Origin of the sequence: Brachybacterium epidermidis, from assembly GCF_015209585.1 — a bacterium.
In the GTDB taxonomy this organism is placed as follows: Bacteria; Actinomycetota; Actinomycetes; order Actinomycetales; family Dermabacteraceae; genus Brachybacterium; species Brachybacterium epidermidis.
On record NZ_JADEYR010000009.1, the window covers coordinates 1 to 57,671 of the forward strand.

Genomic DNA, 57,671 nt, shown 5'->3' on the forward strand with positions numbered 1-57,671 from the left:
GTCGCGGAGCGTGGCTCCACCCCGACGCGTCGTGCCTCGACCTCGCCCTGCGGCGAGGCGGCCTGCCCCGGTCCTTCCGGGGTGCGGTCGACACCGGGCTGCTGGCCCGGGACCTCGAGGATCCCGATCCCACCCTTCAGTGGAAAAGGTAGAAGAACCCATGGACATCCGATGAGTACTCGATCATGAGCACCCTCAGGAGTTAATGGTCCGCGCCCTCTTGTCGGCCGGACCGAGACAGGAGAAATGTGGCTAAGGTCCGCGTCCACGAGCTCGCCAAGGAGCTCGGACAGCCGAGCAAGGTCGTTCTGCAGAAGCTGCAGGACATGGGCGAGTTCGTCCGTTCCGCCTCGTCGACCATCGAGGCCCCCGTCGCCCGCCGACTGCGCAGTGAGTTCCCTGCCGCCTCCGGTGACGACGCCCCCGCCAAGAGCGCCGGCGCCCCGCCGGGCGGCGCCCCCAAGCCGGGAGCCAAGGCGCCCGCCAAGCCCGGGCAGAAGCCCGGTCCGGCCGCGGGCAAGCCCGCTGCGTCGGAGCCGACCGAGAAGAAGCCGGTCCCCGCGCCCGGCGACTCGGCCCCCGCGTCCGAGGCACCGGCCAAGCCGGGTCCCGCCGCTCCCGCGAAGAAGCCCTCGGCCCCCGCGCCCGGGGCCGATGCCGATCAGCAGCGCCCGGCGGACTCCGACTCCACCTCCGCCGCGCCGAAGCCCGGTGGCCAGCGCCCTGCGGCTCCCAAGCCAGGCGGTGAGCGCCCCGCTCCGCGCCCCGGCGGCGCCCGCCCCGGCAACAACCCCTTCGCGTCCTCGCAGGGCATGCCCCGTCCCGGTGGCCGCGGCCAGCAGGGCGGGCGTCCGGCGCGCGACGCCGCACCCGCCCCGGCGGACCGCGCCCCGGTGGCCCCGCCCGGGCAACAACCCCTTCGCGTCCTCGCAGGGCATGCCGCGTCCCGGCGGCCCGCGCCCGCAGCAGCGCGGCGAGCTGGGCGGCCGTCCTCAGCGTGAGGGAGCTCCCGTCCGGGCGGCCCCCGTCCCGCCGGCCGCCCCGGCATGCCCACCCCCGGCATCATGCGCCAGCACTCCCACGGCGGTCTGGCCGATGCACGTCCCTCCGACGGCGGCGGTCGCGGTGGCCGCGGCGGCCGCCCCGGCGGCGGTCCCGGCGCACGTCCGGGAGGCGGCCCCGGTGGCGGTCCCCGCGGTGGCCGCGGTGGTCGCGGTGCCACGCAGGGCGCCTTCGGACGCGGCGGCAAGCCGGCTCGCTCCCGCAAGTCCAAGCGCGCCAAGCGCCAGGAGTTCGAGCAGATGCAGGCGCCCGCACCGGGCGGCGTGCAGATCCCGCGCGGTGACGGCTCCACCCCGATCCGCCTGCGTCGCGGCGCGTCCCTGACGGACTTCGCCGATCGCATCGACGTCAACCCCGCCTCGCTCATCACCGTGCTGTTCGCGATGGGAGAGATGGCCACGGCCACCCAGTCCCTGGACGAGGACACCTTCCACCTGCTGGGGGAGGAGCTCGGCTACAAGATCGAGATCGTCTCCCCGGAGGACGAGGAGCGCGAGCTGCTCGAGCAGTTCGACATCGACCTCGATGCCGAGCTGGAGGACGAGGACGACGAGGATCGTCTGCCCCGCCCGCCGGTGGTGACCGTGATGGGTCACGTCGACCACGGCAAGACCCGCCTGCTGGACACCATTCGCTCCTCCAAGGTGCACATGGGCGAGGCCGGTGGCATCACCCAGCACATCGGCGCCTACCAGGTGCAGGTGGAGCACGAGGACCAGGACCGGGCGATCACCTTCATCGACACCCCGGGCCACGAGGCGTTCACCGCCATGCGTGCCCGCGGTGCCGAGGTCACCGACATCGCGATCCTGGTGGTCGCGGCGGATGACGGCGTGATGCCGCAGACCATCGAGGCGCTCAACCACGCCCAGGCAGCGGACGTCCCGATCGTGGTGGCGGTCAACAAGATCGACAAGCCCGAGGCGAACCCGCAGAAGATCCGCCAGCAGCTGACCGAGTACAACCTGATCGCCGAGGAATACGGCGGCGACACGATGTTCGTGGACGTCTCGGCCCGCGAGAACCAGAACATCGACGCGCTGCTGGAGGCCGTGCTGCTGACCGCGGACGCCGCCCTGGACCTTCGCGCCAACCCCGACAAGGATGCGCGTGGCGTGTCCATCGAGGCGAACCTGGACCGCGGTCGGGGCCCCGTGGCCACCGTGCTGGTGCAGCAGGGCACCCTGCGCGTGGGCGATGCGATCGTCTGCGGCACCGGCCACGGCCGCGTCCGTGCCATGCTCGACGAGAACGGCGCCAACATCGAGGAGGCCGGGCCCTCACGGCCCGTGCAGGTGCTGGGCCTGACCTCGGTGCCCGGCGCCGGTGACTCCTTCCTGGTCGCCCAGGACGAGCGCACCGCCCGCCAGATCGCCGAGAAGCGCGAGGCGGCCAAGCGCGCCGCGGCCCTGTCCAAGGCCCGCAAGCGCATCAGCCTCGAGGACATCACCAAGTCGATGGCCGAGGGCAAGGTGGAGACCCTCAACCTCATCCTCAAGGGCGACGCCGCCGGCTCCGTCGAGGCGCTGGAGGAGTCCCTGCTGGGCATCGACGTGGGCGATGAGGTGCAGCTGCGCATCATCGACCGCGGCGTCGGCGCCATCACGATGAACAACATCAACCTGGCCGTCGCCTCGGACGCCGTGATCATCGGCTTCAACGTGCGCGCCGAGGGCCAGAACGCCGAGTACGCCGACCGCGAGGGCGTGGAGATCAAGTACTACTCGGTCATCTACCGCGCCATCGAGGAGGTCGAGCAGGCCCTCACCGGCATGCTCAAGCCGGAGTACGAGGAGGTCGAGCTGGGCTCGGCGGAGATCCGCGAGATCTTCCGCTCCTCCAAGTTCGGCAACATCGCCGGCTCCATCGTGCGTGGCGGCCTCATCAAGCGCGGCGGCAAGGCCCGCATCACGCGCGACGGGGTGGTCATCACCGAGAACCTCGAGATCGCGGGACTGCGTCGCTTCAAGGACGACGTCACCGAGGTGCGCGAGGGCTACGAGTGCGGCATCAACCTGGGCTCGTTCAACGACCTCCAGGTCGGTGACGTGATCACCACCTACGAGATGCAGGAGAAGCCCCGCAGCTGATCCGAGGACGGCCGGGCACCCGCGCGGTGCCCGGCCGCTCCCCGTCGGGAGGTGAGTCGCGATGACCAGCACGGTGACGGTGCTGCGCGCCCCGTCGGCCAATCGCGTCTACGCGTCCCGCTCCGGCGACCTGGCCGTCGCGGAGGCCCGCTGGGTGCTCGGTGCCCACCTGGGCCGGTCCATCGACGTGTACGAGCACACGGTGGGCGGCATGGACGCCCTGCGGATCGAGGGCGCGGACCTGGGTGAGGGTCCCGCCCTGCAGCTGCTTGGATCGCTGTCCTCCACCCTGGGGGTTCTCGAGTCCGTCCCGGAGGCCCCCGGACAGGCGGGGCCCCTGCTGCGTCCTGTGGAGCTGCCGGTGCCGCTGCGCCACCCCGACGATCTCGAGACCGTCCTGAAGTACCCGGGCAAGACGAACGAGCAGTTCACCGCGCTGCTGGTGAACCTGGCGTGCGCGCTGTCCACCCGCCGCAGCAGCCTGGCGGACGGCAGCCTCACCCTCCTGGACCCCCTGTGCGGCCGCGGCACCACCGTGAACCGCGCCCTGCGCCTGGGGCTCAGCCCCCTCGGCGCCGAGATCGACCGCAAGGACGTCGAGGCCTACCGCGCGTTCCTGAGCACGTGGCTGCGCACCCACCGCTACAAGCACACCGTCACCGAGGGTCGCCTCACCCTGCGCGGCAGGCAGTTGGGCACTCGCATCGACGCGGAGCTGGCCCCCGACAAGCAGACGCAGCGGGAGGGGCGCGGCCAGCGCCTGACCGTGTACGGCTGCGACACCCGCGAGCTGCCCTACCTGCTGCCCGCCCGCAGCGTCGACGCCATCGTCGGGGACCTGCCCTACGGCATCCAGCACGGAGGGCGCTCCTCCGCCGGCTGGCAGCGCTCCCCGCTCGACTTCCTCACCGAGGCCGCCCCTGGCTGGCGGTCCCTGCTGCGCGACGGCGGCGGGATGGCCCTGGCCATCAACCGCCGCACCCTGTCCCACGCGGAGGCGCGCGCGGCCCTCGCCGGGGCGGGGCTGCGCGTCATCAGCGCGGACGGCGCCTTCCGGCACCGCGTGGACCAGTCCATCGACCGCGACGTGCTGCTCGCGGTCCCCCACGACCACCCCCAGTCCGATCAGCTCGCCGCTGTCGGCACCGATGAGAGGACCTCCTGACATGAGCGACAACCCCCGCGCCCTGCGCCTGGCCGACCGCATCAAGGAGATCGTGGCCACCACGATCGACAAGCGGATCAAGGACCCCCGCCTGGGCTTCGTGACCATCACCGACGTGCGCGTGAGCGGAGACCTCCAGCACGCCACCGTGTTCTACACCGTCTTCGGTGACGACGAGGACCGTGCCGGCACGGCAGCGGGCCTCGCCAGCGCCACCGGCATCCTGCGCCGCGAGGTGGGCAAGCAGACCGGCGTGCGCCTGACCCCGACCCTCGAGTTCGTCCCCGACGCGATCCCCGACAGCGCCCGCGCCATCGAGGAGCTGCTGGCCGAGGCCCGCACCCGCGACGCCGCGCTGCTGAAGGCCAAGGAGGGCGCCACCTACGCCGGGGAGGCGGATCCGTACCGCACGCCCCGCGACCTCGAGGCGGAGGAGGATTCCGAGGTCGAGGAGCACGACGAGGACCGTGAGGACGGCGCGGACTTTTCGCGTCCGTGACCGCCCGCACGCCGATGAGCCCCATCCGTGGGGGCGATCCCGCACCCACGGGCGCACCCCCCGGCGTCCTGCTGGTCGACAAGGCCCCCGACCGCACCAGCCATGACGTCGTCGCACGCGTGCGCTGGCTGCTGGGCACGAAGAAGGTGGGACACGCCGGCACGCTCGACCCCATGGCCACCGGCCTGCTGGTGCTCGGCGTGGGCCAGGGCACCCGGCTGCTCACCCACCTGGTGGGCCTGGACAAGACCTACCTGGCCACCATCCGGCTGGGACGCGCCACCACCACCGATGATCGCGAGGGCGAACCGCTCGGGGAGCAGCACGACGCCTCCGGCATCGACCCCGACGCCCTGGAGCGGACGCTGCTGGCGCTGCGCGGGAACATCCAGCAGGTGCCCTCCACCGTCAGCGCGATCAAGGTGGACGGCAAGCGCGCCTATGCCCGTGCCCGCGCCGGGGAGGACGTCGAACTGGCTGCCCGGCCCGTGCGGATCGACCGCTTCGAGATCACCGGCCGCCGCGCCGACGGCCCCCACCTGGACCTCGATGCCGTGGTCACGTGCTCCTCGGGCACCTACGTGCGCGCACTGGCCCGCGACCTCGGTGCCGCCCTCGGCACCGGTGGCCACCTCACCGCGCTGCGGCGCATCGCGGTGGGACCCTTCGACGTGGACCATGCGGTCCATGTCCCGGGCCGCGGAGAAGGGGACGATGTCGAGCTGCCGCTGCGCGGGCTGGGGGAGACGGCCTCCCAGGTGCTGCCCACCGTGACGGTGGACGAGTCGAAGGCGCGGCTGCTCGCCGACGGCCGCCGGATCGATCGGGAGACCGACCGCGGAGGGGAGCAGATGCGCACGGCGGCCCTGGACGGGGACGGGCGTCTGTGCGCCATCATCCGCGCCGACGGGAACGGTTGGAAGCCCGAGCTGGTCATCCCGCTCGAGGCGCGCACCTGAGCGAGCCGGCTGCCGTCCCACCGACGAGAAGAACGGGCCCGTACCGCAGGATCCTGCGGTACGGGCCCGTCCCTCTGCTGGACTCGCCGGGCTGTGCCGGCGGCCGGCCCAGCCTCAGCTCCGGATCAGTAGTGGACCTCCACGCGGGTGCCGATCGAGGCCCAGTCGTACAGCCACTTCGCCTCGGACACCGGCATGTTGATGCAGCCGTGGGACCCGGAGTACCCGAAAGAGGAGCGCCACGGGGCACCGTGGAAGCCGTACCCGTTGTGGAAGTACTGCACCCACGGGACGTCCGGGGTGTAGTAGTACTTCGGGTGGCCCTCGGGGTAGTAGTTCGCGTTGGTCATGTCCTGGCGGTCGTAGCGCAGGTAGATCTCGAAGGAACCGGTGACGGTCTCGTAGCCCTCCTTGCCGTCCACCATCGAGCGGGGGCCCCACACCGGGGTCTCACCCACGTAGGCGGTGACCGTCTTGGCGCTGAGGTCGACGTCGATCCACTTCTCACCGGTGGGAGCGGGTGCCTTCTCCTCCTGCGCCTTCCCGTCGTCCTCGGACTTCTCTTCCTCGGACTTCTCCTCCTCGGACTCCTCCTCGGGGGCCTTGACCTGCTCGACCTCGGCCTCGACCGTCTTGGTCTCGAAGGCGATCTCGAGGGGGCTGGAGCCCTTCAGGGAGGCGATCAGCTCATCGGCCACGGCGTCCACGTTGGTGAACTCCAGTCCGTCGCGCTTCTCGGCGACCACCTTGACGACCTTGCCGTCGGAGTCGACCTGCTCGATGCCGTCCTTGGGCTTGACGGAGTCCTTGTCGGCGCGGGCCGCGACCCACTCGCGCACGCCCTCCTCGTCCACGGAGAGCACCAGCTGCTCGCCGGTCTCGTCCGGGGCGACGGACAACCAGGAGTTGCGGCGCTCGGCGGAGACCTCGTAGGTCTTGCCCTCGGGACCGGAGATCGACATCGGCTGCTCGAGAACGGCGGCGATGGTGCCGACCACGCCCTCGGCCTCCTCGGTGGTGATCGCCGGAGCGATCTCCTCGATGGGCTGATCCACGGAGAAGGACTCCAGCTCCGGGGCCTTCTGGGTGACGGTCTTCACCATCACCTGCGGGTCCACGCCCTGACCACTCTGGCCGGGGACAGCGTTCCAGGTCTGGGCGTCCTCGTCGAAGACCACCTGGGCGTCCACCGGCTCGGTGCGGTCCGCGGGCACCAGGCCCTTGGCGTAGGAGGCCACCGCGGCCTCGTCCACCGAGACGACGGGTTCGACGACGTGCTCGCCGCTCCAGGTGGCGCGCAGGATGTCCATGAAGGAGTCCTCGCGGGCCACGGCGGCCTGGCCGGTGGCCTGGGCGTCCACGGTGACGCCGAGATCGGCGAGGGACGCCTCGTGCTCGGTGCCGTCCGCGGTGATGGTGACGGTGACGTCCTCACCGCGCTCGGCGATCAGCTGGGAGATCTCCTCCGGGCTCTTGCCCGAGACGTCCTGCCCGAGCACAGTGGTGCCGGGCAGGGCCTTGCCGTCGAACTGCTTGGCATAGGCCATGGCCCCGCCGGTCAGCAGCACGGCGATGACGCCGATGATGGCCAGCACGACCAGGGCGAGGCGCTTCCGGCCGCGGTCGGCCGGCACGGGACCGCCGGTCGCGGCGGTGTCGGTCACGTTCGTCATGGTTGTCGTTCCGTTCTCGGCGGCCGTCTGGCTGCCCCCGCTGTCGAACGCGGGAGGGCACAGGGGTCCCTCCCCGGCACCGCCTTCCGGACCACGATACTGGAGCGCGTCGCTGTGCCACAGGGTGCGGCGCGTCGAGCTTCGTCACAGACCGCCGGGAGCGCACGGCCTGCGCGTGTGCCGGAGCGACGACGGCCGGCTCGGGGTGGCACCGGACGGGCCGCTACAGTGTTCCCGTCGCGATAGGGCCCCGGCCCGGTCCCGGCCCCCGTCGTCCCGTCCGCGGTGCCCCGCGCCCGAGCAGAAGAAGGACCCAGCCGCCTGTGACCCGCAGCCCCATCTGGCATTCCCTGAGCGAGGTGCCCGCCGAGCTCGGCGCCACGGCGGTGTCGATCGGCAACTACGACGGTGTGCATCGCGGTCACCGACACGTGCTGTCCCAGCTGATCCACCATGCCCGTTCACGCGCCCTGACCCCGGTCGCGCTCACGTTCTGGCCCCATCCGCGCCATGTCATGCGAGGGGTGGCCGAGCCCCCGCTGATCACGGGGCACGAGGACCGGGACCGCCTGCTGCTGCTGGCTGGAGTGGGTGGAGTGCTGGACCTCGAGTTCACCCGGGAGTTCGCCCAGCACGAGGCCGAGGAGTTCGTGCGCATCTTCCTGGTGGAGGGCCTGGGCGCACGCTGCGTGGTCCTCGGCGAGGATGCGCTGTTCGGCCGGGCCAACGCCGGCACCATCGAGACCATGAGGGAGCTGGGGGAGCAGTACGGCTTCGAGGTGGTGACCGTCTCCGACCTCGGCCCGGAGGGACAGGGCAGCGGGCGCATCTCCTCCTCCGCCATCCGCGAGGCACTGCTGGGCGGCGACGTCGAGGAGGCCGCCGTGATGCTGGGCCGCCGGCACACCGTGGCCGACGTGGTCCACCACGGGCACCGCCGCGGCCGCGAGATGGGCTTCCCCACCGCCAACCTGGGACCGGCCCCGCAGGGCCTCGTCCCCGCGGACGGCGTGTACGCCGGGTTCCTCACCGTCATCGAGCAGCACCCGGGCCACCTCGGCACCCCTGCACTGGCGGGAGCCCCGGCGACGATCTCCATCGGCACCAACCCCACCTTCACCGCCCAGGGCGTCCCGCAGCGCACCGTCGAGGCGTACGTCCACGACGACCACACGCTGGACCTGTACGGCGACACGGTGCGGCTGGAGTTCGTGGACTATCAGCGTCCCACCCTGAAGTTCGACGGGATCGACGACCTGGTGGAGCAGATGCACCGGGACGTCGAGGTGACGCGTCGCACTCTGGACACCTCTTCCGTGTCCGAGCCGCCGGCCGACTGATAACCTGTCCGGGCCGTCCATTCGGCCGCGGAGAGCGCACCCGCCCCCACCCCGGCACCCCTCAGTGCCACCGGGACGGGGATCACGCTCGCAGAGAGAGCCCGGGAGAACATGCCCCGGTGCGCCGCGCACTCGACCCCCGGAGAACCATGGCCTTCGACACCGCCACCAAGCAGGAGATCATCAAGGAGTACGGCACCAGCGAGGGCGACACCGGTTCGCCCGAGGTCCAGATCGCTCTGCTGTCCCACCGCATCACGTACCTGACCGAGCACCTCAAGACCCACAAGCACGATCATCACTCGCGCCGCGGCCTGATGCTGCTGGTCGGCCAGCGCAAGCGCCTCCTGCAGTACCTGCAGGACGTCGACATCGAGCGGTACCGTGCGCTGATCCAGCGCCTCGGCCTGCGCCGGTGACCCTCTCCGCCGCTCGTCCCTCCGGGGCGGGCGGCGGCTGTCTGTGTTCACCCCGGTGAACCACCCGCCGTCCGGGAGGGCGGCACCTGAACCCCGCCCCGCCCAGGTTCGGTCCTCGGCAGTGGCGTTCGGTCCCCACCAGGGAACCGCGCGTGATTGACGAAGGCCGCACCGGCAGGGGCACCCCTATCCAAGGAGATACCCCATGGCCATGGAAGGCCCTGACATCACCGCGACCACCGCGGTCATCGACAATGGCTCGTTCGGCCGCCGCGAGGTGCGCTTCGAGACCGGCCGTCTCGCCCAGCAGGCCGCCGGCGCGGTCAGCGTGTACCTCGACGACCACACGATGGTCTTCTCGGCCACCGCCGTCTCGAACCGACCCAAGGACCAGTTCGACTTCTTCCCGCTCACGGTGGACGTCGAGGAGCGGATGTACGCCGCCGGTCGCATCCCCGGCTCGTTCTTCCGCCGCGAGGGCCGTCCCAGCACGGACGCCATCCTCGCCGCCCGCCTCACCGACCGTCCGCTGCGCCCCGCCTTCGTCAAGGGCCTGCGCAACGAGGTCCAGGTCGTCCTGACCGTGATGGCCGCCAACCCCGATGATGCCTACGACGTCATCGGCATCAATGGCGCCTCCGCCTCCACCCAGATCTCCGGCCTGCCGTTCTCCGGCCCGATCGGCGGCGTGCGCATCGCCCTGATGCCCACCGCCGAGGGCGGCCAGTGGGTCGCGTTCCCCACCTACTCCCAGCTCGAGGAGGCCGTGTTCTCCATGGTCGTCGCCGGGCGCATGGTCGGCGAGGGCGAGAGCTCCGACGTCGCCGTGATGATGGTCGAGGCCGAGGCCACCGACAACTCCTGGGACCTGATCAAGAACCAGGGCGCCATCGCCCCCACCGAGGAGGTCGTGGCCGAGGGCCTCGAGGCTGCCAAGGTGTTCATCCGCACCCTGTGCCAGGCCCAGTCCGAGATGGCCGCCAAGGCCGCCAAGCCGGTGCGCGAGTTCCCGCTGTTCCTGGACCACCAGGAGGACGCCTACGGGATCGTGGAGCAGGCCGCTGCCGATCGCCTGCGCGAGGTCATGTCCATCGCAGGCAAGCAGGAGCGCGAGGAGCGCACCGAGGAGCTGCTGGCCCAGATCACCGAGGAGCTCGGCGGCGAGGGCAACCAGCTCGAGGGCCGCGAGAAGGAGATCACCGGGGCCTACCGTGCGCTGACCAAGAAGGTCGTGCGCCAGAAGGTCCTCACCGACGGCGTGCGCATCGACGGCCGTGGCCTGCGGGACATCCGCGCCCTCTCGGCCGAGGTCGAGGTGCTGCCCCGCGTCCACGGCTCGGCCCTGTTCCAGCGCGGCGAGACCCAGATCCTGGGTGTCACCACGCTGAACATGCTCAAGATGGAGCAGCAGATCGACTCGCTGTCGCCGAACGACCGCAAGCGCTACCTGCACCACTACAACTTCCCGCCCTACTCCACCGGTGAGACCGGTCGCGTGGGCTCCCCGAAGCGCCGCGAGATCGGCCACGGCATGCTCGCCGAGCGCGCCCTGGTGCCCGTGCTGCCGGGCCGCGAGGAGTTCCCCTACGCGATCCGTCAGGTCTCCGAGGCGCTGGGCTCCAACGGCTCCACCTCGATGGGATCCGTGTGCGCCTCCACCCTGTCCCTGCTGAACGCCGGAGTGCCGCTGCGCGCCCCGGTGGCCGGCATCGCCATGGGCCTCATCTCCGACACCGTCGAGGGCGAGACCCGCTACGCGGCCCTCACCGACATCCTCGGTGCCGAGGACGCCTTCGGCGACATGGACTTCAAGGTGGCCGGCACCCCCGAGTTCATCACCGCGATCCAGCTGGACACCAAGCTCGACGGCATTCCCGCCTCGGTGCTGGCCTCCGCACTGGCCCAGGCTCGCGAGGCGCGCCTGGCGATCCTGTCGGTGATGAACGAGGCCATCGACACCCCCGACGAGATGAGCCCGCACGCCCCGCGCGTGCTCGCGGTGACCATCCCCGTCGACAAGATCGGCGCGGTCATCGGCCCCAAGGGCCAGATGATCAACCAGATCCAGGACGACACCGGGGCCGACATCACCATCGAGGACGACGGCACCGTGTACATCGGCGCCACCGACGGCCCCTCCGCGGAGGCCGCCCGCAGCGCGATCAACGCGATCGCCAACCCGATGGTGCCCGAGGTCGGCGAGCGCTACCTCGGCACCGTGGTGCGCGTGGTCGACTTCGGTGCCTTCGTGTCGCTGACCCCCGGCAAGGACGGCCTGCTGCACGTCACCCAGCTGCGCAAGCTGAACGGCGGCAAGCGCGTGGAGAGCGTCGAGGACGTCGTCAAGGTGGGCCAGAAGGTCGAGGTGGAGATCCGCGAGGTCGACGCCCGCGGCAAGATCTCCCTGGCCGTCCCGGAGGACGACAAGGCCGAGGAGAAGAGCACCGACACGTCCGGTGCCCCCGTCGAGTCCGCCGAGAACCTCGAGCGCGAGGCGACCACCGCCGAGTGAGCTGAGCGTGATGCTCTGAGATGAGCACCCGAGTCGGGTCGCGAGCTCAGGCCACCGGATGCCCTGGTTCCGATTCCACTGCGAATCGGAACCAGGGCATCCGTGCATGGTGGCCCGGCACTTCGCCCACCGCGCAGGGGAGAACTGCCCATCGCGGGGATCCGTCGTCCGCAGTGGCCTGTGTTCCCACGGTCGCCACGGGCCTGCGGGGAACGAAGGGGATGTCGAGATGAGTGGCATGGGAGAATCGACGGATGCCCCTGGACCTGATCTACGACGACCCTGCCTCTGACGTGGTGCTCGATGCCGCTTCCGGCGTGCGACGCACCATCCTGCCCGGCGGGGTGCGCCTGCTCACCGAGACCGACCGCAGCGTGCGCAGCGCCACCCTGGGTCTGTGGCTGCCCGTCGGCTCCCGCGACGAGAAGCCCGAGCACGCCGGCTCCACGCACGTGCTGGAGCACCTGCTGTTCAAGGGCACCCGTCGCCGCACCGCGATGCAGATCGCCTCGGCCTTCGACGAGGTGGGCGGCGACTCCAACGCCGTCACCGCGAAGGAGCACACCCTGTACTACGGCCGGGTGCGCTCGGCCGACGTCCCCATGGCCGTGGACGTGCTCACCGACATGGTCACCTCCAGCCTGCTCGAGGAGCAGGCGCTGCGCACCGAGCGGGAGGTGATCCTCGAGGAACTGGCCATGGCCGAGGACGATCCTCAGGACGTCGGCTACGAGACCTTCCTGGCCCACGTGCTGGGCCCTGAGACCGCCATCGGCCGCCCCGTGGGCGGCACCGCGCAGACCGTCACGGACCTGGACATCGAGGACGTGCGCGCCCACTACGGCGAGCACTACCGCCCCGACAACCTGGTGGTCACCGCGGTGGGCGACGTGGACCACGACCAGCTGGCCGACCTTCTGCTGGAGGGCCTGCGCCGCGGCGGCTGGGGGCTCGAGCCCGGGGCCCTCCCGCACCGCCGCTCCCGCGAGACCCACGAGACCCCCAGCGCTGCCGGCGCTGCCGGTGCCGGTGCCACCGAGGGCGCGGTCAGCGGTGAGGCCGTGGCCCGGATCGTGCCGAGGCGCCTGGCCCGCCCCACCGAGCAGAACCACATCTACCTGGGCGGCACCGGCATCACCGCGGTCGACGAGAAGCGCCATACCCTCTCGGTGCTGATGTCCATCCTGGGCGGCGGCATGTCCTCCCGGCTCTTCCAGCACGTGCGCGAGCAGCGGGGACTGGCCTACTCCGTGTACTCCTTCAGCGCCGGCTACCACGACGCCGGACTGTTCGGGCTGTACGCGGCCTGCCGTCCCTCCCGCACCGCCGAAGTGGTCGAACTGCTCGCACAGGAGCTCACCGACATGGGGGAGCGGGGCGTGGACGACGCGGAGATGCGCCGCGCCCTCGGGCAGATCACCGGCTCCTTCGCCCTGGGCCTGGAGGACACCAGCAGCCGTATGGGTCGCCTGGGCACCATCGAGCTGATGCACGGCCGCTACACGGGGATCGACGAGATCCTCGAGAAGATCTCCCGGGTGAGCGCCGCGGACGTCCAGGCCCTGGCCGCACAGCTCGCCTCCTCCTTCACCACTCGTATCGACGTGGGCCCCGAGGCCTGAGGGGCCAGGGCCCCACCAGCACAGCGCCCTTTGCGGGCAGGAAGGCACCATAGTGAACGACACCACCGCCCCCACCGACCGCCCCGCGACCGGCAGCGACGCCGGCCCCTCGATCCGAGTGGCCGTGATCGGTGCCCGCGGGCGCATGGGCTCCGAGGCCTGCCGCGCCGTCGAGCAGGCCCCCGACCTTGAGCTGGTCGCTCGTGTGGATCGCGAGGACGACCTCGCAGCGATCACCAGGACCGGCGCTCAGGTGATGGTGGACTTCTCCATCCCCGGTGCCACCAAGGACAACGTGCTGTGGGCGATCGAGAACGGTGTGCACGCCGTGGTGGGCGCCACCGGTTGGGACGAGACCTCACTGGAGGAGGTGCGCACCGCCCTGGCCCGTGCGGGCCGCGAGCAGCTCGGCGTGCTGATCGCCCCCAACTTCGCCATCGGCGCCGTGCTCGCCATGCGCTTCGCGGAGATCGCCGCGCGCTACTACGAGAGCGCCGAGGTGATCGAGATGCACCACCCCGACAAGCTCGACGCCCCCTCCGGCACCGCGAACCACACTGCCGCCGCCGTCGCCCGTGGACGCGCCGCCGGTGGCCTGGGCCCGGTGCCGGACGCCACCGAGAAGGATCCCCTGGGCGCTCGCGGGGCGGTGGTCGACGGGATCCACGTGCACGCCGTGCGCCAGCGCGGGCTGGTGGCCCACGAGGTGGTGCAGTTCGGCGGCGCCGGTGAGCAGTTCCAGCTGCGCCACGACTCCTTCGACCGGGTCAGCTTCATGCCGGGGGTGCTGGTGGGCGTGCGCGAGGTGGCCTCCCACCCGGGTCTGACCGTCGGCCTCGACGGCTACCTCGAGCTGGGCTGATGCGCCAGAAGCTGTTCGTCGCGGCGCTGCTGCTGATCACCGCGCTGTATGCCTGGGGTCTGGGATGGATCGCCGTGGGCTTCTCGCGGGCCGGGGGAGTGATCGGCTGGGGCCTGGCACTGGGTGTGGGCATCCTGCTGGTGCTCACCGTGTGGGTGACCTGGCGGGAGGTGCTGTTCGGCATGCGCGCCGGCCGCCTGAGCCGCCAGTACGCTCCCGCGGCTGTCGCCGGCGGCTCCGATGCCCGCGCCGAGTTCGAGGCCGCCAGGTCCGCGATCGAGGACCAGCCGGAGCAGGAGCGCGACTGGCGATCCTGGTTCCGCCTGGCACTGGCCTACGACGCCCTGCGCGACCGTCGCAACGCCCGCTTGTGCGTGCGCCGGGCGATCGACCTGCACCGGAGGTCCTGACCCGCACCGGTGGTCCGCGCCCGCGGCATGGTCCGGATGGGTGCTCAGCCCCAGCCCAGTGCACGCAGCGCAGCGGCAGCGGCCGCTGCGCTGATCACCACCACCAGGAACGGGGCGCGCAGAACCAGCAGCACGGCGGCCACACCCACCGCCGCGAGGCGGGCGTCGGCCACGATCGCGGCCCCGTCCGTCGCCGTCTGCACCGCGACCAGGGCCCCCAGCAGGGCGATCGGCAGCAGCCGCGTCACCCGGGCCACGCGGGGACGCTCGAGCACCTCGGAGGGCACCTGGTAGCCCAACCACTTCTGCACGAAGCTCGCCAGGGACGCCGCGATCGCCGCGATCCACAGCATGCTCATCGCTGCTCGCCCTCCGTACGCCCCCGCGAGGGCCATAGACCGGCCACCACCGCGACCATCGCCGCCGCCAGCACCGGAAGTCCCGAGGGCAGCACCGGCGTGGTCAGCAGCGCGACGAAGGCGGCAGCGACGGCGATCGCGATGGTCTCCCCGCTGCGCAGCCTCGGCCACAGCAGCGCCAGGAAGGCCGCCGCCGCAGCCGCATCCAGCCCCCATGCCCCCGGATCGCTCACGAACTGGCCCACCAGTGCGCCGGCCAGGGAGAACAGGTTCCAGAACACGTAGACCCACACCCCGGCGGCCCAGAAGCCGGCCCTGGCGGCCTCGGGGGTGGTGCCCGAGGCGGAGGTCGCCGCGGATTCGTCGATCGTCAGCTGCGCACGGGCCGCCCCGCGCCACCCGCCCCGCGGCAGCACCCGGGACAGCGCGAGGCCGTACAGGGAGTTGCGCACCCCCAGCAGGATCGAGGCCAGTGCCGCCCCGATGGCGAGCCCCGCCCCGATCACCCCCACGAAGGCGAACTGGCTGCCGCCGCTGATCAGCACCGCGGAGAGCACCATCGCCTGCCACAGGTCCAGGCCCGTAGCGGTGGCGAGGGCCCCGTAGGAGATGCCGTACAGCCCCGTCGCCAGGCCCACCGAGAAACCGGTGCGGCGGATCTGCCGGACTTCGTCGGGGACCGCAGTGCGGGAGGAGGGAAGCGCAGCACTCATGATGCCGGTCACCATAGATCCGTTCCGTGTCCGGTGGCGGCGCTGTCCGCGTCCGGGCCCGCCACCTCCCCGACGTCGCACCGATCCGTGTGAGAGCGTGGCCCCATGACCCACACCCCCACGGACGGCCTCCCGCTGCGCACCGGCGCCCTGCTGCTGGACATGGACGGCACCCTGATCGACTCCGGCTCCTCGGTGGAGCGGGCGTGGAACGGGCTGCTGGCCGAGCTGGGCTCCACCGAGACCTTCGGCCATGCCATGCACGGCCGCCCGGCCCGGCAGGTGCTGAGGGAGTTCTTCCCGGACATGACCGAGGCCGAGATCGCCGCGGCCCACTCCCGCATCGAACAGCTGGAGATCGCCGACGTCGACTCGATCCTCACCCTGCCCGGCACCCGCCGCATCCTCGAGCAGCTCGATGCGGCGTCCCAGCAGCTCGGTCGGCCCACCTGGACGATCGTCACCTCGTGCACCATGCCCCTGTTCGAGGCGCGCTGGGCCACCACGTCCCTGCCGGTGCCGGCGACACTGGTCACGGCCGACCAGGTGGAGCGCGGCAAGCCCGACCCGCAGCCGTACCTGCTGGGGGCCGAGCGCCTCGGGGTCGCCCCCTCGGATGCGGTCGTGGTGGAGGACTCGGTGGGCGGGCTGCGCTCCGGGCTGGATGCGGGGTGTCGCACCATGGCGATCACCTCCACCACCCCGGCGGCCGATCTCGAACCCCTTGCCCCGGTGCTGCTCACCTCCCTGGACGACCTCGAGGTCGCCGTGCAGGAGGGTGCGCTGCTGCTCTCGCGTCGCGGCGCGCAGTGACGGGGCCCACCTGACCGGGCGGTGTGCGGACGGTCGCGCCTGAGCGGCGTGGGCGCCCCCCGCTGATACGCTCGGACGGCTGATCCCGGTGCGCTCCGGGACCCCTGTCGACGCCCCGCAGCGGGCGCCGGGGAGCCCTGTCCCACCGGCGGATCGTCGCCGTCCCTCTCGAAAGGACTCGCCCCATGTGCGGAATCTCCGGCAGCTACGGATTCGGAGCGGACACCGAGGACATCGCGCGGCGGATGAACGCCTGCCTCGCCCACCGGGGGCCCGACGGTGAGGGCCTGTTCCTCTCCGGGAGCGCGGGACTGGCCCACCGCCGCCTGGCCATCATCGACCGCGAGAGCGGCGACCAGCCGATGACCACGGCGGACGGCCGCCACACGATCGTCTACAACGGCGAGGTCTACAACTACCTGGAGCTGCGCGCCGAGCTCGAGGCCACCGGCCGGACCTTCGCCACCGACTCCGACACCGAGGTGCTGCTGCAGGCCCACGCCGCGTGGGGCAGCGACTCCTACGACCGGTTCAACGGCATGTTCGCCTTCGCGATCCACGACGCCGAGACCGACACCCTCACGATCGCCCGCGACCACTTCGGCATCAAGCCGCTGTACTACTGGCACGACGAGACCACCGGGCGGGTGCTGTTCTCCTCGGAGATCCGGGCCCTGCTCGCCGCCGGCGTGTTCGAGGCCGCGCCGGATGACCGCGCCGTGTACCGGTACCTGAAGTTCCGCGCCCACGACGACGACGAGCAGACCTTCTTCGCCGGCGTCAAGCGCCTGATGGCCGGGCAGATGCTGGTGATCGACGCCGATGGCGTGCGCACCGAGTCCTTCACGCGCCTGCAGGACGAGCTGCGCGAGATCGCCTCCCGCCCCGGCCGCCCCTACAGCGAGCAGGTGGTGGACGAGTACCGCGAGCGGTTCATGGAGTCCGTGCGGCTGCGCCTGCAGTCCGAGGTGCCCGTGGGGACCTCCCTCTCCGGCGGGCTGGACTCCTCCGCGGTGGCCGCAGTGATCGCCAAGCACCTGCGCGAGCAGCCTGAGGACGGCGACTTCGCCGCGGTGGGCTCGCGCCAGAACACGTTCTCCGCCGTGTTCCCCAACTCCAGCAACGACGAGGAGCGGTACGTCGACGCGCTGCTGGCGGACTACCAGGGGCAGATCACCGCCCACAAGATCCACCCGGACTCCCGTGAGTTCCTCGAGGACCTGCAGGACTTCGTGCGCACCCAGGAGGAGCCGATCATCTCCTCCGGCCCCTACGCCCAGTACGCGGTGATGCGGGAGGCCAGCAAGCACGTGACGGTGCTGCTGGACGGCCAGGGCGCCGACGAGATGATGGCCGGGTACAACCCGTACTTCTACGTGTACCTGCGCCAGCTGCGCCGCCAGAAGCGGTTCAAGGAGCTGGCCTCCGAGGTGGTGGGCTCGCGGGACATCCTGCGCAAGCTCGCCCGCACCAAGTACTCCGGCCGCACCTCCGTTCCCATCGAGGCCCTGCTAAACTCCGGGTTCGTCGCAGCGCACGCGGGGGAGAAGGTCACCTCGGTGCAGGACGACCTCAAGGAGCGCCTGCTGCAGGACACCTTCCGCAGCTCCCTGCCCTCGCTGCTGCGCTACGAGGACAGGAACACCATGCGCTTCAGCATCGAGGGACGCGTCCCGTTCGTGGACAAGGAGCTGCTGAAGTTCCTGTTCTCCCTGGACGAGTCCGCGATCATCCACGACGGCTGGAACAAGCGGATCCTGCGCGAGTCGATGTTCGGGATCCTGCCGGACATGATCTCCAAGCGCCGCAACAAGATCGGCTTCACCACGCCCGAGAGCGAGTGGTTCCGCAAGAACGCTGCCGCCCTGCGGGAGATCTTCGCCTCCGCCACCTTCGCCTCCCGCCCCTACTTCGAGTCCCGCAGCGTGCTGGCCCTGTTCGACGACTACATGGCCCACCCCGACAAGCACGGCACCCTGATGTTCTGGCGCCTGCTGAACGTCGAGCTGTGGATGCGGGCCTTCTTCGACCAGCACCCCGCATCACGGGCCGGCGACGAGGACGAGGCCCCGGGGGTCGGCGCGGGGGACATCGCCGCAGCGGCCGGCGCCGCGTCGCAGGAGGACCCGGCCGGGACGCCCAAGAGCGATTACGACCCGAACCCGGACAAGCAGCTTGACCTGGTCTCGGAGGTCGACGGCCACACCTGGCGCCGCTTCCCCCTGCAGACCGGTCTGATCGCGCGCGGTGACGACCTGGAGGATCTGGTCCGCGGGCACGTGGAGCGCTTCGCCGCGGGCCTGCCCGAGGACGCACTGCCCGCCGGACGCCCCTGGTACTTCGTCATCAGCGAGAAGATCGTGGCGATCAGCCAGGGTCGCTCCTGGTTCACCTGGGAGATCGCCCCCCGCCGCTCCGCCACGGTGCTCAGCCGCTTCGTCTCCCGCACCCCTGCCGGCATCGGCCTGGGGGACCCCACCACCATGGAGCTGGCCATCCGCGAGGTGGGGCTGCCACGCGTGGTCGCGGCCTCCGCCGTGGGCGCGGCCGGCAAGGTGATCGGCAAGCGCGGCCTGTTCTACCGGGTCGTCGGCAGCAACGTGCGCGCGATCGACGGCCCGACCGTCTACTCCGCCTTCCCCTCGAACGTCTCCGCGAAGCTTCCGCCGAAGGACCCCGACGGCGTCTCGGCCCGCCTGTCCGCGGCCATCCGTGCCGCCGACATCCCCGCCGCGCTGCGCGACAGCTTCGCCGGCACCGTGGTGATGGACGCCAACGACATCGGTCGCAACGTGCTGGGCTCGGACGCCTCGGTTCCGGCCGAGCGCCTGGAGGCCACCTTCGCGGACAACCCGCTGGGCCAGGGCCGCCAGCGCACGCCGCTGGCGATCCTGGTGGATCTGGGCGACCCCGGTACCGTAGCGGCCCGGTGACCGGGACCGCTGCTGGACTAGGCTCTGAGGACATGAACGAGAACGTGAGCACGGGCACCGGCGCCGCCGATGGTGACATCGCCTTCCGGTCCGACATGACCGTCCAGCTGGTGAAGTCCGCGGCGCAGGACGGTGACGTCGTCTTCGCCGCCCGGGTCTCCACCCAGGGGGAGCAGACCGTCGCCATCGCCGGGGAGGAGGCCTCCACCCGGGACCGCGGCCTGATCCGCTACCTGATGCGGGACCGTCACGGCAGCCCCTTCGAGCACAACAGCTTCACGTTCTACGTCGAGGCGCCGATCTTCGTGTTCCGGGAGTTCATGCGGCACCGCATCGCCTCCTACAACGAGGAGTCCGGCCGCTACCGCGAGATGCGGCCCGTGTTCTACGTGCCCTCGCGCGAGCGCAACCTGATCCAGGTGGGCAAGCCCGGCGCCTACGTGTTCGAGCCCGGCACCGCCGAGCAGCACGAGCTGGTCGAGGAGTCCGTGCGCAACGAGTCCACCTCCGCCTACCGCTCCTACCAGCGGATGCTGCAGGCCGGCGTGGCCCGCGAGGTGGCCCGCACGGTGCTGCCGCTGAACCTGTACTCCTCGATGTACACCACCATGAACGCCCGCGCGCTGATGAACTTCCTCAGCCTGCGCACGAAGAAGGACAACGCCGCCTTCCCCTCGTTCCCGCAGCGCGAGATCGAGATGGTCGCCGAGCTGATGGAGGAGCACTTCCGCCAGGCGATGCCGCTCACCCACGCCGCTTTCGAGGACGGCGGGCGCATCGCCCCGTGAACCGCACACACTCCGGGAGGAGACCATGACCCAGCACACCCGCCGCGCGCGACCCTTCGGGGCGGTGGGGACCGCGATGGTCACCCCGCTCACCGAGGACGCCTCCGGCGTCGACCTGGACGCCGCCCAGCGCCTCGCCGCCCACGTCGTGGAGCACGGCAACGACATGATCGTCGTCTCCGGCACCACCGGTGAGGCGCCCACCCTCAGCGACGGCGAGAAGATCGACCTGGCCCGCGCCGTCCGCGAGGCCGTGGGCCCCGAGGTGACGATCCTGGCCGGGGTGGGCACGTACGACACCGCCCACTCGGTCCACCTGGCCCGTGCCCACGCCGAGCTCGAGATCGACGGCCTGCTGGTGGTCACCCCCTACTACTCCAAGCCCAGCCAGGCCGGCATCATCCAGCACACCCGTGCCATCGCCGATGCCACCGATCTGCCGGTGATGCTGTACGACATCCCCGGCCGCGCCGGGGTGCCGCTCACCCTCGAGACGCTGCTGCGCCTGGGTGAGCACGAGCGGATCCTCGCGGTCAAGGACGCCAAGGCGGATCTGCAGCAGGCCACCGTGGTGATGGAGCGCTCGGGCCTGGCCTACTACTCCGGCGAGGACGCACTGAACCTGCCCTGGCTGGCCATCGGCGCCTCCGGCATGGTCTCGGTGGTCTCCCAGGTGGCCGGCGACCTCGAGAAGCGCCTGGTGGACGCTGTGGACCGCTCCGACCTGGCCGCCGCCCGCGAGGCCCACCAGCTGCTCGCCCCCCTGGTGGAGGCGATCATGACCCACATGCCCGGCGCGGTCGCCGCGAAGACCGCCCTCGCCCTGCAGGGCGTGCTTCCCCACGCCACCATGCGCGGCCCCCTGCTGGCGGCCGATGACGACCAGACCCGTGCCCTGGCCGCCGCCCTCGAGGCCGCCACCGGCATCCCGCCGCTCGACCCCTCCCGGAGGCCCTCCGCATGACCACCGCATTCACCGACCGTCTGAACCAGCCTCCGAAGCTGCGCAGGGACACCTTGCGCATCATCCCGCTGGGCGGGCTGGGGGACGTGGGCCGCAACATGGCGGTGCTCGAGTTCGAGGGACGCCTGCTGATCATCGACTGCGGCGTGCTCTTCCCCGAGGACGCCCAGCCCGGTGTGGACCTGATCCTGCCGGACTTCGACCAGATCCGCGACCGGCTCGACGACGTCGCCGCGATCGTGCTCACCCACGGCCACGAGGACCACATCGGCGCCGTCCCCTACCTGCTGCGCCTCAAGCCCGACATCCCCCTGGTGGGCAGCCAGCTCACCCTGGCCTTCGTCGAGGCCAAGCTGCGGGAGCACCGCATCACTCCCTACACCCTCGCCGTGAAGGAGGGGCAGAAGGAGTCCTTCGGCCCCTTCGACTGCGAGTTCGTGGCGGTGAACCACTCCATCCCCGACGCCCTCGCGGTGCACGTGAGCACCCCGGCCGGCACCGTGCTGCACACCGGTGACTTCAAGATGGACCAGCTGCCGCTGGACGGCCGCATCACTGACCTGCGGGCCTTCGCGCGCCTGGGCGAGCAGGGCGTGGACCTGTTCATGGTGGACTCCACCAACGCCGAGGTGCCCGGCTTCACGGTGGGCGAGCAGGAGATCGGCCCCACGCTGAACTCGATCTTCGCCCGCGCGCGGCAGAAGATCGTGGTGGCCTCCTTCTCCAGTCACGTGCACCGCGTCCAGCAGGTGCTGGACGCCGCCGCGACGCACGGCCGCAAGGTGGCCTTCGTGGGCCGGTCCATGGTGCGCAACATGGGCATCGCCGCCGAGATGGGCTACCTGCACGTGCCCGACGAGATCCTGGTGGACGTCAAGCGGATCGACGACCTGCCCGATGAGCAGGTGGTGCTGATGTGCACCGGCAGCCAGGGCGAGCCGATGGCCGCGCTGGGACGCATCGCCAACCGGGACCATCGCGTCAGCGTGGGCCCCGGTGACGTGGTCATCCTGGCCTCCTCCCTGATCCCCGGCAACGAGCACGCCGTGTTCCGCGTGGTCAACGGTCTGATGGCGCTGGGAGCCGAGGTGGTCCACAAGGGCAACGCGAAGGTGCACACCTCCGGCCACGCCAGCGCCGGCGAGCTGCTGTACTGCTACAACATCGTGCGGCCCAAGAACGTGATGCCCATCCACGGCGAGGTGCGCCACCTGATCGCCAACGGCCGCGTCGCCGAGGCCACCGGCATCCCTGAGAAGAACGTGGTGCTCGCCAAGGACGGCCACGTCGTAGACCTCAAGGACGGCGTGGCGAAGGTCGTGGGGGAGGTCCCCAACGGCTACGTGTACGTCGACGGTTCCAGCGTGGGCGCGATCTCCGAGGCGGATCTGAAGGACCGCCGGATCCTGGGCGACGAGGGCTTCATCTCCCTGTTCGCCGTGGTCAACTCCGAGACCGGCGCCCTCATTGCGGGACCCGAGATCCACGCCCGGGGCGTGGCCGAGGACGACGAGGTGTTCGAGAGGATCCGGCCCGAGATCATCAAGGCGCTCGAGCAGGCCGTGGCCGATCAGTCCAACCGCCGCGACACCCACCAGCTGCAGCAGGTGATGCGCCGCGTGATCGGCCGCTACGTGTCCCAGCGCCTGCGTCGCCGCCCCATGATCATCCCCATCGTGATCGAGGCCTGAGACCCGCTCCTGCCTGCGCCGGGAGCTCGCCCCACCCGTGTCGCACCGTGCCCCGGGACCCGGGCCGTGACACGCCCGCGGGCGTGATCCTCGCCCCGCTGCCGCGAAAGTCCCCGGCCCGCTTCCCGGGCCGGGGAGGGCCCACGCGGTAGATTGACATCCATGGCGACACGTACGTCTTCCCCCGCACGTGCGTCGAAAGGCTCCTCCCGGACCTCCGCGTCCGGGACCTCGCGCACCAAGGGTGCCGCGAGCAGTGACCCGTCGGCGCTTCCGCTGCCGGTGCGCGCAGCCCGCTCCGGCTACCTCTCCCTGTCCCGTATGGTGGGCGGCTTCGTCCGCTCCATCGGGGTGCAGCGGTGGGAGGTGGTCCCGGAGCAGCGCCGCGACGGCTACGCCCTGTTCCTGATGCTGCTGGCCGTGCTGGTGGCCGTGGTGGAGTGGTGGCAGGCATCCGGCCCGGTGCTGGGCGCCGTCCACACCGTGGTGGCCGGGACCTTCGGGATCTCCTCCGTGGTGATCCCGCTGCTGCTGGCCGGCTGGTCGCTGCGCATGTTCCGTCGACCGGACCAGGTGCGCGCCAACTCCCGCATCGCGATCGGGATCGCGATCCTGCTCACCGCGATCTCCGCGATCGCGTCGGTCTCCGCCCGCCTGCCCGCCCCGGCCGATGGCATCGCCGCCCTGGCCCGCGGAGGCGGCGTGCTGGGCTACCTCGCCGCCGCACCGCTGGAGGCCCTGCTGCCCTCGGTCGCGGTGATCGTGATCCACTCCCTGCTGATCGCCTTCGGCGTGCTGGTGCTCACCGCCACGCCCGTGGAGTCGATCCCCTCGCGGGTGCGCCACGTGTACGACGCGATGGTGGGCCGCAGCGAGGAGGAGGACGCCGAGCGCCTGGCCTTCGGCCTGCGCCCCCGCCGCCCGGACCCGGCCCTGCACGAGCAGGAGACCGAAGCCCAGCCTGCCGGTCGCCCGCGCCGCCGCAGCCGCCGCGAGAAGGAGCAGGCCCAGCAGGCGGAGGCCGCCGGTCGCGACCACGACGACTTCGGCTACGCCGGCGACGAGGCCTTCGACACGCCCGTCGGCGACGGGCAGGCAGCGCCCCGTCGCCGTGGCTCCGCGCGCGCACCGAAGGGGGAGCGCCGCGACGCCACCGAGGTGTTCGACGTCGTCGAGGACGAGAACCAGCGCGCCAAGACCTTCCCCGCCGGTCCCGCTGCCACCAGGGCCGAGCGCACCGGCGCGGCCGCTGCCGCGAACGGGGCGGGCGAGAAGCCAGCAGGCGCCACGCGACCGGAGAAGACGGCCAAGAAGAGCGGTGCCGACGGCGAGGCCGCAGGCCCCAGCACCAAGGCCGAGCTGGCGCCCCCGCCCATGGGGGACCTGCCGCGCGCCGGGGAGCAGCTGGAGCTGGCCGGGGACGTGGTCTACACCCTGCCGGACTCCTCCTTCCTGCTGGAGGGCCCGCCCCACAAGACCCGCTCCGAGGCCAACGACCGCGTGGTCGAGGCCCTGGGCGAGGTGTTCGAGCAGTTCAACGTCAACGCCGAGGTGGTGGGCTTCTCCCGCGGCCCCACGGTGACCCGCTACGAGGTGGAGCTGGCCCCCGGCACCAAGGTCGAGAAGGTCACGGCCCTGGACAAGAACATCTCCTACGCCGTCGCCAGCGCCGACGTCCGCATCCTCTCGCCGATCCCCGGCAAGAAGGCCATCGGCATCGAGATCCCCAACACCGACCGCGAGACGGTCGCCCTGGGCGACGTGCTGCGCTCCGCCGTGGCCCGCCGCAACGAGCACCCCATGGTGATGGGCGTGGGCAAGGACGTCGAGGGCGGCTACGTGGTCGCCAATCTCGCCAAGATGCCCCACATGCTGGTCGCAGGCGCCACCGGCGCCGGCAAGTCCAGCTTCGTCAACTCCATGATCACCTCGATCCTGATGCGCGCCACCCCCGAGGAGGTGCGCATGGTGCTGGTCGATCCCAAGCGCGTCGAGCTCACCATCTACGAGGGCATCCCGCACCTGATCACCCCGATCATCACCAACCCGAAGAAGGCCGCCGAGGCCCTCGAATGGGTCGTCAAGGAGATGGACGCCCGCTACGACGACCTCGCAGCGTTCGGCTTCAAGCACATCGACGACTTCAACAAGGCCGTGCGCGCCGGCGAGGTGACCGCGCCCCCGGGCAGCGAGCGCAGGATCGCCCCCTACCCGTACCTGCTGGTCGTGGTCGACGAGCTGGCGGACCTGATGATGGTCGCCCCCCGTGACGTGGAGGCCTCCATCCAGCGCATCACCCAGCTGGCCCGCGCGGCCGGCATCCACCTGGTGCTGGCCACCCAGCGTCCCAGCGTCGACGTGGTCACCGGCATCATCAAGGCCAACGTCCCCAGCCGCCTCGCCTTCGCCACCTCCTCGCTTCAGGACTCCCGGGTGATCCTGGACGCCGTCGGCGCGGAGAAGCTGATCGGTCAGGGCGACGCCCTGTTCCACCCGATGGGCAAGGCCAAGCCGATGCGCGTGCAGGGCGCCTGGGTCAACGAGTCGGAGATCCACAAGGTCGTCGACCACGTGAAGACCCAGATGAAGCCCTCCTACCGCGAGGACGTCACCGTCGCCGCCGCCAAGAAGCAGATCGACGACGACATCGGGGACGATCTCGACGTCCTGCTGCAGGCGGCCGAGCTGGTGGTCACCACCCAGTTCGGCTCCACCTCCATGCTGCAGCGCAAGCTGCGGGTGGGCTTCGCCAAGGCCGGCCGTCTGATGGACCTGCTGGAGTCGCGGGAGATCGTGGGCCCCTCCGAGGGCTCCAAGGCCCGCGACGTGCTGGTGCACCCCGACGACCTGGCCGGTGCCATCGCCCGCATCCGCGGGGAGGACGAGCCCGCCGGCGCTGGCCCCAGCGATGCGGCCGCCGAGGCCTACGACGAGGGCGCGGTGGACGTCGAGGGGGAGGCCGCCGGCGAGCGCGGGACCGGCAGCTCGCACGGTGGCCCGGACGGCAGCGGGGACGACGACGCGGGCGATGACCGCTACGGCAGTGATCCGCTGGCCGACGACGGCACCGAACCCGCCACCGACTACTACGACCGGGACGACACGGAGGACGGGAGGACGCATGGAGCCTCACCGGCCGCTGACCCCGCCCGCCCCGCCGGCCCCGCCCCGGTCGTTCTCTCCGCCGCGCCCGCACCGATCACAGGAGCCCCGATGACCGCGCCCTCCGCACCCCCTGCACGGCCCGTCCCGCTGTGGAACATCGCCAACATCCTCACCATGGTGCGCATGGTGATGGTGCCGGTGCTCGTGGTGCTGGCCGTGATCCACCCCGACTCCGTGGGCGGTCGGATCCTGGTCACCGTTGTGTTCCTGCTCGCGATGCTGACCGACCTGGCCGACGGCCACCTGGCTCGCTCCCGGGGCCTGATCACCGACTTCGGCAAGATCATGGACCCCATCGCCGACAAGGCCATGACCGGTGCCGCCCTGATCATGCTCTCGGTGTGGGAGTACGTGCCGTGGTGGATGACCGTGCTGATCCTGGTGCGGGAGTTCGGCATCACGATCATGCGGTTCACGATCCTGAAGTACGGGGCGCTGCCGGCCAACTGGGCCGGGAAGGCCAAGACCGTGGTGCAGACCATCGCGATCACCTTCTGCCTGATGCCCTTCGAGCTGTGGTGGGGGCCCGCTCGCTGGATCGGCCTGGCTCTGGTGCTGCTGGCCGTGGTGCTCACCGTGTGGTCGGGTCTGGTGAACCTCAAGGACGGCCTGCGGCTGCGCCGTGAGGCCCTGGCCGCCCCCGATGCCCGCCCCTGAGCGGACTTCCGCCATGGATCGCATCGCCCCGCGGACGGACCCGGCTCGGGTGATCGCCGCGGCCGTCGAGCGCGGGCTGTCGATCGCGACGGCCGAGTCGCTCACCGCCGGCGCACTGGTCGCACGGCTGGTGGACGTCCCCGGCTCCAGCGCCGCGATCGCCGGGGGAGCGGCCTGCTACTCCTACCAGGCCAAGACCCGGGTGCTCGGCGTGGACGCCGGCCTGCTGGAGCGCGAGGGCGCGGTCAGTTCCGAGGTGGCACGTCGGATGGCCGCCGGGGCCCGTGCCCTGTACGCGGCCGACGTCGCCATCGCCACCACCGGCGTGGCCGGACCTGGACCGGACGAGCGGGCAGTGCCCGCAGGGACCGTGTTCCTGGCGGTCGACCGTGATGACGCTGATCCCGTGGTGGAGGAGCTCCATCTGCCCGGCGACCGGGCCGCTGTGCGCACCGCCACGGTGGACGCCGCGCTGACGCTGCTGCTGCACTGCCTGACCAGGCGGTGACCAGCTCGCTCACACGTGCCGCAGGGACGCGTCGGGAGGCGAACGCTGCGAGCACGTCCACAATTCCCAGTCGCCCCGAGACCACGCCCACTACAATCGGGGAACACTTGCGCGGGTGGGGACGTTGTACCCGGCACGATGAACCCCACGTTCCGCGCCCATGCAGCGCACCACGCACAGCACCACCAGAGGAAGGGAGGCAGCGCCATGGCACTGTTCCGCCACGAGCTCGGTGACGTCCTGCGGGATGCACGCCGCTCCCAGGGCCGCACCCTGCGCCAGGTGTCCTCCGATGCCCGCGTCTCCCTCGGCTACCTCAGCGAGATCGAGCGGGGCCAGAAGGAGGCCTCCAGTGAGCTGCTGGTCTCCGTCACCGACGCTCTCGGGCTCCCGCTGTCCTTCGTCCTGCGGGAGGTCTCCGACCGCATCGCGGTCGCCGAGGGCGTCTGCGTCCCGGACACCGTCCCCGATGAGCTCACCGATGCCGCCGGCCCCTTGGTCGGCGCCCGCTGACGTGCGGCGCAGCGAGTTCGGCGAACTGGCCGACCACGTCTTCGGGCCTGCCCTGGCCCGCACCTACACCCGCGATCTGGTCCTCGAACCGATGGGCGGGCGCACCGCCGAACAGGCCCTCGATGAGGGCCTGCCGGTGCGTGCCGTCTGGACGGCCCTGTGCGATGCGATGGACGTGCCGGAATCGGACCGCTGGGAGATCCCCCCGCATCTGCGGCGCTGACCGCGCCCTCGGGCACGGTGCCGGATGTCGGCGCGACACGCCGAGGATCCTCAGTGCGACACGGCGGGGAACCGACCACGCGACACGCTGATTTCGAACGCGTGTTCGGGTACAGTGATCCGCGACGGACACCCCGATCACGATGTTCCTCCCCAACGCTCGTCCTTCCACAGCTCGGGCGGGGCCGCATCGTTCGTCGGAGCCCCCGCCTAGTGTGGCCGCACGGTCAGCACGCCGGCACCCCGGCCCTCTGGAAGGAAATCCTCATATGCCCGCAGCGAAGAACGCCCCGAAGGACCGCTCGTCCTCCCTCGACGCCGCGCTCGCGCAGATCGACCGCCAGTTCGGCAAGGGCTCGATCATGCGCCTCGGTGACGACACCCGCCCCCCGGTCGAGGTGATCCCCACCGGCTCGGTCGCCCTCGATGCCGCGCTCGGCATCGGCGGTCTGCCCCGCGGGCGCATCGTGGAGATCTACGGCCCGGAGTCCTCCGGCAAGACCACCGTCGCTCTCCACGCCGTGGCCAACGCCCAGCGCAACGGCGGCATCGCCGCCTTCATCGACGCTGAGCACGCGATGGATCCCGAGTACGCCAAGAAGCTCGGGGTGGACACCGACGCACTGCTGGTCTCCCAGCCGGACACCGGTGAGCAGGCCCTGGAGATCACCGACATGCTGGTGCGCTCCGGCGCGCTGGACGTCATCGTCATCGACTCGGTGGCCGCCCTGGTCCCCAAGGCGGAGATCGAGGGTGAGATGGGTGACTCCCACGTAGGTCTCCAGGCCCGCCTGATGTCCCAGGCGCTGCGCAAGCTGGCAGGTGCGCTGTCCTCCACCAACACCACCGCCATCTTCATCAACCAGCTGCGCGAGAAGATCGGCGTGTTCTTCGGCAGCCCGGAGACCACCACCGGCGGCAAGGCCCTCAAGTTCTACGCCTCGGTGCGGATGGACATCCGCCGCATCGAGACCCTCAAGGCCGGGACGGACTCCGTGGGCAACCGCACCCGCGTCAAGGTCGTGAAGAACAAGATGGCCCCGCCGTTCAAGCAGGCCGAGTTCGACATCCTCTACGGGCAGGGCATCTCCCGCGAGGGCAGCCTGATCGATCTCGGCGTGGAGCACGGCATCGTGCGCAAGTCCGGTGCCTGGTTCACCTACGAGGGCGACCAGCTGGGCCAGGGCAAGGAGAACTCCCGGCAGTTCCTCAAGGACAACCCCGATCTGGCCGCCGAGATCGAGGACAAGATCCTGCGCGCCCTCGGCGTGGGCCCCTACGCCGAGAAGTCCGGTGATGCCGGTGCCGAGCCGGATGACGCCCTCGCGCAGGACGAGTTCCTCGACGAGGACGTCCCGGCCACCATCTGATCCGTGCCCACCGCACACAGCACCGAGGTCCGGGAGCGGCTGCAGGAGCGCACCAGGGAGATCCTGGAGCGCCCCCACGCTGCCCCGGATCCCCAGGCCGCCGAGCATGAGAAGGCTGTGGTCCACGAGTGCCGCTACCTGATGCGTCTGCTGGCCACCCGGCGCCGCTCGGCGGGGGAGATGCACGCACGGCTGGAGCAGCGTGAGGTCCCGGCGGCCGTCGCCCACGAGGCGATGGCCCGCATCGATCGTGCAGGTCTGATCGACGATGCCGCCTTCGCCTGTGAATGGGTGAGCCAGCGGCGCGAGCTGAGATCCCTGTCTGACGAAGCCCTGCGACGCGAGCTGCGGGATCGACGCGTGAGCGAGGACCATATCGAGCACGCCCTGGCCGCTGGGGAGACCGAGGGTGAGGAGCAGCGCTGCCGTGAACTGGTCCGCTCCCGCCTGCGCCCCGAGCTCGTGCGCCTGCGCGAGGATACGGATGGATCCCACCATCGCCGCCTGGCGCGCCGGCTCGATGCCCTGCTCACCCGCAAGGGCTACCCCGGGGACCTCGCGGTCCAGGTGATCGCCGCCGAGCTGCGCGCCGCCGCCCAGGACTGACCAACCTCACGCCGCCCGGGCGGGAAGTGCGCCCGCCCGCGCCGTACCCTGGAGTCACCATGAGCACCACCACCGCCCCCGCGCCGCGCGGCACCTACCAGGTGCGCACCTTCGGCTGCCAGATGAACGTGCACGACTCCGAGCGCCTCACCGGCCTGCTCGAGGACTCCGGCTACGTCGCCGCACCGCAGACAGCCGACGCCAAGAAGGGCGAGGTGGACGTGGTGGTGTTCAACACCTGCGCGGTGCGGGAGAACGCCAGCAACAAGCTCTACGGCAACCTCGGGGCCCTGCGCGCCGCCAAGGACGCCAACCCCGGGATGCAGATCGCCATCGGCGGCTGCCTCGCGCAGAAGGACCGCTCCACTATCGTCGAGCGCGCCCCGTGGGTGGACGTCGTCTTCGGCACCCACAACATCGGCTCCCTGCCGGTGCTGCTGGACCGCGCCCGCCACAACGCAGAGGCCCAGGTGGAGATCCTGGAGTCCCTGGAGGTCTTCCCCTCCACCCTGCCCACGCGCCGGGAGTCCGCCTACGCGGCCTGGGTGTCCATCAGCGTGGGCTGCAACAACACCTGCACCTTCTGCATCGTCCCCTCCCTGCGCGGCAAGGAGAAGGATCGCCGCCCCGGCGACGTACTCGCCGAGGTGCGGGAGGTGGTGGACGCCGGCGCCATCGAGGTGACTCTGCTGGGGCAGAACGTCAACTCCTACGGTGTCGAGTTCGGGGACCGCGGCGCCTTCGCCAAGCTGCTGCGGGCCTGCGGGGAGATCGAGGGACTGGAGCGGGTGCGCTTCACCAGCCCACACCCGGCCATGTTCACCGATGACGTGATCGAGGCGATGGCCGAGACCCCCACCGTGATGCCGCAGCTGCACATGCCGCTGCAGTCCGGCTCCGACGACGTGCTGCGCCGCATGCGCCGCTCCTACCGCTCCAGCAGGTTCCTGGGCATCCTGGACCGCGTGCGCGAACGGATCCCCGAGGCGGCCATCACCACCGACATCATCGTCGGCTTCCCCGGCGAGACCGAGCAGGACTTCCAGGCCACCCTCGACGTGGTCGAGCAGTCCCGCTTCTCCAGCGCATTCACCTTCCAGTACTCGATCCGCCCCGGCACACCGGCCGCCACCATGGAGGGCCAGATCCCCAAGGCCGTGGTGCAGGAGCGCTACGAGCGCCTGACCGCTCTGCAGGACCGCATCACCCTGGAGGAGAACCAGCGCCTGGAGCAACAGGTGGTGGAGGTGCTGGTGGCCGAGGGCGAGGGCAACCGGGACCGCCAGACGCACCGCATCTCCGGGAGGGCGCGGGACCATCGCCTGGTTCACCTGGCCCTGCCCGAGGACCTCCCCGCCGCCGAACGCCCACGACCGGGCGACCTGGTCACCGTGACGGTCACGCGTGCTGCCCCGCACTACCTGATCGCCGACAGCGCAGAGGTTCCCGGACGCACCTGGGACCAGCTCGACCCCGCGCAGTTCTCGGTGCGGCGCACCCGTTCCGGCGATGCCTGGGAGGCAGGCGTGCAGGGCATCGAGCCTGGCGGCTCCTGCGGGAGCGGCCAGGTGGCCTCCAGTCCGCCCGGGCCCGTGGGGCTGGGGATGCCGAGCCTGCGCCCTCGCTGAGGCGAGCCCGCAGGCGTAGGCAGGACCCGGCCTCCGGCCGGGCCGGTCCGCAGCGCTGGCCGGATGAGTCCGCGCGGGGACTCAGTGCGGCCGGCAGCCGCCCCGAGCGGCGTCGGTCACCGAGCGGCGTCAGTCATCGAGCTCGTCGAGCTCCGCGCCCAGGCGCTCCTCCAGGCTGTGGAAGAACGCGATCACTGTGCTGAGCCCGCAGTTGATCGACCTGTCGATCTGGTCGTCCAGCGCCCCGGAACGGAAGTCGGAGGCCAGTTCGCCGTACACGCCCAGCAGGCCCTCGGATTCGCGCCGCACATAGACCTTCGGCCAGATGCGGTTCATGTTCCACTCGTTGCACAGCTTGACCATCTCCACCTTGCGGGAGACGTCCACGGTGTGGTTCCAGCGGCCGCGGGTCTGCATCACGCTGTGCTCGTCGCCAGTCAGCATGAACTGGAAGCGGTAGTCGTCGAAGCGGGCGCGCAGCACGTCGGGGTGCTCCTCGTCCTCGACGAAGGCGTATCCGAGCCGGCCCAGGCTCTCCTCGACGCGCTCCAGGGACATCGGCGTCAGAGCCGTGCGGGAGTCCGTCGTGGCGGGGGACTCGTTCGATGCAGTCACATCAACCTCGGTCAGTGCGATCGTGTAGGAAGGCCCAGAGCGACCAGGCCGCCGCCCACCATACTCCTTCGCCCCGGTCGAACCGAGGGAAAGGTCAGTGATCCCGCTGACCCCGCCGGCCGCACGCCCCGATAGGGTGCAGCCCATGGACCCCGCCCCGCTCGTCGCCGTCGTCGGCGCGACCGCCACCGGGAAGTCCGATCTCGCGATCGCCCTGGCCCAGCACCTGGGCGGCGAGATCGTCAACGCCGACGCCCTCCAGCTGTACCGGGGCATGGACATCGGCACCGCGAAGGTCCCGCCCCGTGAGCGACTGGGGATCCCGCACCACCAGCTGGACGTGCTGGCCGTCACCGAGGAGGCCAGCGTGGCCGCCTATCAGCGGGAGGCGCGGGCGGCGATCGCGGGCATCCGTGAGCGTGGCCGGGTCCCGATCCTCGTGGGCGGTTCCGGCCTGTACGTGCGCGCCGCGCTGGACGACATCGAGTTCCCGCCCACCGATCCGGCCGTGCGCGGGCGCATCGAGCAGCGCGGCCACCGCATCGGCACACGAGCGCTCCACGCCGAGCTGGCCCGCATCGACCCTGACTCGGCCGGGATCATCGGTGAGGGGGATCTGCGGCGCATCGTGCGCGCACTCGAGGTGGGGGAGCTCACGGGCCGCCCCTACACGGCGTTCCTGCCGCGCCCCGTGCACCATGACCCCTCCACCGTGCAGATCGGGCTGCGCCTGGAGCGCGCCGGGCTGCACGAGCGGATCAGCCTGCGGGTGCACCGCATGGTCGAGCAGGGGCTGCTGGCCGAGGTGCGCGGACTGCGCGAACAGGGTCTGGACCAGGGCCGCACCGCCCGCCGAGCCATCGGCTACGAGCAGGCCCTCGCCGTGCTCGACGGCACCATGGACTGCGGCGCTGCGATCGAGTCGACCGTCGTGGGCACCCGCCGTCTGGTGCGGAAGCAGGACACCTGGTTCCGACGCGACCCCAGGGTGCGCTGGATCGACGCCTCGCAGCCCGCCTCGCAGCTGCGGGAGGCCGCGCTCGATCAGATCGCACTGGCCCGGGCGAACTAGGCTCGCACCATGGACACCGGCCTCGCCTTCACCAAGGGTCACGGAACCCGCAACGACTTCGTGCTGCTGGACGACCCCGACGGCATCCTCGATCTCGATGCCGCGACGGTGGTGGCACTGGCCGACCGGCGCGGCGGCATCGGCGGTGACGGCGTGATCCGCGTGGTGCGCACCCGCGCTGCGGGGATCGAAGCACCGGCCGATGCCCCCGAGTGGTTCATGGACTATCGCAACGCGGACGGCTCCCTCGCCGAGATGTGCGGCAACGGCGTGCGCGTGTTCGCCGCCCACCTGCGCGCCGCCGGCCACGTGGACACGGACGCCTTCCAGATCTGGACCCGGGCCGGTCTGCGCACCGTCGAGATCCTGTCACGCCCCCGGCACGACGGCGCCGACTGGACCGTGCGGGTGGGCATGGGAGCACCCGCGCTGGAGGAGAACGACCGCCGGCTCAGCATCGACGGGCACGAGCTGATCGCCTACGACGTGGACATGGGCAACCCCCACGCGGTCGCGTTCCTGCCCGAGGGCGTGCACCTGGACCAGCTGGACCTCACCCGCCGCCCCGGCATCGCGCCCGACCCCGAGGGCGGGACCAACATGGAGTTCGTGCAGCAGCGCGGGGACCACCACGTGGCGATGCGGGTGTTCGAGCGCGGGGTGGGGGAGACCGACTCCTGCGGCACTCTCCAGGTGGCCCGCCGCGGCGAGGAGGTCACCCTCACCGGGCCTGCCCGACTGGTGGCCGACGGCGTGTTCCGCGGCTGAGCCCAGGCGGCCCGGGCCGGCGGGGAACTCTCCTCGCTCAGCCTTCCTCCGGCCCCACCTCGAGGATGCGGAAGCCCTTCGCGCTGGCTGCCTTGCGCACCTCGCGTGCGGGCAGCTGCTCGCCCAGCCAGCGGGCCAGGGGGTCCGCCCCCAGGTTCTTCCCCACCACCAGAGCAGCGGTCCCCGTCGGGGCCAGGCGCGCCGTCCAGTGCAGCAGCAGCGCATGCAGCTCCTGCTTGCCGATCCTGATCGGCGGGTTGGACCAGATCGCGTCGAACCGCACATCGTCCGGCACCTCCTCCGGAGCGGCCACCCGCACTCGGTCCAGGCCCAGCCGCTCCGCATTGGCGCGGGTGAGAGCACGCGCACGCGCGGTGACGTCCACCGCCCACACCTCCGCGTCGGGATGCAGAAGCGCGGCGCTGAGCGCGATCGGTCCCCACCCGCATCCCAGGTCCAGGATCCTCGCGCCGGGAGGCACGGGGGCCAGCACGTCCAGCCGATCCAGCAGCACGGCGGTGGCCTTGTCCAGGCCTCGGGCGGAGAAGACCGCACTGCTGGAGACCAGGTCCCGCTCCGCGCCCGCCAGGTGCACCCGCAGCGGGAAGGGTGCCTGATCTGCCTCGCTGGCGGGGGAGAAGTAGTGCTCGCTCACCCCGCCAGGATACGGAGCCTCCCGGCCGTGACCGCGCCGCAGGGCCGGGGATGCCCGTGATCCCTCTCGGCCCTGCGCTTAATCCCTCGACCTCCGCAACCTGTCGTGGGATTCTGGATGTCCGCGTCGCACGATCCTCCCGGACGTGCCGGCGTCGGCCACTCCAGTCGCCCCCCTCGAGGAGAACCCAGATCGTGCCCATCGCCTTCCATCCAGACCCCGTGCCGGACGACGACGTCACCGGGAGCTCGACCGAGGAAGCCGATGCCGCGCAGAGCCCCGGCGCCCGCCGCCGTGACCCCCTGACCGAGCGGATCCTCGCGCGCGGCGACGCCTCCGTCTCGGCCGTCACCTACGACTCCACCACCGACGGCGACCAGTTCGACCTCGCCGACCGCCAGGCCCTGCGCCGCGTCGGCGGTCTGTCCACCGAGCTCGAGGACGTCACCGAGGTCGAGTACCGCCAGCTGCGCCTGGAGCGTGTGGTCCTGGCCGGGCTCTACACCTCCGGCAACCTCGAGGACGCCGAGAACAGCCTGCGCGAGCTCGCCGCGCTCGCCGAGACCGCGGGCTCCGAGGTGCTCGACGGCGTGCTGCAGCGCCGCGCCCACCCCGATCCCGCCACCTTCCTGGGCAAGGGCAAGGCCGCCGAGCTGGCCGAGGTGGTCGCCGAGGTGGGGGCGGACACCGTGATCGCCGACGGAGAGCTGGGCCCCGGTCAGCGTCGAGCCCTCGAGGACATCGTCAAGGTGAAGGTCATCGACCGCACCGCTCTGATCCTCGACATCTTCGCCCAGCACGCCAAGTCCCGCGAGGGCAAGGCCCAGGTGGAGCTGGCCCAGCTCGAGTACCTGCTTCCCCGCCTGCGCGGCTGGGGCGAGTCGATGTCCCGACAGGCCGGTGGCCGGGTGGCCGCCGGCGGTGCCGGCATGGGCTCGCGCGGCCCCGGTGAGACCAAGATCGAGCTGGACCGTCGGCGCATACGCGACCGCATGGCCAAGCTGCGCCGGGAGATCAAGGCGATGACCCCCGGTCGTCAGGCGCAGCGTGCCGACCGGCACCGCAACCAGGTGCCCTCCGTCGCGATCGCCGGCTACACCAACGCCGGCAAGTCCTCCCTGCTGAACCGGCTCACCGGGGCCGGGGTGCTGGTGGAGAACGCCCTGTTCGCCACCCTGGACCCGACGGTGCGCCGCTCCCAGACCCCGGACGGCCGCGAGTTCACCTACGCGGACACCGTGGGCTTCGTGCGCCACCTTCCCACCCAGCTGGTCGAGGCCTTCCGCTCCACCCTCGAGGAGGTGGGCGACGCGGACCTGCTGCTGCACGTGGTGGACGCCTCCCACCCCGATCCCGAGGGCCAGATCCGGGCCGTGCGCACGGTGCTGGGGGAGCTCGAGGGCTTCGACGTCCCGGAGATCGTGGTGCTGAACAAGGCCGACATCGCCGAGCCGGAGACCATCGCCCGGATCCGCAGCCTGGTCGACGACTCCGCGGTGGTCTCCGCCCGCACCGGTGAGGGCATCGAGGAGCTGCGCGAGCTGATCGCGCAGCGACTGCCCCGCCCGGCGGTCGAGGTCGACGTGGTGGTGCCGTACTCGCGCGGGGATCTCATCTCCCGGGTACACAGCACCGGTGAGGTGATCTCCGAGGAGCACCTGATGGAGGGCACCCACCTCAAGGCACGGGTCGACGAGGCCCTCGCCGCGGAGCTGCACGCCACCGCCTGAGGGGTGTCCCGCCGCCGGTGAGCCATCTGACCGCCCGTGGGACGCAGGGCCCCGCAGACCGGCCGAGCGGCCCGGGGCGCGCCTGGGCCGCCCCCGACGCACAGGCCGCTACCGTGGTCCGGTGCCCGCCGTCCACAGCTCCACCCCTTCGCCTCCCCGCGACTCGACCGGGGATGACCCGGCGCGCCTGGGAACACTGCTGGACGCGGCGATCACCGCGATCGGCGGCACCGCCCGCGAGGGGCAGCGGGCCATGGCCGAGGCCGTCGGCACCGCGATGGAGGGCGGCCGCCACCTGCTGGTCCAGGCCGGCACCGGCACCGGCAAGTCCCTGGCGTACCTGGTGCCCGCCCTGCTGCACGCCGTGACCTCGGGCCGACCGGTGGTGGTCTCCACCGCCACCATCGCCCTCCAGAACCAGATCGTGGCCAAGGACCTCCCGCGCCTGGTGGAGGCGCTGGCCCCGCACCTGCCGCGCACCCCCACCTACGCCCTGCTCAAGGGCCGTTCCAACTATGTGTGCCGCCACAAGCTGGACGGCGGCTACCCCGTGGACATCGACCCCGGTGCGCTGTTCGCCGAGGCCTCCGCGGATCCCGCCCGTGACGGCGGGGAGCGACTGGGGGAGCAGGTGCGCAGGCTGCGCGCCTGGGCGGAGGAGACCGACACCGGGGACCGCGACTCGCTGGAGACCCCGGTGTCGGACCGCGCCTGGCGCCAGGTCTCGGTGAGCGGGTCGCACTGCCTGGGCAGCAGCTGCCCCATGGCGAGCTCGTGCTTCGCCGAGCACAGCCGGGAGCTGGCACGGGAGGTGGACCTGGTGGTCACCAACCATGCCCTGCTGGCCATCGACGCCTTCGACGGCCACGGCATCATCCCCGACCACGACGTGGTGGTCTTCGACGAGGCCCACAGCCTCACCGGGAGCGTCACCACCGCCGTCACCGACGTGCTGACCCCGTCCCTGGTGCGGGGCACCGTGCGCGACCTGCGCGGCCTGGGCGTGGCCGCCACCGCTCTGGACGATGCGGGGGAGGAGCTGCGCGAGGCCCTCAGCCTGGTCAGTGACGGCCGCGTGATCGGGGACCTGCCCGAGCAGCTGGCCGACGCCGTCGAGCACCTGCGCACCGAGTCCCGGCAGGCCCACTCCGACGCCAAGGACGCCGGCGACGCGGACGTGGCCGGGACCGCCGGCTCCCGCAAGGCGGTGCGATCCAACCTCCAGCAGATCATCGACGTGTGCACGCGGCTGCTGGCACCGGAGGAGGACGACGTGGTCTCGGTCTCCCATTCCGGGGCCACCGGCCGGTCCAGCATCCAGGTGGCCCCGCTGAGCGTGGCCGGGGCGATGCGCGGTGCCGTCCTGGAGCACCGCACCGCGATCCTCACCTCCGCCACCCTCGCCCTGGGCGGGAGATTCGAACCTCCCGCGGGCGAGGTAGGGCTGGCACGCGCCGCCCGCACGGCGCCCGAGGAGATCCCGGCCCTGGAGGACCGCGGGGCGTGGGCCGGGCTGGACGTCGGCAGTCCCTTCGACTACCGCCGGCAGGGGATCCTGTACATCGCCCGGCACCTTCCGCCTCCCGGCAGGGAGGGCCCCTCGCTCGACATGCTGGACCACCTGACCGAACTGGTGGAGGCCTCCGCCGGCGGGGCGCTGTGCCTGTTCTCCTCCCGGCGCGGGGCGGAGCTCGCCGCAGAGCACGTACGGGCCCGGCTGGACCTCACCATCGGCGTGCAGGGGGAGGACTCCATCTCGAACCTGGTGCGGATCTTCCGCGAGGAGCAGGACTCCTGCCTGTTCGGGACGATCACCCTGTGGCAGGGGGTGGACGTGGTGGGGGACGCCTGCCGGCTGGTGACCATCGACCGGATCCCCTTCCCCCGCCCCGATGAGCCCCTCACCTCCGCTCGGCAGGAGCGGATCGCCTCACGCGGGGGCAACGGATTCATGTCGGTCTCGGCGCAGCATGCCGCGCTGCTGCTGGCACAGGGCTCCGGCCGCCTGATCCGCACCAAGGACGACCGGGGCATGGTCGCGGTGCTGGACCCCCGCCTGGCCACTGCCCGTTACGGGGGATTCCTGCGCGAGGCCATGCCACCGCTGTGGCCCACGAGCGACCCGCAGGTGGCGCTGGGCGCCCTGCGCCGCCTCGCCCAGACGGTCTGACCCGGCAGCAGCGCGCTCAGGCCGGCGCCTCCCGGTTCAGACGGCGCGCAGCACCGCCACCACCTTGCCGAGGATCTCGGCGTGATCGCCGAGGATCGGGGTGAAGGCAGGATTGTGCGGCATCAGCCACACGTGACCGTCGTGCTGGGCGAAGGTCTTCACAGTGGCCTCGCCGTCGAGCATCGCAGCCACGATCTCGCCCTTGTTCGCGACCGGCTGCTGGCGCACCACCACCCAGTCGCCGTCGCAGATCGCGGCGTCGATCATCGAATCGCCCACCACCTGCAGCAGGAACAGATCACCGTCGCCCACCAAGCGCGCCGGCAGGGGGAAGACGTCCTCCACCTGCTCCTCCGCCGTGATCGGCACGCCCGCCGCGATCCGGCCGACCAGTGGCACGGAGACGGCCTCGACCGATCGCGCGCTCTCCTCCTGGGCCGGGGCAGGGGCATCGTCCTCGCCGGGCATCACCACTTCCATCGCACGGGGACGCTTGGGGTCCCTGCGCAGGTAGCCCTTGCGCTCGAGCGCCTGCAGCTGATGGGACACGGAGGAGGAGGAGGTCAGCCCCACCGCATCGCCGATCTCCCGCATCGTGGGCGGGTAGCCGTGGGCCGAGATCGCGGCGGTGATGGTCTCCAGGATCCGGCGCTGGCGGCGGGTGAGGCTCGCGTGATCGCCCACAGGGGCGCTCTCGGGGCGGCGACTGGTGCTGGGCGACATCGGGCGGGCCTCCTGGCTTCGTTTGTCAGACCCTCACGGTTCCGTGGTCCTTGTCAGCCACAGTAGGCGGCGCGGAAGCGGATTCCAAACACATGTTCGATGTTTCCTCTTGCGTGTCGCGCCGATACCGGTCTACAGTCGCACACAGATTCGATCGAACAGGAGTTCGGAGATGCCCACCGATACCACCACGGTCCTGCCCTTCCCCCGCCGTGACAGCCGTGCGCAGCGCCCCGCTGATCGCTCGGGTGTTCGACTCGAGCTCACTTCGCGCGGCCGCGCACTGGTCACCGCCATCGCCTTCGTGCTCGGCCTTGTCGTCGCGGCCCTCGCGCTGCTGGTCTTCGACGTTCCCGCAGCGCTGGCGGGCGCGGGTCAGGAGCAGCACATCACAGTCACCGTCGAGGCCGGTGACACCCTGTGGGACCTCGCCGAGCAGCATGCTCCCGAAGGCGTGGGCCAGCAGGAGTACATCGCGCAGGTGCGCGCCATGAACCATCTGCCCACCGGTCGGGTCACTGCCGGTCAGCAGCTGGATCTGCCCGTCGGGGAGGGCGTGGAGCGCTGATCCGGGCCCGGCGGCGGGCTGCTCCCGGTAGTCTTGACGGGTGCACTGCCCGTTCTGCCGCCACCCCGACTCCCGGGTCGTGGACTCCCGCACGTCCGATGACGGGGCCACCATCCGCCGCCGCCGGCAGTGCCCCGAGTGCGGTCGGCGCTTCTCCACCGCCGAGACGGCGTCCCTGTCGGTCCTCAAGCGCTCCGGTGTGAGCGAGCCGTTCAGCCGCGCGAAGGTGATCTCGGGGGTGCGCAAGGCGTGCCAGGGCCGGCCCGTCAGCGATGATCAGCTGGCCATGCTCGCGCAGCGCGTCGAGGAGGACATCCGCTCCAGCGGCCAGGCCGAGATCGATGCGCATGACGTGGGCCTGGCGATCCTCCAGCCCCTGCAGGAGCTGGATCTGGTGGCCTACATGCGCTTCGCGAGCGTCTACCAGTCCTTCGACTCGCTGTCCGATTTCGAGGCTGCGATCACCCGTCTGCGCGAGGAGTCCGGCGGGCCCCACGAGGCCGCTCAGGACGGCTCCCACGGCCCGGTTCGCACCGAGTTGTGAATTGGTGCGAAGCACCCCTCATGTGTGCGTAAGATACTGCTCGTGCGCTCGCGCAGCGCACCCAGATCAGCGGTCGTGGAGGGGAAGCCACGGCCGCTGATCGCTTGTCCGCGCCCCTGCCTCCGCCGAGGCCTGTCCTGCCTCCGCCGGGGCTCGTTCCGTTGAGCTCCGGGGCTGACCCCGGCGCACACCGGTGCTCAGTCCCCGGACATCCCGTCGGGCAGAGGTCGGGCGTGCACCACACCCAGATGCTGGGTGGGGCGGGTCATCGCGACGTACAGGTCCCCGGCACCATGCCCCTCCACCAGTTCGGCAGGTTCGACCACCACCACGGCGTCGAACTCCAGGCCCTTGGCGTCCTGTGCCGTCATCACCGCGATCTCGTCGTCCACGCCCGAGGAGCCGGATCCCACCGGGGGCAGGCCCCCGATGCTGCGCAGCTGCTCGAGCACCGCGGTGAGCCGGTGCTCTGAGGAGATCACCGCGATCCGGCCGATGCTCGAGGCGTGCAGCTCGCGCACCTCGTGCGCGGCGGCCTCCGCCAGGTGGGCGTCGTCGGTGTGCTCGATCCGGGGATCGCGGTCCCCCTCCCGTACGGAGCTGACCTCCGTGATCGGAAGGTCGTATGACTGGGCCACTTCTGCGGCCCTGTCCATGATCCGCCGGGGAGTGCGGTAGTTGACGGTGAGGTGCTCCACCTGCAGTCGGTCCTGCACGTACGGCGCCAGGGCGGCCTCCCAGGAGCCGGGGCCAGCGGCCGAGGAGGTCTGGGCGACGTCGCCCACCACGGTGAACGACTTGGTGGGGCAGCGCCGCATCAGGGCGCGCCAGCTCATGGCCGAATGCTCCTGCGCCTCGTCCACCACGACATGGCCGTACGTCCACGCACGCTCGCCGGCAGCCCGTTCGGCGAGGGTGCGGCCGTCGCGGATCCGACCGACGTGCTCGGCGAGGTCCTCGGCCCGGATGATCCCGGAGGTGTCGATGTTCTCCAGCACGGCGCGCGCATAGGAGACGTCGGCCTCCTTCTTCTGTGCCTGCTCCTTGGCGCGCGCCTCCTCCGGCGCGGAGTCGTCGCCCAGGATCTCCGCCACCTCGTCCAGCAGAGGGATGTCCTCCACTGTCCAGGGGGAGTCCTTGGGCCGCACCAGGACGTCGACGTGAGGAGCGAGGGAACGGGGAGCCGCTGCCCGCAGGCGCTCCGGCCGTGACAGCAGGATGCGCAGGAAGCCCTGGGGGGTGTACGGGAGCCAGGCCAGATTGAGCTCGCGGCGCACATCGGGGTGGTGCAGCAGGTCCGAGAGCAGCTCCGGGCGGTCCTCCGGGACCACGGTGCGCCCGGCGGCCCGCAGGGCGTTCTCGTACCGGTCGGCCAGGCGGCTTGCGGCGGCTCGGACGAACACGGCGCGGGCGGCGTTGTGCGGCTTGTGGGAGGCTCGCGCCTCACGCCGGGCGGAGCGCACGTCCTCGCGCGTGAGCGTGATGCCGGTGCCGTCGATGCGCAGGGGGACGTCGCGCTCCGGCACCAGCTGGCGCTGCTTGACGGCGCGCGAGAGCAGCTCCGCCATCGCGGCGTCGCCCTTGATGCGCGCCACTTCGTCGCTGTCGTGCAGTGCGGTCTGCACACCGGGGAAGAGCTCGCCGGGAGTCAGCATCACCACGCCGGACTCGCCGAGGCTGGGCAGGACCCGTTCGATGTACCGCAGGAAGCCCTGGGTGGGGGCCATGATCAGCACGCCCGTGTGCTCCAGCCGCCGGCGGTGCGTGTAGAGCAGGTAGGCGGCCCGGTGGAGCGCGACGGCGGTCTTGCCCGTGCCTGGACCGCCCTGGACCACCAGCACGCCCCGGTTCCCGGAGCGGATGATGCGGTCCTGCTCGCCCTGGATGGTCGCGACGATGTCGCCCATGCGGCCGGTGCGCTGGCCGGACACGGCCGCCAGCAGGGCCCCCTCGCCCTGCAGCACGATGTCGTCGCTCTCCTCCAGCACGGACGGATCGAGCACGTCGTCCTCGAGGCCGATCACGCTGCGGCCTCGGCTGATCAGGTGGCGCCGCAACCGCACCCCGAGTCGTTCGTTGCTGGTGGCCTGGTAGAAGGCGGCGGCAGCGGGGGCGCGCCAGTCCACCAGCAGCTGTTCGCGCTCGGGGGTGAACAGGCCGATGCGACCGATGTAGCGCCGGGCGGCCTCGTCGGTGTCCAGCCGCCCGAACACGACGTTCTGGCTGACGGAGCGCAGCAGGGCCAGACGGTCCTCGTACAGGGCAGCGAACGCGTCCCGCTCCGAGCGGTTCTGGTGGGTGGAGGCGTGCTGCGAGGCCTGCACCTTCTCGAGGTTGTCCTGCACCTGGCCGATCTGCTCGTCCAGCCTGTCGTAGAGCTGGTCCGCGTAGTCCTGCTCGCGTGCGATCTCCCGGGCGATCTGCCCCTCAGCGTCGTCCACGTACCCGGTCCCCCTGGGGTTGCCTCGTCTTGCGTGCCCGTACCGCTCGGACACCCGGTCGGAGGAGCACGGTGATCCATTATGGTGGACGGGCCCGGCTGTGTGTGGCACCCGGGGCGTTCACGGGCTGAGGAGGTGCCGATGCGAGACCCGCGCGACCTGTACAGCTTCGAGTCCATGGATGTGCTGGCGGCCGTTCCACGTGAGGGCCTGATGCTGGTGCACGCCCTGCCCGGACTGGTCGATGCCGGCAACTCCTGCCGCATCGCTGCCACGTACCTCCGCGATCAGCTGCGGCACATGAAGCTGGTCTCCTTCGACATCGACGAGCTGCTCGACTACCGCGGCTCTCGCCCCCAGGCGGTGTTCGACGGGCTCTCCTACACCTCGGTGGACATCCCCTCCCTCTCGCTGACGCTGATGTACGACGAGGCGGACCGTCCCTTCCTGTTCCTGGACGGCCCGGAGCCGGATCTGCAGTGGAAGCGCTTCGGCCAAGCCGTGATCGACCTGGTGGAGTACTTCGAGGTGGAACGGGTGGTGGGGATGCAGGCCGTGCCGATGGCGGTGCCGCACACCCGCCCCATCGGGCTGTTCGCCCACGCCAACGATCCATCGCTGCTCGCGGGCGAGGGCAGGGAGGACGGGGTGGGAGCCCCGGACCGGTCGGTCGGGCAGGGGGAGGCCCCGGCCGGGTCCAGCTCCCCCCCTGCCGGAGGCGGGCCCGACCAGCCGTCCGAGGGCGCGGAGATCGTGGTCCCCGCCTCCTTCGGTGCCCTGCTGGAGTTCGAGCTCGGACGCAGCGGTCACCCCGCGATGGGGTACGCGGCGCAGATCCCTCACTACCTGACCCGCACGGACTTCCCCGCCGGCGCGCTCGCGCTGCTGCGCAGGATCAGCGACGCCACCGGCCTGGAGCTGCCCCTGGTGGACCTGGGTGATCTGACCGATGCCGCCACCGGCGCTCTGCAGGCCACGCTGGCTCAGAACGCCGAGGTGAGGCAGATCGTCACCGCCCTCGAGGAGCAGTACGACACCATGCGGGAGGACCAGGACGGCTCGCCGATGGCCACCACCATGGACCTGCCCACGGCCGACGAGATCGGCGATCACTTCGAGCGCTTCCTGGCGGACCAGGACGTCGAAGGGCCGGACGACCCGCGTCGGCTCTGAGTCCCGCCCCGCCCCCGGGCCCATGGTCCTTAGGGAGCTCGTGACTGCCTCGGGCAGCACTGTTCGTTACCCCTTCGTGATCCGCGGTTCGATCCCCCTCTGTGAACCGGGCCACGGCCGTGACACAATGGCGGTGTTGCGGGGATGCAGTTCCAGCAGGACAGTCCGTCATGGGGCCTCGGCCCCGAACGGCGCACCTGATGCCACCCGCCATCCGGCGGCGAACGGCTTCTCGCGGCACCACGGTCGCATCGGCGACCGATGATGGACGACACAGGAAGTAGACAGGTATGGCACAGGGCTCGGTCAAGTGGTTCAACTCCGAGAAGGGCTACGGCTTCATCGAGATCGACGGAGGCGGCGCTGACGTCTTCGTCCACCACAGCAAGATCGACATGGACGGCTACCGCTCCCTCGATGAGGGGCAGCGCGTCGAGTTCGAGGTCTCCCAGGGCGACAAGGGCCCGCAGGCAGAGCAGGTCCGTCCTCTCTGACCGGACCTGGAACCGGATCTTCAAGCGGACCGGGCAGAAGCGATCGCTCCTGCCCGGTCCGCCGTCATGTAGGACTGTGCCGCACTCGCCCGGCCCGGCGCAGCGCCTCGACCTGCTGCGGTCGGGCCAGGCGCACGGAGACGGGGTCGGAGCGCAGCGCCCGATCGATGCCCTCGGGCAGGGGGCGCGAGGAGGCCACCAGCACGCAGTTGCCCCTGCGCTTGCCGGACAGGTGTGCGGGCTCGGCGATCGCTGATACGTGCTCGAACACGGTGGACAGCGTCGCCACCTCGTCGGCCATCAGCCCGGAACCCGGGGGAGCGGCACAGTTGGCGAGGTAGATGCCGCCGTCCTTCAGCACCCGCGCCGCGTGCGTGCAGGCGTCGGCGGTGAGCAGTGAGTCGGGGGTGGTGCTGCCGGCGAACACGTCACGCACCAGGACGTCGAACCGGTCCTCCCGCCACGCCGTGAGCGCGCTGAGCGCGTCGTCGATGCGGATCCTCAGCTGGGGTGAGCGGGGGAGGTCGAACCATTCCCGCGCCCGCTCGGCCAGCTGACCGTCGATCTCCACCACGATGTGCCGGCTGCCGGGATGCGCGGCTGCGACAGCGCGGGGGAGCGCGCAGCCGGCCCCGCCCAGGTGCGCGAGCTGCGGTGCCGTCCCGGAGATCTGCTGCAGGTGCAGGTCGATCACCAGCTGCATCCAGCGCATGTACTCGAAGACCAGGTGCCTGGGATCGGGATGCAGGTGTGAGGAGGGGACCCCGTTGACCTCGAGGAGCAGGGATCCGTCCTGCTCCTGGGTGAGTCGCGCGGCCCCGGTGGAGATGGGCAGGGCCACGCCCAGCTGCGGCAGGTGCCCGAAGACGGAGCTGGAGCTGCTGTGGGTGCGTTCACGGCGGGCCATCGCTCCACTCTAGGTCCCTCCCCACTGCAGGTCCCTCCCCACTGCAGGTCCCTCCCCACTGCAGGTCCCTCCCCACTGCAGGTCCCTCCCACTGCAGGTTCCTCCCCACTGCAGGTTCCTCCCCACTGCAGGTTCCTCCCCACTGCAGGTCCATCCACTCCCGATCAGGTGGGGCTTCGTTCGTCGGTGCCCGTTCCTACGGTGGGTTCACCCGGTGAGGAGAAGCACGGAGAGCAACGAACAGGAAGGAGCCGCCATGACCGCCCCCACGATCACCCCCGCCCGCATCCGTCTGGCCCGTCTCGATGAGGACCTCGCGGGGCTGGGTCGTGCCCGCTGGCTGCTCGCCGAGGGGGAGCGGCTCGCTGCTGAGCACCCGCGGGAGGCATTCGAGCTCGTGCACCGGGCAGCGCTGCGAGGCGCCGGGGTGCTGGTGCAGCGGGCCAACCGCGATCGCCGCCGGCGGCTCCCGCTGAACGTCTGGACGGCACTGGAGCGGCTGGGAGGGGACGCCGCGTCGCGCTCCGAGCAGATGGCCCCGATGGTGGCCGAGCGCGCGCGTCTGGAGCGCAGCCTCGACGCGCTCCCGGATCCGGTGCTGCTGCGTCGCCACATCGAGCTCACCGCCCTGCACCTGTCCGCGGTATCGGAGGCCCTGCTGGAGGGCATGCCGCAGCAGGTGGTGGCCCTGGCCGGATAGTGCGGCCGGTACAGTCGAGCTCATCTGCCCCCTGATCCCCACCTGCTCTGCCGAGGAGGTCTCGATGACCATGCAGGTCCCGGGTGCCGCGCCGGATCCGGAGATCCCCGGCATCCTGCACCTGGACATGGACGCCTTCTTCGCCTCGGTGGAGATCCGGGACGATCCTTCCCTGCGGGGACTCCCGGTGGTGGTGGGCGGGGCCGGAGCTCGCGGTGTGGTGGCCGCTGCCAGCTACCCGGCGCGGGCACGGGGGATCCGTTCGGCCATGCCCATGGCCACCGCCCGTCGCCTCGCCCCGGATCTGGTGATCGTCCCCGGGCGCATCCATCGCTACCGCGAGGTCTCCCGCCAGGTGATGGACCTGCTGCGGGACGTGGTGGCCGATGTCGAGCAGATCAGCGTGGACGAGGCGTTCCTGGACGCCCGCCCGGCCAGGCGGCTGTTCGGGCCTCCCGAGGAGATCGCAGGCCTGCTGCGCAGGCGGATCCGAGAGGAGCTGGGGCTGCCCAGCTCGGTGGGCGGCTCCGTGTCCCGGGCAGTGGCGAAGATCGCCTCCGCCCGCGCCAAGCCCGACGGCATGCTCATCGTCCCCGCGGAGAGCACCGCGGCATTCCTGGCGCCGCTGCCGGTATCGGTGATCTCGGGCATCGGGCCCACGGCCGTGAAGGCGCTGGAGCGCATCGGCGTGCACACCGTCGGCGACGTGCGCGACGTCCCTGTCTCGACCCTCGCCCGCGCCATCGGCCCCCAGGCGCTCCAGGTGATGCGGGTGGCCGATGGCAGTGACCGCACCGGCCTGGGACATCGGGTGCGCGACAAGTCCCTGGGCACCGAGCGCACCTGGGACGAGGACCTCACCGATCCGCACGAGGTGCGCCGCCGCATCACGGTGATGGCCGACGACGTGGCCCGGCAACTGCGCCGCTCCGGGTTCGTGGCCCGCACCGTGGTCCTCAAGCTGCGCTCGCCCGACGGCGCCACCATCACCCGCTCGGCCACGATGGACCAGCCCACCTCCAGCGGCGAGCGCCTGCGCGAGCACGTGGTGGCACTGTGGGAACGGGAGAGCACGCGCATGCCGCGGGTGCGACTGGCCGGGGTGCGGGCCACGCAGCTGGCATCAGCCGGGCCGGGCGGGGAGCCCCGGGAGCTGACCGGGCGTTCGGCCGGCTGGCAGGACCTCGAGGCCGCCATGGATCGCGCCCGTGACCGGTTCGGCGCCTCCAGCCTGGCTCGCGGCTCCACGTTGCGCCCGGAGGGGGCGGGTCCGGCGGTGCGGTCCGGCCCCGGGGATCGTGAGGTTCCCATTCCCAGGGGCGACGCCTAAACTAGGGGGACCGCCGATGACGGCCGCCGTCCGGGATCGAGCGGGGAGGCGCCCAGGAGCGCGGAGCACGGGGACAAGGAGCGGGATCATGCCGCTGTCGGAGCACGAGCAGAAAATGCTCGATGAGATGGAACGTCAGCTCTTCGCCGACGATCCTCGCCTTGCGCGCGCCTTCTCGCCGTCGCGAAGCCCCCGCCGCAACGGCCGCCGCATCGCGATCGGCCTGGGCGGGGTGGTGCTGGGCCTGCTGGTGCTGGTCCTCGCGGTGGCCCTGCCGGCCGTGTGGCTCGGCGTGATCGCCTTCATCGGCATGCTGGCCGGGGCGGTGTATGCGGTGACCTCCCCGACGAACTCCAACGATGGGGACGGCCCCGGGGACTCCGGCGGCACCCGCCCCACCACCCAGGGCCCCTGGACAACGGCGGCACCTTCATGAAGAAGATGGAGGACCGCTGGGAGAAGCGCTCGGGGACGACTCCCGGTTCTGACCACGGCCGTCGGACCCGTGCCCCGGCGGATGCCCGCCCTGCTGACGCCCGGCTCCTAGGAGCCGGGGCTTCTTCGTGTCCAGCCGCCTCCCTCCGCCGGTTCCCCACCCTTCTCCGCCCGGTTCTCCACCTCCCTCCACCGGGCCCCTCCCTTTCCCTCCACCACCTCCTCCCCGGTGCACCCCCGCGCAGCACGACGCGGCAGGGCCTTCGAACCGAAAGCTCCTGACCTGCACTGATGATGCCGCCCGGCGGTTGCGGTGCGGGGCTCGTCTGTGATGTCCGAGGCGATGGAACCACCTCGGGTGCTGCGGGAGCGCTCCACGTCGCCGATTTTCCCCCCACCTCACACCACTGCTATGACCAGCAGTGATGTGCGCCATGGGGGGCGAATCGGCGCCAGGGGTAGCGCGATGTGGGGCGGAGTGGGGTAAAGTGGAGCGCGTTGGGAGGAGATGGTTCCGCACTTCCCGTCCATGCAGGTGAGAGGGGGTCGAGATGTTCCTCGGCACCTTCACGCCCAAGCTGGACGAGAAGGGGCGCCTGATCTTCCCGGCGAAGTTCCGTGACGAGCTCGCCACGGGACTGGTGATGACTCGAGGCCAGGAGCACTGCATTGCGGTGTACCCGATCGCCGAGTTCCGCCAGAAGCTCGATGAGGCCCGTCGGGCGCCCACCACCGATCAGCGCACGCGTGACTACCTGCGCGTGCTGCTCTCCGGCGCGGAGGACGTCATCCCCGACAAGCAGGGCCGCATCACCATCCCGAGCCACCTGCGCTCCTACGCGGGCCTGGACCGGGAATGCGCCGTCATCGGCGCGCTGGACCGGCTCGAGATCTGGTCCCTCCCGGCCTGGGAGACCTACCTCGAGCAGAAGGAGGAGGGCTTCGCCCAGACCGCCGAGGAGGTGGTCCCGGGCCTGTTCTGACGGACATCCGTCCTGTGAGACCTCTCGTCGTTCCCGCCCCGACGCTACTTCCCCGGTGGCGGGTCGGGAACGACGGGGAATCTGGCTGGACGGCCCCGACGACATCACCCATCGACACACAGCACAGGACCGACACCGCAGCACCGGGGAGGGGGCACGATGGACCGCACACCGCAGCGGGGCGACACCGGCAGCGCCGCGCCCGCCGAGGAGCGACACGTCCCCGTCCTCCTCGACACCACCGTGGACCTGCTCACCCCCGCCCTGCAGAGCCCCGGCTCGGTGTACGTCGATGCGACGCTGGGGATGGGCGGGCACGCCGGCGCCGTCCTCGCCGCCGCCCCCGCCGCGCGCCTGGTGGGAATCGACCGCGATCCCCTGGCCCTGGACCTGGCCCGGGAACGGCTCACCCGCGCCGGGTTCGCGGACCGCCTCACCCTGGTGCACGCCACCTATGACGAGATCCCCGAGGTCCTCGCCGACCTCGGTCTCGACAGTGCCGACGCGGTGATGATGGACCTGGGCGTCTCCAGCTTCCAGATCGACACCGCCGATCGCGGGTTCTCCTACGTCGCCGATGCCCCGCTGGACATGCGCATGGACCCCTCCTCCGGGGGGCCCACCGCGGCCGATCTGCTGCGCGACCTGCCCGAGGCGGAGATCTCCCGCATCCTCCACCAGTACGGCGACGAGCGCTTCGCCCGTCGGATCGCACGGCGCATCGTCGAGCAGCGCGAGCACGCCCCGCTCACCCGCAGCGGCGAACTGGTCACCCTGCTGGACCGTGCCGTCCCTGCCGCCTCGAAGGCCAGCGGTGGCCACCCCGCCAAGCGCTCCTTCCAGGCGCTGCGGATCGCGGTCAACGACGAGCTGCGGATCCTCGCGAGCGCTCTCGAGGGTGCGCTGGACAGCGTGCGCCTGGGCGGCCGGATCGTCGTGGAGTCCTACCACTCAGGTGAGGACCGCCTGGTCAAGAGTGCTTTCGCGCGTCGTACCCGCTCCTCGGCCCCACCCGGCCTGCCGGTCGAGCTGGAGGAGCACCGCCCCACCTTCACCTCTCTCGTGCGCGGCGCGGTCCAGGCCGGGCCCGCCGAGCGCGAGACCAATCCCCGCGCGGGCTCCGTCCGCCTGCGCGCACTGACCCGCACCCGCATCGTAGAAGGAGCCTCGTGACATGGCCTCCACCTCCGCCATCCGCTCCGTCGCCGTCCGGCCCGTTCGCTCCGCGCGGCCGGCCGGCTGGTCCACCCCGCGCCTGACCGTCCTGGCCCGACCGAAGGCCGCCGGCAGCGCCATGCCGTTCACGCTGCTGTGCACCGCGATCGTGGTCGCGACACTGGCTGCTCTGCTCTACCTGAACATCCAGATGTCCGACACCAGCTACGAGATCAACCGCCTGCAGATCCAGTCCCAGCGACTGACCGAGGAGCAGCAGGCACTGATGGCCACAGACGAGCGTCTGGGCACCCCCCAGGAGCTGGAGCGACAGGCCCGCGAGCTGGGGATGGTGCCGGTGACCGATCCCGCCTACATCGACCTGGACACCCGCACCGTGCTCTCCGACACCGTCGATGCCGAGGCACCCGCACCTCCGGAACTCGCCGAGGTTCCGGCGGAGCAGGCCGTGCCGCCCGCGCAGATCTACGATCAGCCCCAGGCGTATCACGGCATGGGCAACGAGGGAGCCTGAGCAGATGGCGGACGACCGCAGCAGGAAGCGCAGCCCCCGCGGCGCGGGGAGGACCCGCGCGCCCCGGGGCTCCTTCCGCGTCCCCACGGCCCGGGTGGGCAGCCCCGCCGTCCGCCACCGCCTGCTGCTGACGCTGATCATGGTGGCGGTGATGGCACTGTCCGGTCGACTGATCTGGGTGCAGGGACTGGACGCCAGTGCCCGCGCGGAGGAAGCGGTCAAGCAGCGCACCGTCACCCGCACCATCCCCGCTCTGCGCGGTGACATCCTGGACCGCAACGGCACCGTGCTGGCCAGCTCCCAGGAGCGCTACGACCTGTGGGTCAACCAGCTGCAGGTCGACACCTACCTGGAGAACTCCACGACGGCGGAGGTCACGGGCATCCCGGCGGCAGCCCAGAAGCTCGCCCCCGTGCTGGGCTGGAGCGTGACCGAGACCGAGGAGGCGCTCACCGGCGATCGCGGCTTCATGTACCTGGAGAAGAACGTCGACCCCGCGGTGCGGGACGCCGCCCTGGCCCTGAAGATCCCCGGCATCGGCGCGGACCGGGTGGCCCAGCGCATCTACCCGGCCGGTTCCGTGGGCGGGAACGTGCTGGGCTTCGTGGGATCCGACGGCACCGCCCTGGCCGGTACCGAGCTCACCTACGACGACCAGCTCAGCGGTACCGACGGCACCACCACCTACGAGCGCGGCGCCCAGGGCCAGATCATCCCCACCGGTCGGCAGGAGACCACCCAGGCCGTCGACGGCCGTGACCTCGTCCTCACCATCGACCGGGACCTGCAGTGGAAGGCGCAGCAGGTCGCCGCGAGCGCAGCTGACAGCTGGGGTGCCACCGGCGCCAGTGCGGTGGTCCTGAACGCCCGCACCGGCGAGGTGCTGGCCCTGGCCGACTACCCCACCTACGACCCCAACGCCCCGGGCGAGGCACCCGAGGAGAACCGCGGCAACCGCTCCATCTCCAACGTGTTCGAGCCGGGCTCCACCGGCAAGGTGTTCACCGTCGCGGCGGCCCTCGAGGAGGGCACCGTCACCCTGGACTCGCAGTACGAGGTGCCGTACACCATGAACTTCGAGGGCCATCGCATCAAGGACGCGCTCACCCACGAGGATCAGCGGCTCACGCTCGCCGGGGTGCTGAAGAACAGCTCCAACGTCGGCACCGTGCAGATCTCCGAGACCCTCCCACCCTCGGTGCGCTACGACTATCTGAAGGCGTTCGGCCTGGGGGAGCCCACCGGCGTGGGTCTGCCCGGTGAGTCCGCCGGCGTGGTCCACCCCGCCTCGCAGTGGACCGGCCGCACCCGGTACACGACGGCCTTCGGCCAGGGCTACTCCGTCAACGCTCTGCAGATGACCTCGGCGGTGGGCACCTTCGCGAACGACGGAGTGCGGGTGCAGCCGCGGATCGTCGCCGGCACCCGGGAGGACGACGGCAGCATCCGACCGATGGGGGAGCCCGAGTCCACCCGCGTGGTCTCCTCCGAGACCGCCGCCACCATGACCGAGCTGATGGACAACGTGGTCGAGGACGGCGTCTCCGGCGCGAGCGTGCCCGGGTACGCGGTGGCCGGCAAGACCGGCACCGCGCAGGTCCCCGGTGGCACCTACACCGCCTCCTTCATCGGCTTCGCCCCCGCGGACGACCCGGAGATCGTGATCGGCGTGTTCGTGTTCGGCCTGAACAGCTTCATCTCGGGCGGCCGGGCTGCAGCACCCGCCTTCTCCGAGCTGATGACCTTCACCCTCCAGCACCAGGGCATCCCTCCCACCGGCAAGCCCGCACGCGTGCTCGAGAACGAGTGGTGACCGGCCCCGTGTCCGCAGTCCCCGCTCCCGAGCCCGCTCGTCCTCGCCGTCGAGCCGGGGTGAGCGTCGGTGCGCTCGCCGCGGAGCTCGGCGCAGCACCGCCGCCGTCCCTGACCGACCTCGAGGCCACCGTCTCCGGGGTCACCCTCGACTCCCGCGGCGTCGAGGCGGGGGATCTGTGGTGCGCCCTGCCAGGTGCCAATGCCCACGGCGCCGACTACGTCGAGCAGGCCGTCTCCCGCGGGGCCGTCCTCGCGCTGACCGACGACGCCGGCGCGGAGGCCTGCGCGCGGGCCGGGCTGCCCGCCCTGGTGGTCGAAAACCCGCGTCGGGAGACCGCCACCGCCGCCGCTGTGGTCTACGGAAGACCGGCGCAGCACCTGCGCACGATCGGCGTGACCGGCACCAACGGGAAGACCTCGGTCACCACGATGGTGCACCGCACCCTGCTGGCGCTGGGCCGCCCCAGCGGCATGGTCGGCACCAGCGGCACCGAGTACCGCGACGCGACCGGCACCGATCATGCGATCGCCACCGTGCGCACCACTCCCGAGGCGCCCGAGCTGCACGGCATCCTGGCCCGGATGCTGGAGGACGACGTCGAGGCCTGCTCCATGGAGATCTCCTCCCACGCCCTGGTGCTCCACCGCGCGGACGAGGTCGTGGCCGACGTCGCCTGCTTCACCAACCTCTCGCAGGACCACCTCGACTTCCATCCCACGATGGAGGACTACTTCGCGGCCAAGGCCCTGCTGTTCACCCCGGAGCACTCCCGGCGCGGCGTGGTGTGCGTGGACGACGAGTGGGGCAGGCGCCTGGCCCACCGGGCCCAGGTGCCCGTGACCACGTACGCCACCCTCCCCGGCATCGAGGCGGACCATGTCGCGCGGGAGATCCTCCCCGATGACTACGGCAGCGTGTTCACCGTCGTCGGGAAGCAGGGCGCCCCGGCGCAGCGGCGCCTGCGCGCGGCACTGCCCGGCCGCCACTACGTCGCCAACACCCTCGCGGCCGTCCTGCTGCTGGAGGCCATCGGGGTGAGCGGTCCGGAGGTGGACGCCGCCCTCGGCACCGCCGGCACCGTCCCCGGCCGGATGGAGCCCGTGGCCCTCGCCCCGGTGCGCGGAGTGGTCGACTACTCGCACACCCCCGATGCGCTCGAGAAGGCGCTGACCACACTGCGCTCCGTCCCCGGCACCCGCCGCGTGATCTGCGTGATGGGCGCCGGTGGCGACCGCGACCGCACCAAGCGCCCGCTCATGGGGGAGGTCGCCGCCCGGTTGGCCGACGTGGTGATCATCACCGACGACAACCCCCGCACCGAGGACCCCGCCGCGATCAGGGCAGCAGTGCGCTCCGGCATCCCGGATGCGACGAACGCCGAGGTCCACGAGGTGGACGGCCGGGGCAGCGCCATCGAGCTGGCCGCCTCCCTGGCGGACGTGGGCGACACCATCCTCGTCTCCGGCAAGGGAGCCGAGACCGGGCAGGACATCGGGGGTATCGTCCACCCGTTCGATGATCGCCTCCGCCTGCGCGACGCCCTCGCCGCGCGGCCCGGACCGGGCGACCCCCAGGCTGACGGAGGACACTGACCATGCTCGCCATCACTGCGCACGACATCGCTCGCCTCGTCGGCGGCACCCTGGTGGGCGGCGCCACCGGTGAGGAGCGGGTGACCGGTGAGGCCCGCATCGATTCGCGCACCGTGACCGAGGGCGATCTGTTCGCCGCCTTCGAGGGCGAGACGGTCGACGGCCACGACTTCCTCGCCGCAGCCGTCGCCGACGGCGCCGCGCTGTGCCTGGTCTCCCGACAGACGGCCGAGGACATCCCGGCCGTCCTGGTCGACGACGTGCAGCGCGCCCTGTCGGACCTGGCCCGCGCCCAACTGGAGCAGGCACGCCGGGAGAACCCGCAGCTGCGGGTGCTCGCGATCACCGGCAGCGCCGGGAAGACGGGCACCAAGGACCTGCTCGGGGTGGCCCTCGGCGATCTCGGCCCCACGATCGCCCCCGTCGGCAGCTTCAACAACGAGCTGGGCCTGCCGCTGACGGTGCTGCGCCTTGACGAGCACACCCGCTTCCTGGTGCTGGAGATGGGAGCCCGTGGACCGGGCCATATCGCCCACCTGACCGACATCGCCCGCCCCGACATCGCCGTGGTGCTCAACGTGGGCTCCGCCCACCTCGGAGAGTTCGGCTCCGTCGAGGGCATCGCCCGGGCCAAGGCCGAACTGGTCCGGTCGCTGTCCCCCGAGGGGCGAGCCGTGCTGAACGCCGAGGATCCCCGGGTGGCCGCCATGGCGCAACTCACCGAGGCCCCGGCGGTCACCTGGGGGCTCGACCGGGGCGACGTGCGCGCCACGGACCTGCGGCTCGACGACGACGCCCGCGTGAGCTTCACCCTGCAGGTCCCGGAGGGCCTCACCCGACCGGACGGTTCGGACATTCCCGCCGGATCCTTCGAGGTGCGCCCCGATCTGCTGGGGGAGCACCAGGCCGCCAACGCGATCGCCGCCCTCACCGCGGCGATCCTCGCCGGGGTCGAGCCCGCTGCCGCCGCGGCCTCCCTCCAGGGAGTGCGTCTGGCCTCCGGGCAGCGGATGGAGGCCCGGCGCGCCGGCGATGTGCTGGTGATCGACGACGCCTACAACGCCAACCCCGACTCGATGCGCCTGGCGCTGAAGACCCTCGCGCACCTCGGGCGCGGCCACCGCACCATCGCCGTGCTGGGCGAGATGCTCGAGCTGGGCGAGGAGTCGGTGCGCCTGCACGACGAGATCGGGCGCCTGGTGGTGAGGCTGAACATCGGTCTGCTGATCGTCGTGGGGCAGGGCGCGGCCCCCCTCCACCACGGGGCCAGCCTCGAGGGCAGCTTCGGTGGGGAGTCCATGCAGGTGGCCGACGTCGAAGAGGCCCTGGCTGTGCTAGAACGGACCCTGGCGCCCGGCGATGTGGTGCTGCTGAAGTCGTCCCGCGACGCAGGCCTGCGCCAGCTCGCACGGCCTCTGATCGCGCACCTGGAACGACGCGCGGACCGTGCCCGGCACCAGGACGGAGGAGCACACGCATGATCCCGATCCTCATCGCGGGGGGCACCGCCCTGGTGCTGGCGATCTTCGGCACCCCCCTGTACATCCGGGTCCTCGTCAAGCGCGGGTACGGCCAGTTCATCCGCGATGACGGCCCCACCTCCCACGCCACCAAGCGAGGCACGCCCACCATGGGCGGCGTCGCCATCATCCTGGCCACGATCCTCGCCTACGGCATCGCCCACCTGGCCGTGTGGGAGCCCCCCAGCATCTCCGTGCTGCTGGTGCTGTTCCTGATGGTGGGCCTGGGCGTGGTGGGCTTCCTGGACGACTACCTGAAGATCTCCCAGCAGCGCAGCCTGGGCCTGCGGCCCCGCGCCAAGCTGCTGGGTCAGTTCGTGGTGGCCACGGCCTTCGCCGTGATGGCGCTGCTGTTCCGGGACGAGTCCGGCCTCACCCCGGCCTCCACGAACATCTCCTTCGTGCGGGACGTGCCCTGGCTGGACCTCGCCTTCGGCGGCAGCGTCGCGGGCTTCATCCTCTTCGCGGTCTGGGCGAACTTCCTGGTGGCGGCCTGGTCCAACGGCGTGAACCTCACCGATGGCCTGGACGGCCTGGCCTCCGGCGCCACCATCATCTTCACTGCCGCCTACCTGGTGATCTCCTTCTGGCAGTGGCGGCAGGTGTGCAACGTGGACCTCGCCGCTGGCGGCACGGTCAACTGCTACGACGCCCGCGACCCGCTGGACACCGCCGTGCTGTGCGCGGCGATGATCGGTGCCTGCGTGGGCTTCCTGTGGTGGAACACCTCCCCGGCGAAGATCTTCATGGGCGACACCGGGTCCCTGGCCCTGGGCGGCGCGATCGCCGGCCTCACCATCGTCTCGCGCACCCAGATCCTGGGCGCCGTGATCGGCGGCCTGTTCGTGGCCATCTCGCTGTCCGTGATCATCCAGGTGGCCAGCTTCAAGACCACCGGCAAGCGCGTGTTCCGGATGGCCCCCCTCCAGCACCACTTCGAACTCAAGGGCTGGAACGAGGTCACCATCGTGGTCCGCTTCTGGATCGTGGCCGGGATCCTCGCGGGCCTCGGCCTGGGCCTGTTCTACCTCGACGCCCTGCCGAGGCTCACCTCATGACCACGCCCCCGGCCGGTCCCACGTCCGGCCCGGCCCATGGTCTCCCGGCCGAGCAGCGGGCCTGGCCGGGCATGGACGTGGCCGGGCTGCGCATCCTGGTGACCGGCTTCGGCGTCTCCGGCTACGCGGTCGCGGACCAGACCATGCAGCGCGGTGCCCGGGTGCTGGTGGTCGACAGCGCCGACACCCCCGAGAACCGGGAGAAGGCCCGGATCCTTCAGGTGCTGGGTGTCGAGGTGCGCCTCGGGGCCGAGCACACCGGCTCCCTCCCCGCCGACCGTGAGGTGGACCTGGTGGTCACCTCACCCGGCTGGCGGCCCGAGCAGCCCCTGCTGGTCCAGGCCCAGCAGGCCGGGATCCCCGTGTGGGGCGAGGTCGAGCTGGCTCGCCGCATGCAGGCGGCCGACGGGCCCGCCTGGCTCGGCATCACCGGCACCAACGGCAAGACCACCGCGGTCACCATGCTGGAGTCGATCCTCCAGCACGCCGGCCTGCGCGCCGTGGCCTGCGGCAACGTGGGCCTGCCGGTGATCGAGGCGGCGCTGGACCCGGAGGGCTTCGACGTGCTGGCCGTGGAGCTGTCCAGCTTCCAGCTGCACCGCACCGAGCACCTGGACTGCCAGGCCGCCGCAGTGCTCAACGTGAGCGACGACCACCTGGACTGGCACGGCAGCGCCCCTGCCTACGCCGCCGCGAAGGGTCGCATCTACGAGGGCGTCGAGCGCGCCTGCGTGTACAGCGTCGCCGACCCCACCACTCGTCGCCTGGTCGAACAGGCCGACGTCCTCGAGGGCGCCCGCGCCATCGGCATCACCCTGGGCTCCCCGGGGCCCTCCGAGCTCGGCGTGGTCGACGGGATGCTGGTGGACCGCGCCTTCGTCCCCGATCGGCACCGGCAGGCGGCCGAGCTCGCCACCCTCGAGGACCTCGCCCACCTGGGTCCCCACGGCGCCGGCCCGCACATCGTGCTGGATGCCCTGGCCGCCGCGGCCCTGGCCCGCGCCCACGGTGTCGAGCAGGCGGCCGTGCGCGACGGCCTGCGCGCGTACCGCATCGGCCGCCACCGCGCTGAACTGGTGGCCCGCATCGACGAGGTCGCCTGGGTGGACGACACCAAGGCCACCAACCCCGCCGCAGCCCGCGC

48 protein-coding genes and 3 pseudogenes (1 of these 51 running past the window's edge) are annotated in these 57,671 nt (G+C 71.5%); 43 read left to right on the top strand and 8 right to left on the bottom strand.

The window, feature by feature from the left end; genetic code table 11:
- The 5 genes and pseudogenes from IOE58_RS09050 to truB all read left to right on the top strand — a co-directional run.
- On the top strand, positions 1-152 hold a 152-nt coding region (locus IOE58_RS09050; protein WP_193866076.1), incomplete at its 5' end, for a DUF448 domain-containing protein.
- A 96-nt stretch (positions 153-248) separates the two neighbouring features.
- Positions 249-3,152, top strand: a pseudogene (infB, locus tag IOE58_RS14655) (translation initiation factor IF-2).
- Between the two features lie 61 nt (positions 3,153-3,213).
- On the top strand, positions 3,214-4,317 hold the full coding sequence (locus tag IOE58_RS09060) for a TRM11 family SAM-dependent methyltransferase (protein ID WP_193866077.1): 1,104 nt from the start codon (positions 3,214-3,216) through the stop codon (positions 4,315-4,317).
- A gap of 1 nt (position 4,318) precedes the next feature.
- Positions 4,319-4,816 (top strand): 30S ribosome-binding factor RbfA, encoded by a 498-nt coding sequence (gene rbfA / locus IOE58_RS09065; RefSeq protein ID WP_193866078.1) that lies wholly within the window; start codon positions 4,319-4,321, stop codon positions 4,814-4,816.
- 14 nt (positions 4,817-4,830) lie between these two features.
- A complete protein-coding gene (truB, locus tag IOE58_RS09070; RefSeq protein ID WP_193866155.1) occupies positions 4,831-5,775 on the top strand; it encodes a tRNA pseudouridine(55) synthase TruB in 945 nt (314 codons plus the stop codon).
- 125 nt (positions 5,776-5,900) lie between these two features.
- Here the strand turns inward: truB and IOE58_RS09075 are convergent, their stop codons facing one another.
- Positions 5,901-7,448 carry a L,D-transpeptidase family protein gene (locus tag IOE58_RS09075; RefSeq protein ID WP_193866079.1) on the bottom strand — a complete coding sequence of 516 codons (1,548 nt, stop codon included), beginning with the start codon at positions 7,446-7,448 and terminating at the stop codon, positions 5,901-5,903.
- A 323-nt stretch (positions 7,449-7,771) separates the two neighbouring features.
- Here IOE58_RS09075 and IOE58_RS09080 point away from each other — a divergent pair, with 323 nt between their 5' ends.
- From IOE58_RS09080 to IOE58_RS09105, 6 genes are all read left to right on the top strand, one after another.
- Positions 7,772-8,788 carry a bifunctional riboflavin kinase/FAD synthetase gene (locus IOE58_RS09080; protein ID WP_193866080.1) on the top strand — a complete coding sequence of 339 codons (1,017 nt, stop codon included), beginning with the start codon at positions 7,772-7,774 and terminating at the stop codon, positions 8,786-8,788.
- Between the two features lie 149 nt (positions 8,789-8,937).
- Positions 8,938-9,207, top strand: coding sequence for a 30S ribosomal protein S15 (gene rpsO, locus IOE58_RS09085; RefSeq protein ID WP_193866081.1), 270 nt, complete (start codon positions 8,938-8,940; stop codon positions 9,205-9,207).
- Positions 9,208-9,418: 211 nt separating this feature from the next.
- The gene (locus IOE58_RS09090; RefSeq protein ID WP_193866156.1) at positions 9,419-11,719 is read left to right on the top strand and encodes a polyribonucleotide nucleotidyltransferase; all 2,301 of its coding nucleotides are present in this window, start codon (positions 9,419-9,421) and stop codon (positions 11,717-11,719) included.
- Between the two features lie 254 nt (positions 11,720-11,973).
- Positions 11,974-13,341, top strand: coding sequence for a M16 family metallopeptidase (locus IOE58_RS09095; RefSeq protein WP_193866082.1), 1,368 nt, complete (start codon positions 11,974-11,976; stop codon positions 13,339-13,341).
- Positions 13,342-13,486: 145 nt separating this feature from the next.
- Complete coding sequence (dapB, locus tag IOE58_RS09100) at positions 13,487-14,203, top strand: 4-hydroxy-tetrahydrodipicolinate reductase (protein WP_228019532.1); 717 nt, start codon at positions 13,487-13,489, stop codon at positions 14,201-14,203.
- Positions 14,203-14,613, top strand: coding sequence for a hypothetical protein (locus IOE58_RS09105; protein WP_193866083.1), 411 nt, complete (start codon positions 14,203-14,205; stop codon positions 14,611-14,613). Before dapB ends, IOE58_RS09105 begins: the two co-directional genes overlap by 1 nt.
- Before the next feature lie 44 nt (positions 14,614-14,657).
- Here the strand turns inward: IOE58_RS09105 and IOE58_RS09110 are convergent, their stop codons facing one another.
- Together IOE58_RS09110 and IOE58_RS09115 are read right to left on the bottom strand one after the other, a co-directional pair.
- Positions 14,658-14,972, bottom strand: coding sequence for an AzlD domain-containing protein (locus tag IOE58_RS09110; protein ID WP_193866084.1), 315 nt, complete (start codon positions 14,970-14,972; stop codon positions 14,658-14,660).
- Complete coding sequence (locus IOE58_RS09115; protein ID WP_228019494.1) at positions 14,969-15,685, bottom strand: AzlC family ABC transporter permease; 717 nt, start codon at positions 15,683-15,685, stop codon at positions 14,969-14,971. The genes IOE58_RS09110 and IOE58_RS09115 overlap by 4 nt, the downstream gene beginning before the upstream one ends.
- A gap of 105 nt (positions 15,686-15,790) precedes the next feature.
- Between IOE58_RS09115 and IOE58_RS09120 the strand changes: the two genes are divergently transcribed.
- The 13 genes and pseudogenes from IOE58_RS09120 to miaB all read left to right on the top strand — a co-directional run bounded on the left by IOE58_RS09120 (position 15,791) and on the right by miaB (position 31,543).
- Positions 15,791-16,498: an HAD-IA family hydrolase gene (locus tag IOE58_RS09120; RefSeq protein WP_193866086.1), complete on the top strand. Its 708-nt coding sequence runs from the start codon at positions 15,791-15,793 to the stop codon at positions 16,496-16,498.
- Positions 16,499-16,683: 185 nt separating this feature from the next.
- Complete coding sequence (gene asnB, locus IOE58_RS09125) at positions 16,684-19,431, top strand: asparagine synthase (glutamine-hydrolyzing) (protein WP_193866087.1); 2,748 nt, start codon at positions 16,684-16,686, stop codon at positions 19,429-19,431.
- 32 nt (positions 19,432-19,463) lie between these two features.
- Positions 19,464-20,219 carry an FAD-dependent thymidylate synthase gene (gene thyX / locus IOE58_RS09130; protein ID WP_193866088.1) on the top strand — a complete coding sequence of 252 codons (756 nt, stop codon included), beginning with the start codon at positions 19,464-19,466 and terminating at the stop codon, positions 20,217-20,219.
- A gap of 25 nt (positions 20,220-20,244) precedes the next feature.
- Positions 20,245-21,183, top strand: coding sequence for a 4-hydroxy-tetrahydrodipicolinate synthase (dapA, locus tag IOE58_RS09135; RefSeq protein ID WP_193866089.1), 939 nt, complete (start codon positions 20,245-20,247; stop codon positions 21,181-21,183).
- Positions 21,180-22,874, top strand: a complete 1,695-nt coding sequence (locus IOE58_RS09140; RefSeq protein ID WP_193866090.1) for a ribonuclease J — start codon at positions 21,180-21,182, stop codon at positions 22,872-22,874. Before dapA ends, IOE58_RS09140 begins: the two co-directional genes overlap by 4 nt.
- 321 nt (positions 22,875-23,195) lie before the next feature.
- Positions 23,196-26,017: pseudogene (locus IOE58_RS09145) on the top strand (DNA translocase FtsK 4TM domain-containing protein).
- 124 nt (positions 26,018-26,141) lie between these two features.
- A pseudogene (pgsA, locus tag IOE58_RS14870) lies at positions 26,142-26,696 on the top strand (CDP-diacylglycerol--glycerol-3-phosphate 3-phosphatidyltransferase); the annotation flags it as partial.
- 13 nt (positions 26,697-26,709) lie between these two features.
- Positions 26,710-27,204 carry a CinA family protein gene (locus IOE58_RS09155; RefSeq protein WP_193866092.1) on the top strand — a complete coding sequence of 165 codons (495 nt, stop codon included), beginning with the start codon at positions 26,710-26,712 and terminating at the stop codon, positions 27,202-27,204.
- Positions 27,205-27,411: 207 nt separating this feature from the next.
- Positions 27,412-27,717: a helix-turn-helix domain-containing protein gene (locus IOE58_RS09160; RefSeq protein WP_193866158.1), complete on the top strand. Its 306-nt coding sequence runs from the start codon at positions 27,412-27,414 to the stop codon at positions 27,715-27,717.
- A gap of 1 nt (position 27,718) precedes the next feature.
- A complete protein-coding gene (locus tag IOE58_RS09165; protein WP_193866159.1) occupies positions 27,719-27,940 on the top strand; it encodes a DUF3046 domain-containing protein in 222 nt (73 codons plus the stop codon).
- A gap of 268 nt (positions 27,941-28,208) precedes the next feature.
- Positions 28,209-29,309 carry a recombinase RecA gene (gene recA / locus IOE58_RS09170; RefSeq protein ID WP_193866093.1) on the top strand — a complete coding sequence of 367 codons (1,101 nt, stop codon included), beginning with the start codon at positions 28,209-28,211 and terminating at the stop codon, positions 29,307-29,309.
- Between the two features lie 3 nt (positions 29,310-29,312).
- On the top strand, positions 29,313-29,915 hold the full coding sequence (locus IOE58_RS09175) for a regulatory protein RecX (protein ID WP_193866094.1): 603 nt from the start codon (positions 29,313-29,315) through the stop codon (positions 29,913-29,915).
- Positions 29,916-29,974: 59 nt separating this feature from the next.
- Complete coding sequence (gene miaB / locus IOE58_RS09180) at positions 29,975-31,543, top strand: tRNA (N6-isopentenyl adenosine(37)-C2)-methylthiotransferase MiaB (protein ID WP_193866095.1); 1,569 nt, start codon at positions 29,975-29,977, stop codon at positions 31,541-31,543.
- A gap of 129 nt (positions 31,544-31,672) precedes the next feature.
- Here the strand turns inward: miaB and IOE58_RS09185 are convergent, their stop codons facing one another.
- On the bottom strand, positions 31,673-32,158 hold the full coding sequence (locus IOE58_RS09185; protein ID WP_259790307.1) for a type III secretion system chaperone family protein: 486 nt from the start codon (positions 32,156-32,158) through the stop codon (positions 31,673-31,675).
- Positions 32,159-32,303: 145 nt separating this feature from the next.
- Between IOE58_RS09185 and miaA the strand changes: the two genes are divergently transcribed.
- Together miaA and dapF are read left to right on the top strand one after the other, a co-directional pair.
- Positions 32,304-33,230, top strand: coding sequence for a tRNA (adenosine(37)-N6)-dimethylallyltransferase MiaA (miaA, locus tag IOE58_RS09190; RefSeq protein WP_193866096.1), 927 nt, complete (start codon positions 32,304-32,306; stop codon positions 33,228-33,230).
- A 9-nt stretch (positions 33,231-33,239) separates the two neighbouring features.
- The gene (dapF, locus tag IOE58_RS09195; RefSeq protein WP_193866097.1) at positions 33,240-33,998 is read left to right on the top strand and encodes a diaminopimelate epimerase; all 759 of its coding nucleotides are present in this window, start codon (positions 33,240-33,242) and stop codon (positions 33,996-33,998) included.
- Between the two features lie 37 nt (positions 33,999-34,035).
- On the opposite strand, the gene IOE58_RS09200 is transcribed toward dapF, so the two are convergent.
- Complete coding sequence (locus IOE58_RS09200; RefSeq protein WP_193866098.1) at positions 34,036-34,653, bottom strand: class I SAM-dependent methyltransferase; 618 nt, start codon at positions 34,651-34,653, stop codon at positions 34,036-34,038.
- Positions 34,654-34,847: 194 nt separating this feature from the next.
- Here IOE58_RS09200 and hflX point away from each other — a divergent pair, with 194 nt between their 5' ends.
- On the top strand, positions 34,848-36,383 hold the full coding sequence (hflX, locus tag IOE58_RS09205; protein WP_193866099.1) for a GTPase HflX: 1,536 nt from the start codon (positions 34,848-34,850) through the stop codon (positions 36,381-36,383).
- A gap of 253 nt (positions 36,384-36,636) precedes the next feature.
- On the top strand, positions 36,637-38,553 hold the full coding sequence (locus IOE58_RS09210; protein ID WP_431831698.1) for an ATP-dependent DNA helicase: 1,917 nt from the start codon (positions 36,637-36,639) through the stop codon (positions 38,551-38,553).
- Positions 38,554-38,589: 36 nt separating this feature from the next.
- Here IOE58_RS09210 and lexA read toward each other — a convergent pair whose 3' ends face one another.
- Positions 38,590-39,276 carry a transcriptional repressor LexA gene (lexA, locus tag IOE58_RS09215; protein ID WP_193866101.1) on the bottom strand — a complete coding sequence of 229 codons (687 nt, stop codon included), beginning with the start codon at positions 39,274-39,276 and terminating at the stop codon, positions 38,590-38,592.
- Between the two features lie 172 nt (positions 39,277-39,448).
- Between lexA and IOE58_RS09220 the strand changes: the two genes are divergently transcribed.
- Positions 39,449-39,844: a LysM peptidoglycan-binding domain-containing protein gene (locus tag IOE58_RS09220; protein WP_193866102.1), complete on the top strand. Its 396-nt coding sequence runs from the start codon at positions 39,449-39,451 to the stop codon at positions 39,842-39,844.
- Positions 39,845-39,884: 40 nt separating this feature from the next.
- Positions 39,885-40,388: a transcriptional regulator NrdR gene (gene nrdR / locus IOE58_RS09225; protein WP_193866103.1), complete on the top strand. Its 504-nt coding sequence runs from the start codon at positions 39,885-39,887 to the stop codon at positions 40,386-40,388.
- Positions 40,389-40,585: 197 nt separating this feature from the next.
- Here the strand turns inward: nrdR and IOE58_RS09230 are convergent, their stop codons facing one another.
- Positions 40,586-42,829, bottom strand: coding sequence for a HelD family protein (locus IOE58_RS09230; RefSeq protein ID WP_193866104.1), 2,244 nt, complete (start codon positions 42,827-42,829; stop codon positions 40,586-40,588).
- Between the two features lie 141 nt (positions 42,830-42,970).
- Between IOE58_RS09230 and IOE58_RS09235 the strand changes: the two genes are divergently transcribed.
- Both IOE58_RS09235 and IOE58_RS09240 read left to right on the top strand, forming a co-directional pair.
- The gene (locus IOE58_RS09235) at positions 42,971-44,002 is read left to right on the top strand and encodes a proteasome assembly chaperone family protein (protein ID WP_193866105.1); all 1,032 of its coding nucleotides are present in this window, start codon (positions 42,971-42,973) and stop codon (positions 44,000-44,002) included.
- 290 nt (positions 44,003-44,292) lie between these two features.
- A complete protein-coding gene (locus IOE58_RS09240) occupies positions 44,293-44,496 on the top strand; it encodes a cold-shock protein (RefSeq protein ID WP_193866106.1) in 204 nt (67 codons plus the stop codon).
- A gap of 64 nt (positions 44,497-44,560) precedes the next feature.
- On the opposite strand, the gene IOE58_RS09245 is transcribed toward IOE58_RS09240, so the two are convergent.
- Entirely contained in the window at positions 44,561-45,403 is an 843-nt protein-coding gene (locus IOE58_RS09245) for a spermidine synthase (RefSeq protein WP_193866107.1), read from the bottom strand.
- A gap of 256 nt (positions 45,404-45,659) precedes the next feature.
- Here IOE58_RS09245 and IOE58_RS09250 point away from each other — a divergent pair, with 256 nt between their 5' ends.
- The 11 genes from IOE58_RS09250 to murD all read left to right on the top strand — a co-directional run.
- On the top strand, positions 45,660-46,103 hold the full coding sequence (locus IOE58_RS09250; protein WP_193866108.1) for an SAV_6107 family HEPN domain-containing protein: 444 nt from the start codon (positions 45,660-45,662) through the stop codon (positions 46,101-46,103).
- Positions 46,104-46,167: 64 nt separating this feature from the next.
- Entirely contained in the window at positions 46,168-47,433 is a 1,266-nt protein-coding gene (gene dinB, locus IOE58_RS09255) for a DNA polymerase IV (RefSeq protein ID WP_228019503.1), read from the top strand.
- 88 nt (positions 47,434-47,521) lie between these two features.
- Entirely contained in the window at positions 47,522-47,869 is a 348-nt protein-coding gene (locus IOE58_RS09260) for a DUF3040 domain-containing protein (RefSeq protein ID WP_228019506.1), read from the top strand.
- Positions 47,870-48,419: 550 nt separating this feature from the next.
- Complete coding sequence (gene mraZ, locus IOE58_RS09265; protein ID WP_193866109.1) at positions 48,420-48,851, top strand: division/cell wall cluster transcriptional repressor MraZ; 432 nt, start codon at positions 48,420-48,422, stop codon at positions 48,849-48,851.
- 159 nt (positions 48,852-49,010) lie between these two features.
- Complete coding sequence (rsmH, locus tag IOE58_RS09270) at positions 49,011-50,024, top strand: 16S rRNA (cytosine(1402)-N(4))-methyltransferase RsmH (RefSeq protein WP_193866110.1); 1,014 nt, start codon at positions 49,011-49,013, stop codon at positions 50,022-50,024.
- 1 nt (position 50,025) lies between these two features.
- Positions 50,026-50,541 (top strand): cell division protein FtsL, encoded by a 516-nt coding sequence (locus IOE58_RS09275; protein WP_193866111.1) that lies wholly within the window; start codon positions 50,026-50,028, stop codon positions 50,539-50,541.
- A gap of 4 nt (positions 50,542-50,545) precedes the next feature.
- The gene (locus tag IOE58_RS09280; RefSeq protein WP_193866112.1) at positions 50,546-52,354 is read left to right on the top strand and encodes a peptidoglycan D,D-transpeptidase FtsI family protein; all 1,809 of its coding nucleotides are present in this window, start codon (positions 50,546-50,548) and stop codon (positions 52,352-52,354) included.
- Positions 52,351-53,949, top strand: a complete 1,599-nt coding sequence (locus IOE58_RS09285; RefSeq protein WP_348981934.1) for a UDP-N-acetylmuramoyl-L-alanyl-D-glutamate--2,6-diaminopimelate ligase — start codon at positions 52,351-52,353, stop codon at positions 53,947-53,949. The genes IOE58_RS09280 and IOE58_RS09285 overlap by 4 nt, the downstream gene beginning before the upstream one ends.
- Positions 53,950-53,951: 2 nt before the next feature.
- Complete coding sequence (locus tag IOE58_RS09290) at positions 53,952-55,430, top strand: UDP-N-acetylmuramoyl-tripeptide--D-alanyl-D-alanine ligase (protein WP_193866114.1); 1,479 nt, start codon at positions 53,952-53,954, stop codon at positions 55,428-55,430.
- Positions 55,427-56,527, top strand: a complete 1,101-nt coding sequence (gene mraY, locus IOE58_RS09295) for a phospho-N-acetylmuramoyl-pentapeptide-transferase (RefSeq protein WP_193866115.1) — start codon at positions 55,427-55,429, stop codon at positions 56,525-56,527. The genes IOE58_RS09290 and mraY overlap by 4 nt, the downstream gene beginning before the upstream one ends.
- On the top strand, positions 56,524-57,671 hold the 5' portion of the coding sequence (murD, locus tag IOE58_RS09300; RefSeq protein WP_193866116.1) for a UDP-N-acetylmuramoyl-L-alanine--D-glutamate ligase. Its footprint extends 385 nt past the window's final position; the window shows 1,148 of its 1,533 coding nt (coding positions 1-1,148); the start codon lies at positions 56,524-56,526; its stop codon lies off the right edge, out of view. Before mraY ends, murD begins: the two co-directional genes overlap by 4 nt.

Excerpts from the sequence above, each read along its gene's own strand:
- rpsO (WP_193866081.1), top strand. The coding sequence starts at position 8,938 with ATGGCCTTCGACACCGCCACCAAGCAGGAGATCATCAAGGAGTACGGC.
- rbfA (WP_193866078.1), top strand. The coding sequence starts at position 4,319 with ATGAGCGACAACCCCCGCGCCCTGCGCCTGGCCGACCGCATCAAGGAG.
- IOE58_RS09240 (WP_193866106.1), top strand. The coding sequence starts at position 44,293 with ATGGCACAGGGCTCGGTCAAGTGGTTCAACTCCGAGAAGGGCTACGGC.
- IOE58_RS09090 (WP_193866156.1), top strand. The coding sequence starts at position 9,419 with ATGGAAGGCCCTGACATCACCGCGACCACCGCGGTCATCGACAATGGC.
- IOE58_RS09260 (WP_228019506.1), top strand. The coding sequence starts at position 47,522 with ATGCCGCTGTCGGAGCACGAGCAGAAAATGCTCGATGAGATGGAACGT.
- dapB (WP_228019532.1), top strand. The coding sequence starts at position 13,487 with ATGGGCTCCGAGGCCTGCCGCGCCGTCGAGCAGGCCCCCGACCTTGAG.
- asnB (WP_193866087.1), top strand. The coding sequence starts at position 16,684 with ATGTGCGGAATCTCCGGCAGCTACGGATTCGGAGCGGACACCGAGGAC.
- dapA (WP_193866089.1), top strand. The coding sequence starts at position 20,245 with ATGACCCAGCACACCCGCCGCGCGCGACCCTTCGGGGCGGTGGGGACC.
- recA (WP_193866093.1), top strand. The coding sequence starts at position 28,209 with ATGCCCGCAGCGAAGAACGCCCCGAAGGACCGCTCGTCCTCCCTCGAC.
- lexA (WP_193866101.1), bottom strand. The coding sequence starts at position 39,276 with ATGTCGCCCAGCACCAGTCGCCGCCCCGAGAGCGCCCCTGTGGGCGAT.
- IOE58_RS09110 (WP_193866084.1), bottom strand. The coding sequence starts at position 14,972 with ATGAGCATGCTGTGGATCGCGGCGATCGCGGCGTCCCTGGCGAGCTTC.
- dapF (WP_193866097.1), top strand. The coding sequence starts at position 33,240 with ATGGACACCGGCCTCGCCTTCACCAAGGGTCACGGAACCCGCAACGAC.
- miaA (WP_193866096.1), top strand. The coding sequence starts at position 32,304 with ATGGACCCCGCCCCGCTCGTCGCCGTCGTCGGCGCGACCGCCACCGGG.
- IOE58_RS09290 (WP_193866114.1), top strand. The coding sequence starts at position 53,952 with ATGCTCGCCATCACTGCGCACGACATCGCTCGCCTCGTCGGCGGCACC.
- dinB (WP_228019503.1), top strand. The coding sequence starts at position 46,168 with ATGACCATGCAGGTCCCGGGTGCCGCGCCGGATCCGGAGATCCCCGGC.
- truB (WP_193866155.1), top strand. The coding sequence starts at position 4,831 with ATGAGCCCCATCCGTGGGGGCGATCCCGCACCCACGGGCGCACCCCCC.
- IOE58_RS09250 (WP_193866108.1), top strand. The coding sequence starts at position 45,660 with ATGACCGCCCCCACGATCACCCCCGCCCGCATCCGTCTGGCCCGTCTC.
- IOE58_RS09235 (WP_193866105.1), top strand. The coding sequence starts at position 42,971 with ATGCGAGACCCGCGCGACCTGTACAGCTTCGAGTCCATGGATGTGCTG.
- mraY (WP_193866115.1), top strand. The coding sequence starts at position 55,427 with ATGATCCCGATCCTCATCGCGGGGGGCACCGCCCTGGTGCTGGCGATC.
- IOE58_RS09160 (WP_193866158.1), top strand. The coding sequence starts at position 27,412 with ATGGCACTGTTCCGCCACGAGCTCGGTGACGTCCTGCGGGATGCACGC.
- IOE58_RS09280 (WP_193866112.1), top strand. The coding sequence starts at position 50,546 with ATGGCGGACGACCGCAGCAGGAAGCGCAGCCCCCGCGGCGCGGGGAGG.
- mraZ (WP_193866109.1), top strand. The coding sequence starts at position 48,420 with ATGTTCCTCGGCACCTTCACGCCCAAGCTGGACGAGAAGGGGCGCCTG.
- IOE58_RS09105 (WP_193866083.1), top strand. The coding sequence starts at position 14,203 with ATGCGCCAGAAGCTGTTCGTCGCGGCGCTGCTGCTGATCACCGCGCTG.
- rsmH (WP_193866110.1), top strand. The coding sequence starts at position 49,011 with ATGGACCGCACACCGCAGCGGGGCGACACCGGCAGCGCCGCGCCCGCC.
- IOE58_RS09075 (WP_193866079.1), bottom strand. The coding sequence starts at position 7,448 with ATGACGAACGTGACCGACACCGCCGCGACCGGCGGTCCCGTGCCGGCC.
- IOE58_RS09120 (WP_193866086.1), top strand. The coding sequence starts at position 15,791 with ATGACCCACACCCCCACGGACGGCCTCCCGCTGCGCACCGGCGCCCTG.
- miaB (WP_193866095.1), top strand. The coding sequence starts at position 29,975 with ATGAGCACCACCACCGCCCCCGCGCCGCGCGGCACCTACCAGGTGCGC.
- IOE58_RS09140 (WP_193866090.1), top strand. The coding sequence starts at position 21,180 with ATGACCACCGCATTCACCGACCGTCTGAACCAGCCTCCGAAGCTGCGC.
- IOE58_RS09095 (WP_193866082.1), top strand. The coding sequence starts at position 11,974 with ATGCCCCTGGACCTGATCTACGACGACCCTGCCTCTGACGTGGTGCTC.
- IOE58_RS09060 (WP_193866077.1), top strand. The coding sequence starts at position 3,214 with ATGACCAGCACGGTGACGGTGCTGCGCGCCCCGTCGGCCAATCGCGTC.
- IOE58_RS09210 (WP_431831698.1), top strand. The coding sequence starts at position 36,637 with ATGGCCGAGGCCGTCGGCACCGCGATGGAGGGCGGCCGCCACCTGCTG.
- thyX (WP_193866088.1), top strand. The coding sequence starts at position 19,464 with ATGAACGAGAACGTGAGCACGGGCACCGGCGCCGCCGATGGTGACATC.
- IOE58_RS09115 (WP_228019494.1), bottom strand. The coding sequence starts at position 15,685 with ATGAGTGCTGCGCTTCCCTCCTCCCGCACTGCGGTCCCCGACGAAGTC.
- IOE58_RS09155 (WP_193866092.1), top strand. The coding sequence starts at position 26,710 with ATGGATCGCATCGCCCCGCGGACGGACCCGGCTCGGGTGATCGCCGCG.
- IOE58_RS09245 (WP_193866107.1), bottom strand. The coding sequence starts at position 45,403 with ATGGCCCGCCGTGAACGCACCCACAGCAGCTCCAGCTCCGTCTTCGGG.
- IOE58_RS09220 (WP_193866102.1), top strand. The coding sequence starts at position 39,449 with ATGCCCACCGATACCACCACGGTCCTGCCCTTCCCCCGCCGTGACAGC.
- IOE58_RS09275 (WP_193866111.1), top strand. The coding sequence starts at position 50,026 with ATGGCCTCCACCTCCGCCATCCGCTCCGTCGCCGTCCGGCCCGTTCGC.